At 66.5% G+C, this 57,671-nt stretch carries 41 protein-coding genes (2 of these 41 only partly in view); 16 read left to right on the top strand and 25 right to left on the bottom strand.

The window, feature by feature from the left end:
• Nucleotides 1-1,283: the 5' portion of a S41 family peptidase gene (locus tag RAB71_RS02665; protein ID WP_138985688.1), read on the bottom strand. It extends 454 nt beyond the left edge of the window; the window shows 1,283 of its 1,737 coding nt (coding positions 1-1,283); its start codon is at nucleotides 1,281-1,283; the stop codon falls past the left edge of the window.
• A gap of 224 nt (nucleotides 1,284-1,507) precedes the next feature.
• Nucleotides 1,508-2,050 (bottom strand): hypothetical protein, encoded by a 543-nt coding sequence (locus RAB71_RS02660; protein ID WP_234006641.1) that lies wholly within the window; start codon nucleotides 2,048-2,050, stop codon nucleotides 1,508-1,510.
• A gap of 342 nt (nucleotides 2,051-2,392) precedes the next feature.
• On the opposite strand from RAB71_RS02660, the gene RAB71_RS02655 reads away from it, so the two are divergent.
• Nucleotides 2,393-3,208 carry a hypothetical protein gene (locus RAB71_RS02655; protein WP_081481857.1) on the top strand — a complete coding sequence of 272 codons (816 nt, stop codon included), beginning with the start codon at nucleotides 2,393-2,395 and terminating at the stop codon, nucleotides 3,206-3,208.
• Between the two features lie 82 nt (nucleotides 3,209-3,290).
• Here the strand turns inward: RAB71_RS02655 and RAB71_RS02650 are convergent, their stop codons facing one another.
• The 9 genes from RAB71_RS02650 to aceE form a co-directional block, all read right to left on the bottom strand.
• A complete protein-coding gene (locus RAB71_RS02650) occupies nucleotides 3,291-4,934 on the bottom strand; it encodes an XVIPCD domain-containing protein (protein WP_081481858.1) in 1,644 nt (547 codons plus the stop codon).
• A complete protein-coding gene (locus tag RAB71_RS02645) occupies nucleotides 4,931-5,419 on the bottom strand; it encodes a hypothetical protein (protein WP_234006677.1) in 489 nt (162 codons plus the stop codon). Before RAB71_RS02645 ends, RAB71_RS02650 begins: the two co-directional genes overlap by 4 nt.
• A gap of 122 nt (nucleotides 5,420-5,541) precedes the next feature.
• Nucleotides 5,542-6,141, bottom strand: a complete 600-nt coding sequence (locus RAB71_RS02640; RefSeq protein WP_010340140.1) for an XAC0095 family protein — start codon at nucleotides 6,139-6,141, stop codon at nucleotides 5,542-5,544.
• Nucleotides 6,142-6,571: 430 nt separating this feature from the next.
• Complete coding sequence (locus RAB71_RS02635; RefSeq protein ID WP_138985689.1) at nucleotides 6,572-7,543, bottom strand: hypothetical protein; 972 nt, start codon at nucleotides 7,541-7,543, stop codon at nucleotides 6,572-6,574.
• A gap of 180 nt (nucleotides 7,544-7,723) precedes the next feature.
• The gene (locus RAB71_RS02630) at nucleotides 7,724-8,308 is read right to left on the bottom strand and encodes a hypothetical protein (protein ID WP_138985690.1); all 585 of its coding nucleotides are present in this window, start codon (nucleotides 8,306-8,308) and stop codon (nucleotides 7,724-7,726) included.
• 160 nt (nucleotides 8,309-8,468) lie between these two features.
• Nucleotides 8,469-9,143: a hypothetical protein gene (locus RAB71_RS02625; RefSeq protein WP_138985691.1), complete on the bottom strand. Its 675-nt coding sequence runs from the start codon at nucleotides 9,141-9,143 to the stop codon at nucleotides 8,469-8,471.
• The gene (locus RAB71_RS02620; protein WP_138985692.1) at nucleotides 9,140-10,264 is read right to left on the bottom strand and encodes a hypothetical protein; all 1,125 of its coding nucleotides are present in this window, start codon (nucleotides 10,262-10,264) and stop codon (nucleotides 9,140-9,142) included. The genes RAB71_RS02625 and RAB71_RS02620 overlap by 4 nt, the downstream gene beginning before the upstream one ends.
• The gene (locus RAB71_RS02615) at nucleotides 10,261-11,253 is read right to left on the bottom strand and encodes a hypothetical protein (RefSeq protein WP_050946503.1); all 993 of its coding nucleotides are present in this window, start codon (nucleotides 11,251-11,253) and stop codon (nucleotides 10,261-10,263) included. Before RAB71_RS02615 ends, RAB71_RS02620 begins: the two co-directional genes overlap by 4 nt.
• Nucleotides 11,254-11,346: 93 nt before the next feature.
• Nucleotides 11,347-14,037: a pyruvate dehydrogenase (acetyl-transferring), homodimeric type gene (aceE, locus tag RAB71_RS02610; RefSeq protein ID WP_029561694.1), complete on the bottom strand. Its 2,691-nt coding sequence runs from the start codon at nucleotides 14,035-14,037 to the stop codon at nucleotides 11,347-11,349.
• A gap of 216 nt (nucleotides 14,038-14,253) precedes the next feature.
• On the opposite strand from aceE, the gene RAB71_RS02605 reads away from it, so the two are divergent.
• The 3 genes from RAB71_RS02605 to RAB71_RS02595 are packed head-to-tail and all read left to right on the top strand — an operon-like array spanning nucleotide 14,254 to nucleotide 17,050.
• A complete protein-coding gene (locus tag RAB71_RS02605) occupies nucleotides 14,254-16,230 on the top strand; it encodes a SpoIIE family protein phosphatase (protein ID WP_081481860.1) in 1,977 nt (658 codons plus the stop codon).
• Nucleotides 16,227-16,667, top strand: a complete 441-nt coding sequence (locus RAB71_RS02600) for an ATP-binding protein (protein WP_029561695.1) — start codon at nucleotides 16,227-16,229, stop codon at nucleotides 16,665-16,667. The genes RAB71_RS02605 and RAB71_RS02600 overlap by 4 nt, the downstream gene beginning before the upstream one ends.
• A complete protein-coding gene (locus tag RAB71_RS02595; RefSeq protein ID WP_010340145.1) occupies nucleotides 16,664-17,050 on the top strand; it encodes an STAS domain-containing protein in 387 nt (128 codons plus the stop codon). The genes RAB71_RS02600 and RAB71_RS02595 overlap by 4 nt, the downstream gene beginning before the upstream one ends.
• Nucleotides 17,051-17,121: 71 nt before the next feature.
• Here RAB71_RS02595 and RAB71_RS02590 read toward each other — a convergent pair whose 3' ends face one another.
• Nucleotides 17,122-18,093, bottom strand: a complete 972-nt coding sequence (locus tag RAB71_RS02590) for an IS110 family transposase (protein ID WP_043094910.1) — start codon at nucleotides 18,091-18,093, stop codon at nucleotides 17,122-17,124.
• A gap of 518 nt (nucleotides 18,094-18,611) precedes the next feature.
• Here RAB71_RS02590 and RAB71_RS02585 point away from each other — a divergent pair.
• The 4 genes from RAB71_RS02585 (at nucleotide 18,612) to RAB71_RS02570 (ending at nucleotide 22,687) form a co-directional block, all read left to right on the top strand.
• The gene (locus RAB71_RS02585) at nucleotides 18,612-19,535 is read left to right on the top strand and encodes an IS110 family transposase (RefSeq protein WP_082042375.1); all 924 of its coding nucleotides are present in this window, start codon (nucleotides 18,612-18,614) and stop codon (nucleotides 19,533-19,535) included.
• A gap of 321 nt (nucleotides 19,536-19,856) precedes the next feature.
• Nucleotides 19,857-20,402, top strand: coding sequence for a PadR family transcriptional regulator (locus RAB71_RS02580; protein WP_087943465.1), 546 nt, complete (start codon nucleotides 19,857-19,859; stop codon nucleotides 20,400-20,402).
• 85 nt (nucleotides 20,403-20,487) lie between these two features.
• Nucleotides 20,488-21,282, top strand: coding sequence for a siderophore-interacting protein (locus RAB71_RS02575; protein WP_010342044.1), 795 nt, complete (start codon nucleotides 20,488-20,490; stop codon nucleotides 21,280-21,282).
• A 433-nt stretch (nucleotides 21,283-21,715) separates the two neighbouring features.
• A complete protein-coding gene (locus RAB71_RS02570; RefSeq protein WP_353940057.1) occupies nucleotides 21,716-22,687 on the top strand; it encodes an IS110 family transposase in 972 nt (323 codons plus the stop codon).
• Nucleotides 22,688-22,861: 174 nt separating this feature from the next.
• On the opposite strand, the gene RAB71_RS02565 is transcribed toward RAB71_RS02570, so the two are convergent.
• Nucleotides 22,862-23,500, bottom strand: a complete 639-nt coding sequence (locus RAB71_RS02565; protein WP_010343091.1) for a YceI family protein — start codon at nucleotides 23,498-23,500, stop codon at nucleotides 22,862-22,864.
• A gap of 83 nt (nucleotides 23,501-23,583) precedes the next feature.
• Nucleotides 23,584-24,174 (bottom strand): malonic semialdehyde reductase, encoded by a 591-nt coding sequence (locus RAB71_RS02560; RefSeq protein ID WP_010343089.1) that lies wholly within the window; start codon nucleotides 24,172-24,174, stop codon nucleotides 23,584-23,586.
• Between the two features lie 126 nt (nucleotides 24,175-24,300).
• On the opposite strand from RAB71_RS02560, the gene RAB71_RS02555 reads away from it, so the two are divergent.
• A complete protein-coding gene (locus RAB71_RS02555) occupies nucleotides 24,301-25,272 on the top strand; it encodes a mitochondrial fission ELM1 family protein (RefSeq protein WP_010343088.1) in 972 nt (323 codons plus the stop codon).
• 73 nt (nucleotides 25,273-25,345) lie between these two features.
• Here RAB71_RS02555 and RAB71_RS02550 read toward each other — a convergent pair whose 3' ends face one another.
• Complete coding sequence (locus RAB71_RS02550) at nucleotides 25,346-27,220, bottom strand: protease pro-enzyme activation domain-containing protein (protein WP_010343087.1); 1,875 nt, start codon at nucleotides 27,218-27,220, stop codon at nucleotides 25,346-25,348.
• A 1,207-nt stretch (nucleotides 27,221-28,427) separates the two neighbouring features.
• On the opposite strand from RAB71_RS02550, the gene RAB71_RS02545 reads away from it, so the two are divergent.
• From RAB71_RS02545 to RAB71_RS02530, 4 genes are all read left to right on the top strand, one after another.
• Nucleotides 28,428-30,725 carry a TonB-dependent receptor gene (locus RAB71_RS02545; RefSeq protein ID WP_010343086.1) on the top strand — a complete coding sequence of 766 codons (2,298 nt, stop codon included), beginning with the start codon at nucleotides 28,428-28,430 and terminating at the stop codon, nucleotides 30,723-30,725.
• Nucleotides 30,726-30,769: 44 nt separating this feature from the next.
• Nucleotides 30,770-31,879, top strand: a complete 1,110-nt coding sequence (locus RAB71_RS02540; RefSeq protein ID WP_234006523.1) for a glycerophosphodiester phosphodiesterase — start codon at nucleotides 30,770-30,772, stop codon at nucleotides 31,877-31,879.
• 396 nt (nucleotides 31,880-32,275) lie between these two features.
• Complete coding sequence (locus tag RAB71_RS02535; RefSeq protein WP_010343084.1) at nucleotides 32,276-32,833, top strand: queuosine precursor transporter; 558 nt, start codon at nucleotides 32,276-32,278, stop codon at nucleotides 32,831-32,833.
• A 106-nt stretch (nucleotides 32,834-32,939) separates the two neighbouring features.
• Nucleotides 32,940-33,467, top strand: coding sequence for a hypothetical protein (locus RAB71_RS02530; RefSeq protein ID WP_234006522.1), 528 nt, complete (start codon nucleotides 32,940-32,942; stop codon nucleotides 33,465-33,467).
• Nucleotides 33,468-33,594: 127 nt separating this feature from the next.
• Here RAB71_RS02530 and glnE read toward each other — a convergent pair whose 3' ends face one another.
• Nucleotides 33,595-36,435, bottom strand: a complete 2,841-nt coding sequence (gene glnE / locus RAB71_RS02525; RefSeq protein WP_050946579.1) for a bifunctional [glutamate--ammonia ligase]-adenylyl-L-tyrosine phosphorylase/[glutamate--ammonia-ligase] adenylyltransferase — start codon at nucleotides 36,433-36,435, stop codon at nucleotides 33,595-33,597.
• Between the two features lie 466 nt (nucleotides 36,436-36,901).
• Here glnE and proP point away from each other — a divergent pair, with 466 nt between their 5' ends.
• Nucleotides 36,902-38,383: a glycine betaine/L-proline transporter ProP gene (gene proP / locus RAB71_RS02520; RefSeq protein WP_010343081.1), complete on the top strand. Its 1,482-nt coding sequence runs from the start codon at nucleotides 36,902-36,904 to the stop codon at nucleotides 38,381-38,383.
• Nucleotides 38,384-38,797: 414 nt separating this feature from the next.
• Here proP and RAB71_RS02515 read toward each other — a convergent pair whose 3' ends face one another.
• Nucleotides 38,798-41,011 (bottom strand): hypothetical protein, encoded by a 2,214-nt coding sequence (locus tag RAB71_RS02515; RefSeq protein ID WP_081481975.1) that lies wholly within the window; start codon nucleotides 41,009-41,011, stop codon nucleotides 38,798-38,800.
• A gap of 349 nt (nucleotides 41,012-41,360) precedes the next feature.
• Here RAB71_RS02515 and RAB71_RS02510 point away from each other — a divergent pair, with 349 nt between their 5' ends.
• Both RAB71_RS02510 and RAB71_RS02505 read left to right on the top strand, forming a co-directional pair.
• Entirely contained in the window at nucleotides 41,361-42,881 is a 1,521-nt protein-coding gene (locus RAB71_RS02510) for an acetyl-CoA hydrolase/transferase family protein (protein ID WP_010343079.1), read from the top strand.
• 29 nt (nucleotides 42,882-42,910) lie between these two features.
• Nucleotides 42,911-44,074: an AAA family ATPase gene (locus RAB71_RS02505; RefSeq protein WP_010343078.1), complete on the top strand. Its 1,164-nt coding sequence runs from the start codon at nucleotides 42,911-42,913 to the stop codon at nucleotides 44,072-44,074.
• A gap of 180 nt (nucleotides 44,075-44,254) precedes the next feature.
• On the opposite strand, the gene RAB71_RS02500 is transcribed toward RAB71_RS02505, so the two are convergent.
• The 8 genes from RAB71_RS02500 to groL form a co-directional block, all read right to left on the bottom strand.
• On the bottom strand, nucleotides 44,255-44,602 hold the full coding sequence (locus tag RAB71_RS02500) for a GIY-YIG nuclease family protein (protein ID WP_052470978.1): 348 nt from the start codon (nucleotides 44,600-44,602) through the stop codon (nucleotides 44,255-44,257).
• Between the two features lie 346 nt (nucleotides 44,603-44,948).
• Nucleotides 44,949-46,022 carry a 3-deoxy-7-phosphoheptulonate synthase gene (locus RAB71_RS02495; protein WP_010343076.1) on the bottom strand — a complete coding sequence of 358 codons (1,074 nt, stop codon included), beginning with the start codon at nucleotides 46,020-46,022 and terminating at the stop codon, nucleotides 44,949-44,951.
• Nucleotides 46,023-46,526: 504 nt separating this feature from the next.
• Complete coding sequence (locus RAB71_RS02490; RefSeq protein ID WP_010343075.1) at nucleotides 46,527-49,421, bottom strand: TonB-dependent siderophore receptor; 2,895 nt, start codon at nucleotides 49,419-49,421, stop codon at nucleotides 46,527-46,529.
• Between the two features lie 317 nt (nucleotides 49,422-49,738).
• On the bottom strand, nucleotides 49,739-51,046 hold the full coding sequence (locus tag RAB71_RS02485; protein ID WP_010343074.1) for a ComEC/Rec2 family competence protein: 1,308 nt from the start codon (nucleotides 51,044-51,046) through the stop codon (nucleotides 49,739-49,741).
• 84 nt (nucleotides 51,047-51,130) lie between these two features.
• The gene (locus RAB71_RS02480; RefSeq protein WP_158255556.1) at nucleotides 51,131-53,863 is read right to left on the bottom strand and encodes a TonB-dependent receptor domain-containing protein; all 2,733 of its coding nucleotides are present in this window, start codon (nucleotides 53,861-53,863) and stop codon (nucleotides 51,131-51,133) included.
• Nucleotides 53,864-54,271: 408 nt separating this feature from the next.
• Nucleotides 54,272-55,315 (bottom strand): FecR family protein, encoded by a 1,044-nt coding sequence (locus RAB71_RS02475; RefSeq protein ID WP_010340982.1) that lies wholly within the window; start codon nucleotides 55,313-55,315, stop codon nucleotides 54,272-54,274.
• The gene (locus tag RAB71_RS02470; RefSeq protein ID WP_010340981.1) at nucleotides 55,312-55,866 is read right to left on the bottom strand and encodes an RNA polymerase sigma factor; all 555 of its coding nucleotides are present in this window, start codon (nucleotides 55,864-55,866) and stop codon (nucleotides 55,312-55,314) included. The genes RAB71_RS02475 and RAB71_RS02470 overlap by 4 nt, the downstream gene beginning before the upstream one ends.
• Nucleotides 55,867-56,032: 166 nt before the next feature.
• On the bottom strand, nucleotides 56,033-57,671 hold the 3' portion of the coding sequence (gene groL, locus RAB71_RS02465) for a chaperonin GroEL (protein WP_010340980.1). 8 nt of this gene lie beyond the right edge of the window; 1,639 of the gene's 1,647 nt are visible here — the last part of the coding sequence; its start codon lies off the right edge, out of view; the stop codon is at nucleotides 56,033-56,035.

The raw sequence follows: 57,671 nt of genomic DNA, 5'->3' as shown, positions 1-57,671 counted from the left end.
GGCAACGGCGCCGCGGCGATGTAGCGCAGGATCTGCAAGCCGAACCACGTGTTGCCGCCACCATTGCCGCGCAGGTCCAGGACCAGTCCGCGCGCGGCACGCACGCGCGGCAGTGCCTGCTTGAGCGCCTGCAGGCTGGCATCGTTCTCCAACTGCGGCACACGCAGCACCGCCACGCCATCGCGGCGAATGCGCAGCAGCGGCGCCTCCGGCACCTTCATCGTGGCATAGCCGCTGCGCGCGGCACGCACCTCGCTGCGGCGCCCGTCGGCGTGCTCCACCGATAGCCGCACCGGGGTGGCGGCATCGCCGGCCAGCAAGGCGTAGGTATACATGCGCAGCTGCAGGTCTTGCGGGGTGGAACTGCTGAGCTGCGGACGCACCACCCGCTGCGCGTACTGCTCCACCGGCTCGCCATCGATCGCGAGGATGCGGTCACCGCGTGCCACCCCTTGGCGGCGCAGCGCGGCATCACTGACCGAGGTCACCACCACCTCCCCGTCCAGCCAGGCCGTCCGCAGCCCGGGACGGGCATACCAATGGTCCTCCAGCTCCTTGGGTGGCAGGATCCCGGTGTGTCCGTCGTGCAACTGCGCCAGGAACCGTGCCAGCACACGGTAGTAGGCGTCGGTATCCGCCGCGCGCTGGACCAGCGGCAGCGTCTCCAGGTACAGGAGGTCCCAGTCCAGGTTGGGCACATGGTCGAACCAGACGAAGCGATCGCGCGCGGCCATCCACACCTGCGACAACCCGGCCACGCGCTGGGCTTCGGTCAGCTGCGCGGCATAAGGCACCGCGATCGCGGGCGCCGTGGCGTCGCGCACCGCCAGCGCTTCGTGGCGCCGGACCTCGGCCAGGCGCGGATCGTCCAACAACGCCGCCGTCGCCGGGTCCTTGTCCACCACGAAGTCGATCAACCCCTCATGCCAGGACATCGCGTCCAGGGCGCGCCAAGCCGCCACCGCCGCGTCGCGGTCGCCGAGCCACACCTGCACCCGCACCAGATCGCCCAGCAGGTTCAGGCGGCGGAAGCGCAGCGTCTTGCTGCCCTCGGCGAGCGCTGCAACCGTCGGATCGTCCAGATACTGCAAGCCCTGCTGCAGGGCATCGCGTGCCTGCAGCAGGTCCTCACGCGTGCTCTTGGCGCCGTGCTCGCTGAGCTGACTGGCCCGGTCGCGGAACGCGGTGGCCCGTGCATAGGCCTGATCGGCCGGCGTTTCCGCCGCCCCCACCGACGGCAACAGCAGCAACCACAACAACGCACCCCATCCGTAGCTTCGCATCGCACCCTCGCGCTCGAGCGTTTGAATCGTAGGACGCAGTATCAGACATCTGCTGCACGCGAGCATCTGGACGACGCTGGGCCGCTGCGGCGACCAAGGGACACGAGCCTGTCATGAGCCGCGCTCCCCTTTGCCCGGCTCGTCGCCAGGGAGGGTTAACTGCGATCCACTAGCGGCATCGCGACCCTGGCGCATCCAGCGCCAAACGATTGAGCTCCTGATTCCTAATCGCAATCCTTGGATGCCGGCGCCACCTCGACCGGGGTCACTTGTCCATCCGGGTTCACGCGATTGACCGCCAGTACACAGACCGAATTGCGGAAATCGAGGTTCAACGCAACCTCATAGTCGGCACCCGCCTGCGGAACGAAGGTCGATGTCAACAAGGCGCCGCAGCTCCGTCCAAGATTGAATCCTGGCGCCTGGCTCCAGTGTGCAGGCGAACTGGCGCCAGCCTCGACGACAACGGGCTTGCCTGCTTCCAGCGCAAGCTCCTTGTAGAACGGCTTGGAGCCGATCATCTTGCGGTCCTGCAAATTCCTGGTGTTCTGTGTCTCCGGGATGCCAATCCCCTCGTTCTTCACTGAGCCGAACAGCGAACCGAACGCACTGCCAAGCGATCCGGATACGCGGATCTTTTCGCCATACTTGGCCGTACACACGGCATCCTTGTACAACACGATGCCAACACCATTTTGACCGAACAGGCGAATTCGCGCTCCGGCAGATGCCGCTTGCGGCGTAGGCTCCTGGCAGAAGGCAGGCATCGCATATGCGCTGGCGAGCATTGCCAGCAAAATCCCATTACGTACTTTCAAAGCATTCCCCTGTTGGGTCGATGGTTTCTCAGACAGCCACGCATAACGGCAGAAGCCAGCATTTCTTGACGCAGTTTTCCTAAAAAGTTCTTGTAATCGGACCCAGCGCACGCCAACTCAGTGAATCTCTCCCCTGGCTGCGCTGCTGGCTGCGCCAGCCGTACTGCGCATTCCACTTGTCGCCGGGCTGATCGGCTATCGGTGGCTCGGACCAGCGCAGCGCTAGTGCTTGACGCACGATCGCGTCGCCGGCTAAAGAGCGCTCATCGAAGTCATAGCTGACGAACCGACATGGCAACGACGTTTCCTGGGTCGAAGGGGTGGCTAGCCGGCGCCGGAATCGCGCTGCTGGCCACGGCCACCTGTTTGGCACAGCAACCGGCCGGTGCGGCCTGGCTTGCAGCCCACAATCAGCAGGCTATTGCCCCTACCACGCATTCCGCAGCCGATAGCCCCTTGCCGCCGGGCGAGTACATCACTGACAAGGGCTGGGGTCGCCTGCTGATCAAGCAGCAAAACGGAATATTGACCTTCTCCCTGGAAAGCACCACGGGGGAAGACGTGTGCGAGCTGAATGGCGCGATAGAGGGACACACCGGCGTCGCCAAGGGGAACAAGGGCCAACCCACCTGCCAGGTGAAGTTCGCCAGTACGCCGCAGGGCATTGACGTAGCGGCCGCCACGCCCACCGAATGCAAGACGTTCTGCGGCTACAACGGAGATTTCGAGGCGCCCTACCTGCGGGTCAAGGATGGCTGTGGCCGGGACGCGCTGGACCGCACACGGACGACCTTCCAGCGTCTCTATGATGCGAAAGACTACAAGGCGGCGCTCGCCACATTGTCGCCAGTCGTGCCGAGTTGCCTGCCGACGCTGGAATGGGAAGACGAAGGCGCCGTTCGTAACGATCTGGCCATCACCCAGTACAAAAATGGCCTGTATGCGCAGTGCCTGTCCACACTCGACAAGTATGCGGAGGACGCCGCCAAGGACGACGACGCGGCCGTGGAAGGATGGACGCCAGTGCTGGCGGACCGCTACCTGGCCATCGTGCGGGCAGCGAGAACCAACATCGGCTTGTGCCGCAAAGGCGTAATGAAGCGCTAGGCCTCAAAAGGAGTGGCGTAAGGAGGTAACCCCGCATCCGTCGCCATCGACAGCGACGGATGCGGGGCTACACTTATGCGGGTCACCCCAGTGACTGCCCCTGGCTTCTAGACACCTCGCGCTGCTGTGTCATCGCTTGCTCCTGAGCGATTACCTGGTTCGCCGCCATCAGCTTGGCATCTGACTGCTCGACCGGAGTCTGCATCGCCTGCTGCACTGGCACATGCGCGCGCAGGTGCGCAGGATCGTTCAATTCTCCTTGAACGGCGATAAGGCGTTCAGGCCCGGCGACAACATGATCCACCCTTGTCAGTGCATTGCCGGAGAGCGATGCACTGGAAGCATTCGGATACTGATCTCCGTTGTCCTTGCAGGCGGCGAGAAGGCTCCTGCACACACGCTCACTGTTCTCATCGAATGGCACGCCAGCCTGGCTCCCGAGCCGCTGCACTCCTTCTCTGATTTGCAGGAGCATTGCGTGATCAGGGTGCGCAGGATTGTCGGGGCCAGTTCGGCCACCGTGTTGCTGCGGAGCAGGCCGGAGTTCGGGTGCATGAGGGTCCACATGCAGCAGCCGTTGCGTCTGGCCTCCCTGCTGCAGGTTGAGATCGGTGGTGCCATCGTGGTTTCGGGCGCGTGTCAGATTCTCGCGCGCGACAGAACTCCACTCACCGTTCAAGAACGCATGGCCCTGTCCATGCTTGTTCCAGTTGACCAGATCATTGCCTGCGGCATAGAAGCCTGGCCCATTGAAGCGCTCCGGATGCGCGCGGTCCGTGGGGCCGTACTGATGCATCCCGCCTCTATCCAAGGCACCGATGAACTGCCCCGCGCGATCGTCATGGATGAACAAGTTCTTGATGACGGGGTACTCGTGCGGCAAGTTCTGATGCGCCCTATCTGCATTGAGAGCAGTTGGATTGACGAGTGGGTCCGCCAGGACACTTGCCCACGCAGTCGAGAGAGGGCTTTCTCGATTCGCGTTGCGCAGCAAGTTGACGACCGCCGCACCCCTCAAGGCGTCGTCACGGCCCAGCTCAAAATAGTCTTTCTGACCTGAGCGCTTAGGGAGAAAACCGTCAATGGCAGCACTGACCTCTGCCACAGAGTCATACTGGTTCCCCTCAAGCTTACGAATCATTGTTGCGGCACGTACTTCGTTCTGGTTGTATGCCTTGCCAACCATCGCCGCCAGTTTCACTTGGTCGTCAAGTGACGCGTTCTGATACAGGTTGCTTCGCTGCAGCGGCGCGATGGCGCGATCCATCAACTTATCGATCTGAGCGACATCGCGGTCGTGCACCCAGGTAATGCCGGCATCGGAGGCAAGAAACGCGTCCAACCGCGATTTGACATCCGCATCCAGCGGGCGTCCATGGTCGTTTCTGATCGCATCTCCATCACGACCAAGATCCGCGATCGCTCTTGCCGCCTGATCGTCGGTCAACACCGACTGCGGCTGATGCGCCCTCGCCCAGTCCTGGTATGCATTGATCAGGTCCCTCGGAACGTTCTCGCCGTTAGGATCATTGGGCTGGTAGTGCTGCCCCAGGTCCGTCTGGATGGTACCGATCGAGTAACCACTGCTGTCCGCTGGTTCGAGCGTTGGCGTTGAGGCCTTGTCGCCTGCGACAACCAGTCGATATGCATCGTATCGACTCTCGGAGGTGACACCCACAGCGAAGTACAGGGTTGCACGCAACTCCTTGTCTGTGAGCGTACTCATTGTGCGTCCTCCGGATCCGAACAATCCTTGTCATAAGGCACGTCTTTACCTGTGACATCCGGATAAAGCGCGACAGTGCGACGATAGCTGGAACCATACTTCTCATATCGAATGAGCTGCCCTTCTTCCAGCTTGAACTGATCCTCTCGCTCGGAGAACGCCGGGCAAGCGGAGTAGCTCTTTCCTCCGTCGTCGCTGCAGTAGCGAACATACAACGTGTCTCCACGCACCTCTCCCTGCAACTGCCCATCATTGCCGCGAACGTTGGTCCCCTCGCTCCAATCTCCCGTCACGCGATCGCCATGTTGCTGCAGATGCAGGCTCAGATAGTGGCCCAAGTCGCATTTCTTGGCATACGCCCACTCCCCAGAGAACGACGGAGATTTGCTCGCGGAAGCGGTGGTAGCACACGAGGTGATCAACGTCATCACCATCACTAGCGCGGCCACTGGAAAACGCGGGCTTGATCGCTCTTGCTCAGCCATCGGTCACTCCTTGGACGTGGGTTGCGGCTCGTATGTGCGGAAGATAGCAACTAGGCCCGGGACGTTCCACACGTCACCAAGCACGTTAATTTGCTGAATGTTCTTGCCTCAACAAGCTAGGATCAATGCAGCCACCCGCTTTCTCCAGGCGGCGCCTCAGAGTCCAGCGCATAGACAGCCCGCTCCTCTCGTACGCGGTTGGACGCCGGTTCGCGCAGCGGCTGGCGCTTGATTTGCAGCAGCAGTTCATGCACGTCGTTCGCCGCGGCACAGAGCGTGCTCCCCACTTCCGGCAGGGTCTGGCTGGCACGCTCGGTCGCATCGCCGGCCGCCACTATCCGGGCATTGGCGGAGACGGTCTCGGCCAGTTGAGTGAGCCTGTCGATCTGCTGCTGCGTCACGCGGAACGTGCCGCTGCCCGCGTCAGGAACTGCCTGGACAGTGGCGTCGGGCCAGGCGTCGCGCGTGGTGTCGATCCGGTGGGAGGGATAGGACAGCGCTCCCAGCACAAGGTCCACTTGCTCGGCCAACAGCTCCAGGCAGAGTGCCAGTTCGCCCATGCGCACCTTGGGTTCGGCGGCGCGCTCCTCGGCCTGCGTGCGCGGCTGTGCCAGCCGGACCAGGAAGCGCACGTGATCGCGCAGCTTCGCCAGGCGGAACTGGCTGTCCTCCGGCAGGAAATAGCCGGGCATGTCGTCGTCGTCCAACCGGTCGTGCGCCATCGTTGCCTCCTCGTTCCATGAAGGGGTCCGGCCGCCACGCATGGCGGACGGGAAGTCGGGAGGTTCGAAACCGCTCATAGACGGCGGGCGTATTTCCCCGAAGGGTGTTGTATTAGCCGCCCTCCCGACGCAGGCATCGCGTCGGCTTGCGCCCGAGCCTCGGGCACAAAAAACCCACCAGTTTGTCGGAGGTGGGTACCGCTATGAGGGGAGTTTCGACGCTCCTTCATAAAAAGAGTGCTACACGATGCGTGGCCTGTCAACAGCGATTTTTAGAATCTCTCATCAGGAAGCTGACTCGCTCTAGCGCCGCGCGTGGCTACCCATTGATGGCCAGATTGGCTATCGCGTCGAGCTCGCTACGCAGTTAAGTTCCCTAAACTCAAACTGCAAGACAAGAAACTGCGCTCTGACCCCAAAATCCCCGTCATTAAAACCAATATATAAAATCCATCGTGTTTGCGAGCGGATCAAGATGTTCACCCTCAGGTATCGCCTCAAGCTTTTCAAGGACATGTCCTGGGACACAAGAAAGCGCCTCGGGATTTTTGCAAAAAACAGGATTTGCAGCCACGCTAGACCAATAGGATCCGTAAGACATTAGTTCACCAAGGCCGAAAGGATGACTTAAAGCTTGGGATATCCGGCCAAGATGATCAGTGACCAACACACCTCCCACATGCGGGAATGTTACGACCTTATTATCGGCATCTCGAAAATAGCTTTCCTCGGTGAGCAAGCCAGTCGCAAGATTGCTTAAAGGCCCAACCGCTTCATATAAGCGCTCACTCCAGCAAATCACCAACAGCCCATAAGTTAGTTTCTTATCGCTGTTAAATTGCGAAAATTTTCCTTGAGCACTATTGATAAAATCCTTTATTTTATTATCCAATGGATAAACTATCCTATTGGAGAACTGAGCCAAAAGCTCGCGATCCCATCCTCTATATGGAATCTGCATAGACGAGCCTGTCGCAGATCTTTTATGGGCCAGAAGCGACGGAGCCTTTACCTCGACCAACAGTCTCCAGTCTTCGCATTCAACCATAAATTCAGGATTTTTTAATCCATTCTCAGTAGGCTCCCAAGTAAAACTGAAGCCCTCTTCCTTTTTATAGACATCGACAAACTTCTCTGCGATAACAATTTCGCATAGCGCCTGCAGCAATTGCTCGTAAAAATTCTCATTTTCACCCATTAATGCCCCGAGTCGCTTTGCAATTAATTCAATAAATCCCGGCACTACAATGTCGAGCTTAGCAGAGGCGGTAATTATTCGCCGCCAAGGCGGCGTGCAATTAGCTACATGAAAGTCTAAGAAGTGCCGCCGGCTGCCGTCTCCAAGGACAGCATCCCCTAAATACTGCGCCGCGCGCTTGTAGTTTCCTTCTAGGCCCTCCATATCTAACCAATCCTTATCTTTTGATGAGAACGCGTCACTACGGTGATATCCATTGAAGCAACACTCCCCAGCATGCGCACATCAAGCCTACTGGGTTTTACAAACCATCTCCTGCACACTGCCCTTTAGGCGTATTACTCTAAGTGATTGGGTTTACCTCACCCCAATTCTGCCGCCGTCTTACGAATTTATTCTATACATAAGCTCTTCCAACGATACCTGATCGACGTCTCTGTTGGTCCATGCAAGCGTACAGTTAGCCGTTTTCAACGAATCTATTAATTTTGATATAACGGCGGCATCTCCATTTGCATGAATATACAACTTCCTAAGCGTCTTATCTTTCGGTTTACTTCCAAGTGGTAATTTTTTTATCCCTAACAGATTTGTCTTATCTGCCTCATCAACAATATCCACAAGCTTAGAGCGAACGTTAGGCCACACCTCCCGGATTTTATCTATTTTACTTTGGAGAGGCAGTTGACTAGGTATTTGCCGGTTCATCTGCTCCAAGAATCGCTCAAAGATAAAGGTCTCTCCATCTCCATTCAACATAAGCTCATCAATGATCGCCCTTTTATCAGCGGCTTCAAAATATATTAGGAAATCTCCATTTCTATGACTCCCATAGACCTTGAGCTTTAGAAAAACCCTAGTATTCCTCAGCTGAACGAAAAGTCTATCTTTTGACTCCTCGTCCTCTTTCGAAAAGAACATCATGAAAACGAATCGTCCATTACCATGCACTACTTCGAAGGCAAGCATGGGTTCGGCTCGCCGCAGGGACTCATTATAAATCTCAGATAGCCCAGTAAGATTAAACTTGATACTCATAGTTTCCTATCTGCGTTATCGTAAACGGCGTTGCTGGGATAAAAATTGCACCTGTCCGGTCCAATCATATGTCCTGCCGACTTTAATGCCCTTAGGACGGGCGCATTGCTTTATCAAGGATGTGGGAAAGAAAAGGCGCCAGGGATCCTGAAACTATTGCACGACCGGAAGATGTAGCTGCTATCGAGCCTCGAACACCAGCCTTCAAAACTTCGTATTTGACGCTGTCAACACTAAAATTTCTTGATTTTAAGTCATCAAGCTCCTCTAGCGACATCCCTTGCCTAGATGCGAACTCCATTCTGGCGATGACACCATCTGCAACACGCACATTGGTTACTTTAAGACTGACCATTTTGCAGTCATCAAAATCACTAGAATTAAATCCCACGATTTGCTCTCCGTCCAAGGTTTTCATCGGACTTACGGAAAAACCAAACCCAAAGATTTCGGTTAGCGCCTCAATGAGGCGCTTCGCTCCCCGCCCGCTATCACTGATGCGAACGACCGATGCAAAAACGCCGCTGGTAATGGCGACATCTACAGAGGATACGAGCTCGATGACTTCATCGTTTATACCACCATGCACTCGCTCGACAAGAAACGAGTGTCGAAAGTTAAACCTGCCAAGCGCAGCCGCGCCATGAACTTGCTCAAATGAGAACCAAAAGTTTGCTTCACTTTCCGAGGCCGGCAAAGCTGCAATATCAGCTGTTGCGAGCGCGCGACCATTTAATGCTAGTGCATACCACCGGTACGATTTCATACCGCACCTCCTTCCTCCGCAGCTTCGGTGGATTTAGCAGCGCCTTGAGGCGCGACACCCTTTGCCACCTTTAAAGCCGCTAACAATTCCCTGGCTCGCGCCTCGATCGCCTTCGATAGCTGCTCAGTTTCTCCTTTGGTAGGTGATCTTCTAGCTCTGCGGAAGCCGCTCTTCTCATCGCGCTCATTTACTCCAAGCACTACATACGAAAGACCGGTGCAACCGACAGGATCGGCGAAAACAACCTCAATTGAGTATAGATGGCCGCGATCAAACATCCCAACTGCTTGCCAGCCCACTCGAACAGTATAATAACCCTCTGCTGCGAGGTCATTAAACAATTTTGTTTTACTGACTCCGCTTCCACGCAGTGCAACACGTTCGACCTGAGGGGAATCGACATCCACCTCCTCACTTAGAAAACCAGATTTTGGTTTATATACATAGACATCGGTAACATCACGGAACGAATATCCGGGCAGGCCTGAGAAAAGATCATAGAAGAAGCGAGATCTTATCTTTGGCTCAGGATAATCATAAAGAGACACATCAACGCGGGCGAGGTCAGTACTGACTTCTTTTTTCAAAGCCCCTATAAATGTGTCGCGAACACTATCAATATAGGAATTTTGAGTGCTGCGAATCGTAGCGGTTCCGTCAGACATTCTAATTTCAAGGAAACCATCTCGAACTTGAATCTGATTGAATTCGCTCCGCCTGTAATCAATTTTAGAGTATTGGATGGCCACAAGCATGCCGTCAGCAATTTTGCTAACAGAGATGGAATCCCCTGCGTCCTCGAAGCTCTCTTTAATTGCCTCCACCGCCCTCCTAACTTCATCAATGGCGATTTTTCCAAGAAGTTGCGTTGCGGTTACTCTTTCACGTCTAGGCACGACTCCTAAGCGCGAAGAAATTTTCTTGTGGTCATAATAGTCGTGCTGCAAACGTGAAAATCGCTTGGAAAGGTCGCTACGATTACTTTCCGAACTTACAATTGTATTTCGATCGAGAAAAAGCTCGATCACTGTTACTGAATCAACCTTGTGTTCGTTGAGTGCATCGAATATATTTTTGTCCGTGGCGAAATATATAGAAGGACCGAATTTTTGCTCACTCATGTCCGCCACCCGCAATCACCCGGATTGTAAGCGGAGACCACCGCTTGAACTCGGCTAATATTGATCTTCTTTAGATTTTTTGACCTTGTCTCATCAAACCCCCAAGACCTTAGGTATCTATTCACAGCAATGTCAAAGTTTGATTGATAATTTTCATCAACATCACGCGCGCCAACTCGAATTCTAACTGGAAGCTCCGCGTCCAGAATTTGGTGCCGAGAAAAGCAATCAATCAAATACTCGAATTCTTCGTATGTCCCCCCTGATCTATTGTAGTACACCAGATAACCTGCATCGTGCTGCTCGGCTTTCGCATGCTTGATAATAAAAAATGGGCCAGCAATAGTCTCAACCGTTGCCTGCTGCCCCCAAACCGAGCCCACCCTTCTTGTCATTACAAGATCAGGATAATAAAAGGTATATTCCCTCGGCAGCTCATCCTGAGCTATTAATCTAAGAATATCGTTAGCCACGATGAACAACCTTGATATATCGCCCGGCCCCAGGAAATGCAGCACCACTGATTCCCTGAGCTCTAGCGTCCGCAAATTGACTTTTCTGAGTTCCTCAACAAAATTCTTTTCATAACCCCCGTCGTGATTGTGCACAAAGAGCAGCCCACGAATCTCGTGCGGCTCATCGACGACTACAGCAAACTTCTGCCGCCACTCATCCGACTCTTGCGCACATTCAACAGACATGGCTAGCGACTGAAGCGCTGACCTAACTTTTGTATTGCTTATTGAATCCTTTTGATAGCTTTTGAGATCAGTCAAAAGGTGCACTCTGCGCCCCGTATAGGGATCCTGATAGCTGAAAACGACGTCTGTTGGATGGCTGTTCTTCTCTTTACCACCACGAGTCGTATGCGTTTCATCTAAACATTTGAAGTTATCGTCTTTCCTTGGATGAAGATGCCACCCAAACGCCTTGAAAATATCCTTAGCTATTTTTGATGCAACCTCAGCAATATTTATGGTCTCAGCCATGTCCCCTCCCTGATATAGCTTCCTGCCTTGAATACTATCCTACAAAATAAAAGCGGCCCGAAGGCCGCTTTTTGTAGACTTAGATAAGCAGTGTCAAACCCCAACCGGATTAGCCTTCTCCGGATCGATCTTGTACTGCTTGATCGCCCGAGCCACATCCTTCCCGGTCATCTTCCCATCCTTCGCCAACGCCGCAATGGCGGCATGCGCGATGTAGTACCGATCGACCTCGAAGAACCGGCGCAGGTTGGCACGCGTATCCGAACGGCCGAAACCATCGGTACCCAGCACGGTGTAGTGCATCGGCACGAAGGCGCGGATCTGGTCGGCGAAGGCGCGCACGTAGTCGGTGGCGGCGATGGCCGGGCCCTGGCGGCCTTCCAGCAGCTGGGTGACGAACGGCTTGCGCTGCTCGCCTTCCGGGTGCAGGCGGTTCCAGCGCTCGGCGTCGAAGCCGTCGCGGCGCAGTTCGTTGAAGCTGGGGCAGGACCAGATGTCGGCGGTGACGCCGAAGTCCTTGTCCAGCAGTTCTGCCGCGGCGATGGCTTCGCGCAGGATGGTGCCCGAGCCCAACAGCTGCACGCGCAGTTCGCCCTTCTTGGGCTTGCCGGCGTCCTTGAGCAGGTACATGCCCTTGATGATGCCGTCTTCCGCGCCCGCCGGCATTTCCGGGTGGGCGTAGTTCTCGTTCATCAGGGTGATGTAGTAGTACTCGTCCACCTGCTCCTGCATCATCCGCTGGATGCCGTACTGCATGACCACGGTGACTTCGTAGCCGAAGGTGGGGTCGTAGCTGCGCACGTTGGGGATGGAGCCGGCGATGACCTGGCTGAAGCCGTCTTCGTGCTGCAGGCCTTCACCGTTGAGCGTGGTGCGGCCGGCGGTGCCGCCGAGCAGGAAGCCGCGGGTGCGCATGTCCGCCGCCTGCCAGGCGATGTCGCCCACGCGCTGGAAGCCGAACATGGAGTAGTAGATGTAGAACGGCAGCATCGGCACGTTGCTGACCGAGTAGCTGGTGCCGGCGGCCATCCACGAGGAGATGGCGCCCGGCTCGCTGATGCCCTGCTGCAGCACCTGGCCGGACTGGTCCTCGCGGTAGAACATCAGCTGGTCGGCGTCCACCGGCTTGTACTTCTGGCCGAACGGGGCATAGATGCCGATCTGCCGGAACATGCCTTCCATGCCGAAGGTGCGCGCTTCGTCGGCCACGATCGGCACGATGCGCGGGCCCAGCTCCTTGTCGCGCAGGGCGATGTTGAGGCTCTGCACGAAGGCCATGGTGGTGGAGTAGGTGCGCTCACCGCTGTCCTTGAGCAGGCGCTCGAACTTGTCCAGGCCCGGGGCCGGGATGGACAGGTCAGCCTTGCGGCGGCGCTGCGGCAGGTAGCCGCCCATCGCGGCGCGACGCTCCTGCAGGTACTGCACTTCCGGCGAGTCCGGGCCGGGGTGGTAGAACGGCACCTGCTCGGCGTCGGCCAGCTGCTTGTCGCTGAGCGGGATGTTGAAGCGGTCGCGGAACGCGCGCACGGCGTCGTCGTCCAGCTTCTTGGTCTGGTGGGTGGGGTTCAGCGCTTCGCCGGCCGAGCCCATGCCGTAGCCCTTGACGGTCTTGGCCAGGATCACGGTGGGCATGCCCTTGGTGTTCACCGCCTGGTGGTAGGCGGCGTAGACCTTGTGCGGATCGTGGCCGCCGCGGTTCAGGCGCCAGATGTCGTCGTCGGACAGGCCGGCGACCATGGCCGCGGTCTCCGGGTACTTGCCGAAGAAGTTGGCGCGGGTGTAGGCGCCGCCGAAGGCCTTGCAGTTCTGGTACTCGCCGTCGACGGTTTCCATCATCAGCTTCTTGAGGACGCCGTTGGTGTCCTTGGCCAGCAGGGCATCCCAGTAGCCGCCCCACAGCAGCTTGATGACGTTCCAGCCGCCGCCGCGGAACACGCCTTCCAGCTCCTGGATGATCTTGCCGTTGCCGCGCACCGGGCCGTCCAGGCGCTGCAGGTTGCAGTTGACCACGAAGATCAGGTTATCCAGGCCTTCGCGGCCGGCCAGGGCGATGGCGCCCAGGGTCTCGGGCTCGTCGCTCTCGCCGTCGCCGATGAAGCACCACACCTTGCGGTCGGACTTCTCGATCAGGCCGCGGTGCTCCAGGTACTTCATGAACTGCGCCTGGTAGATGGCGCTGAGCGGGCCCAGGCCCATCGACACGGTGGGGGTCTGCCAGAAGTCCGGCATCAGCCACGGGTGCGGATAGGAGGAGATGCCCTGCCCGTCCACTTCCATGCGGAAGTTGTTGAGCTGGTCTTCGCTGATGCGGCCTTCCAGGAAGGCGCGGGCGTAGATGCCGGGGGAGCTGTGGCCCTGGATGTACAGCAGGTCGCCGGGGTGCTTGTCCGAGGGCGCGCGCCAGAAGTGGTTGAAGCCCACGTCGTACAGGGTGGCGCTGGAGGCGAAGGAGGCGATGTGGCCGCCCAGGTCGCCCGGCTTGCGGTTGGCGCGGACCACGGTGGCCATGGCGTTCCAGCGGATGATCGAGCGGATCTTCCACTCGATGGCCGCATCGCCCGGGCTCTTGGCCTCGTTGGCGGGGGCGATGGTGTTGACGTACTCGGTGGTCGGCGAGAACGGCAGGTAGGCGCCGGAACGACGGGTCAGCTCGACCATGTCCTCCAGCAGCTGATGCGCGCGCTCGGGGCCTGCGACATCGATGACGGCCTTGAGCGATTCGATCCACTCCTGGGTTTCAGTGGGATTCGGATCGTTCTGCAGCACCTCGTTCAACCAGTTCATAACGCTCCCGTAGGTCGCACGCACGCGCGCGATGGCATGTGTTTTCTCGAAGCCTGCAAGTGTAGCGCAACCGCCTCTCAGGACCTCGTACGCCAGCGTATGGAACGGACTGTCACATTGGCCCGGGACACCCCGCGGGACAGCCGCAAAGGCCGCTGCGCCGGGCGGCCGCGGCTGCGCTTATGATCGGGCTCCAGGCCCCCGTGGAGCGCCGCCATCGCCCTTGCCTCGTCAGCGCAGGACGCCTCCGCGGTCGCCTGGCGGCACAGCCTGCGCACGCGCCTGCTGCTGTGGGGCAGCCTGCTGCAGGTGGCGCTGCTGCTGGGCCTGGCCCTGCTGTTCTACGTGGGCGCGCGCGAGGTGATGGTGCGCAACGCCCGCGAGGAGGTGGCCGGGCTGACCCAGCAGACCGCGCGCAGCCTGGACGCCACGCTGGGCTCGGTGCAGGTGAGCGGGCGCACGCTGGCCGCCGCCGCGGCAGGGCTGGGCCGGCAGCCGTTCAACCTGCGCAATCTGCTGCAGGCCACGCTGCAGGGCGACCCGGACATCGCCGGTGCCCTGCTGGTGATCGAGCCGGGCGCCCTGAAGGACGACGGCCGCGGCTTCGCCTGGCACCTGCGGCGCATCGCTGGCGGCATGCAGGAACAGTCGGCCGAGACGCTGGGCTTCGACCTGCACAGCATGCCCTGGTACCGACGCACGCTGGCCGCACCGGCGCCGTGGTGGTCCGAGCCGTACAGCGACGCCAGCGCCGGCGGCGCCTACCTGACCACCTACAACCTGCCGCTGCGCCTGCCCGGCGACGGGCCGCAGGCGCCGGCGATCGGCATGGTCAGCGTGGACGTGCCGCTGCAGCGGCTGCAGGCCATCGTCGCCGAATTGCCGGCCAACAGCGGGCTGCAGCCGATGCTGCTGTCGCCGGACGGGCTGTTCGTGCTGCATCCGGACCCGGCGCTGCGCTTCCGCCGCACCCTGGAGGCGCACGTGGCGCGGGCGCGGCCGGACCTGTCGCCGCTGGCGCAGGCGGCCGACGCCCACACCGCGGTGCGGTTCGAGCACACCGCGCCGGACGGCACCCGCTACCTCACCCAGAGCGCGGCGGTGGGCGACACCGGCTGGACCTTCGCGCTAAGCGTGTCGGAGGACTACATCCTGGCCGGGCTGGACCGCATCGTGCTGTGGGGCGCGCTGGCCGGCGCCGCCGCGCTGGCGCTGTGGCTGTGGCTGCTGCACCGCTACACGGTGCGGCTGGTGCGGCCGATCGAGGACCTGACCGACTCGGCGCTGCACTTCAGCCAGGGCGCGTTCGACTATCCGCTGCGCCACGTCGAACGCGCGGACGAAGTGGGGGTGATGGCGCGTGCCTTCGACAGCGCGCGTGGTTCGATCAAGCGCCAACTGGACGAGATCGCCACGCTGGCGCAGGCGCGGCAGCGCATGCAGAGTGAGCTGTCGATCGCGCGCGACATCCAGTTGGCGATGCTGCCGGGCGGGCGCACCTTCGACAGCGCCCACAAGCATCTGGAGACGTATGCGCTGCTGGAACCGGCAGAGATGGTCGGCGGCGACTTCTACCAGTTCTTCGAGACCGAGCCGGGGCTGCTGTGGTTCGTGGTCGGCGACGTGTCCGACAAGGGTGTGCCGGCGGCGCTGTTCATGGCGCGGGCGATGACCGTGCTGGAGATCGCCGCGCGCCGGCACACGCGCCCGGACGCGATCCTGATCGCGGCCTCGCAGCGGCTGGTGGAAGGCAACGAACCGTGCATGTTCGCCACCGTGCTGTGCGGGCTGATCGACGTGCACAGCGGCGACTACTGGCTGTCCAGCGCCGGCCACGAGCCGCCGTTGCTGCTCGGCGCCGATGGCCACGCGGCACTGCTGCCGCTGGAATCGGGTCCACCGCTGGGGCTGGAGCCGCAGTCGCGCTACCCGGTGGTGCATGGGCGCCTGGCCGCCGGCGCCACCTTGCTGAGCTACACCGACGGCATCACCGAGGCGATGGATGCGCAGGACCGGCCCTACGGCGAGGCGCGGCTGCTGGCGGCGCTGCAGCCCGGCGCCGACGCGCAGGCGCAGTGCGCCGCGGTGCTGGCCGACGTGCAGGCGTTCACCGCGCCGGCACCGCAGTCCGACGACATTACGCTCCTGGCGATCCGGCTACGCCAGGATCCGGCACGGGAGGCGACGCGATGATGCTGCGATGGCAGATGGAACCGGCAATCGATGCACTGGCGCAGTTGAGCGACAGCGTGGAGGCGGCGCTACGGCGCCATGGCGTGAGCGGCGAGCAGGTCAGCCGCACCCGGCTGATCGTCGAGGAACTGGCTTGCAATACCCTGGAGCACGGCCACCTGCGCCGCGCCCCGCTGCCGGTGGACGTGATCGTGCACCTGCAGCCCGAAGCGCTGGTGCTGGAATTCCACGACAGCGGCCCGGCCTTCGACCCGCGCGATGCGCCGGTGCCGGACCTGGACGCGGACATCACCGAACGCCCGATCGGCGGCCTCGGCCTGCACCTGGTGCAGCAACTGGCCGACCGCCTGGACTACCGCCACGACGCCGGCCGTAATGTGGTGCGCATCGTGTTGCTGCAACCTGCCGATCCCCCTCTTCAGGAGTCGCCCGCATGACCACGTTGAGCCTGCAGATCGACCCGGCGCAGGACAAGCGCCAACGCCTCACCCTGAGTGGGCGGCTGGACACGCACACCTACCAGGCGCTGGACGAGGCGCTGGCGCCGCTGCTGGCCACGCCGATCACCACGTTAGTGCTGGACCTGTCGCACCTGGACTACATCAGCAGCGCCGGCATCCGCTCGATCTTCAAGGCGCGCAAGGTGCTGGCCGCGCGCGACGGGCGGGTGCTGGTGGTGAACCCGCAACCGCAGATCCGCAAGGTGTTCGACGTGGTCAAGGCGGTGCCGTTGAACGAGATCTTCACCTCGGTGCAGGAGCTGGACGAGTACCTGGACGAGATGCAGCGGCGGGTGTTGGAGCAGGAGCGCGGTGGCTGAGGTCAGGCGGCGTCTGTGCGGTACGCCCGCAACCACTGCCTTTTTGCTCCTCGTAGATACCGTCTTACCCCCTAGCAGGCAAGGCCCCTTTTCGGATCGAACGCGGTGCCCGATTTGAGAACCCCGTAGGCCAGGTGCAGGAGCTTGCGCATAGCGGCGCACACGATCTGCTTGCCGGCTTTGCCGCGTTCGCTCAGCCGCTGTTTCAGCGTCCGGATGATCGGGTTGTGGGTCATGGCCACCAGGGCCGGCATGAACAGGCCCGCGCGCAGGCGGGGCGAGCCGGTGCGCGAGATGCAGACGTGGCCTTTGCGCTCGCCCGACTCCTGCAGGCACGGATTCAGGCCCGCGAAGGCGGTAACCGCCGAGGCATCGGCGAAGCGCCTCACATCGCCAAGCTCGGCCAGCATCAAGGCCGCGCTGGTGTCGGCAATGCCCTGGATGCTCACCAGCAGCTCGCGCTGCCCACGCAAGGTCGGATCCTGGTCGATATGGTCATCGATGGCCTGCTCGATCTGGGCGATGTGGTGTTGCAGATCGGCCAGATGGACCTGGATCGAGTCCTTCACCTGGGCCGGAGCGACCTCCAGCCGGTTGCGCTCCATCTGCAGCATCTGTTGCAGATCCTGGCGCCGGCGCACCAGCGCTTTGAGCTGCTTGAGCGCCGGCGGATCAGGGTGCCAACGGCGCAACTGCTCGCGGTGACGCAGGGCATAACTGGCGATCAGCTTGGCATCGCTGCGATCGGTCTTGACCCGGCTAAGCTGGCTGCGTGCGTACGCGGCCGTCTGCGCCGGGTTGAGCACGCACACCCGATAGCCGCGTGCGTGGAGGAACTCGGCCAGCGCCTGGTGGTAGGTGCCGGTGGCCTCCATGGCGATCCAGCTATCGGGCTGCGCATGCGTCTGCAGCCATGCCTGCAGAGCCTGGAAGCCCTTGGCGTCGTTGGACAACTTGGCCTTGGTACGGTGCTTGCCATTGGTCAGATCGATGGCCACATCGAAACTGCGTTTGGCGACGTCGATGCCGATGACGGGAGACATACGCGATTCCTCCATCGTGTCAGGGTCATGATCGGCGCTGGGCCCGGTCCTGCCTTGTCGATGCGAGTTCACGCCCGGGGGCGGACTCTGGATACCGTTCGGACACACAAAGGCCAGCATGTGGAGGGCGGAGCCGATCTACGATGCAAGCTCGAAGCTTTAGGAGCGACTGGACCTCCCACACCTCCTCCGATGATCAGTCGGAAGACATGACGCCTGTCTAGGGGCGACATGTCCAGATACAAGGAGCGGCTTCAGCCGCGACAGGCGTCACCGGTAACGCCCATCGCGGCTGAAGCCGCTTGTGTCAAATAAGGGTCTATCGTTGTAGGTGAGAGCGGAGTGCGGCAGGCCGTTTAGCCGCAGTGCCAGCAAGCACGAGTAGGAGTCAGCGCCGCCGCACTCCGGTTCTCCTGCCTGACAAGCCCGAACAGTTGCCCGAGTGACGAGCTCGAACTCCACAAGCATGGGCATCGGCAGGAGCGCTCTCGTCCATGAGTCTACTGCGGAGAACGTCTATGCGGCGCCATGTCGGGATCGATGCATCCAAGGCTGAGCTGGTCATTCATGTCCTGCCGGACGAGCAGGCCTGGACCCAGCCCAATACGCCACAGGGGCAGCGTGCGCTGGCCCAACGTCTGGCTGGGATGGACTGCGAGCGGATCGTGCTGGAAGCCAGCGGTGGCTACGAACGTGCCGTGCTGCAAGTGTTGCGGCAGGCCGATCTGCCCGTGGTGCGGATGCCCGCCGATCGTCCGCGCAAGCTCGCCCAGGCCTTGGGCCTGCATGCCAAGACCGATGCCCTGGACGCGCGCCTGCTGGCCATCGCCGCCCAGCACATCCCGACCACCCCCACGCCCGTGGCGCCCGAGCACCAGCAGTCTCTTCGCGAACTGCTGGACCTGCGTGCCACCCTGGTGAGCCAGCGTGATGCCCATCGGCGGCGCCTGGAGCACATCACCAGCGCCAAGGTGCAACACCGCTGCCGAGAGGTGATCGCCCTGCTGAACCAGCAGATCCAGACGTTGACGCAGGAGATCGGGCAGCAGGGCAAGACCTGCTCGAGCCTACCCAAGGTGCCTGGGCTCGGCACGATCCTGCGCGCGGTTCTGGCCGCGCGGTTGCCAGAGCTGGGCACGCTGCCGCCACGCAAGCTCGCTGCCTTGGTCGGGCTGGCCCCGTTCAATCACGACAGCGGTTGCTGGAAAGGCCAGCGCCGCATCAAAGGCGGACGTGCCGACGTGCGGCGCGTGCTGTACATGGCCACCTGGGCCAGCATCCGCGCCAAATCCCCCTTGGCCAACACCTACGCACGTCTGCGCGCAGCGGGCAAGCCGGCCAAGGTCGCCATCGTCGCCTGCATGCACAAGTTCCTGCGCTGGCTCAATGCCATCGCGCGCGATCAGGCCCCGTACGCTCCTCCTGTCATCGCAGGTGCATGACAGTTGACTCCTACAGGGATGGGCTGGGCGTCCTTGTGGGAGGGACTTCAGTCCCGACGACGGAGTGTGTCAGTCGGCTTTCGGCTTCGCTTGGCGCAGCTGCATGACCGTTGATTCCCGCACGGGGCGCCGCTGACCCAGGCAACCGGAGCAACTCACGCCCACATAGATCCAAGCGCACCGAATGCATGCGCACGACGCAAACGCGCGCTGTCGCCCTGACTGAACCAAACCCCCCGCGCTCCAGCGCCCGGCCTGCCAGGCGCTTGCCGACCACACAACTTCGATATATCTTTTCCACACCTGATTCGACATATCGAAATGCCACGATCTCATGCCCCCGGCCCGCACCCCGCGCACCGCCTGTTCGAAGACGAGCGGGCCGGCCGCGGCCGTGGCGCACGCGGCCCCCGCCCACTCGGCCACGGCGACCTGCGGCTGTTGCTGCTGGCGATGATCGAGACCCAGCCGCGCCACGGCTACGAGCTGATCCGCGCGGTGGCCGAGCTGTTCCATGGCCTGTACACGCCCAGCGCCGGCACGGTCTACCCGACCCTGGCGCAACTGGAAGCGCAGGGCCTGGTGCAGGCCGACGCCGACGCCACGCGCAAGCGCTATGCGATCACCGCGGCCGGCCAGGCCTTCGTGCAGGCCGAGCGCGCGCAGGTGGAGGCGGCGCTGCACCGCACCCATCACAGTGCGCGGGCGCTGGTGCGCGCCAACGTGCCTGCGCCCGTGCGCGAGGCGATGCATCGCATCAAGCACGGCCTGCTGGCGCGGCACGGGCGCTGGGACCCGGACGAGATCGAACGCGTCGCCGCGCTGCTGCATGCCGCCGCCGACGGCATGGACGGCAGCAACTCCTGACTCCCTTCCAGCCAGCGCGCGGGTGCTTGCAAGGTTTCGCCCCGCGTCGCGCGCCAATCCCCTCCCCCACTTTCCGAGGATTCCCATGGCGACCCACGAACACCGCCTGCTGCGCCACCCGCTGCGCCTGCGTCATCTGCAGGTGCTGCGCACGCAACCGCTGACCCCGCACATGCGCCGCATCGTCGTCGGCGGCCCCGAGCTGGACGGCTTCGTCAGCGCCGGGCCGGACGACCACGTCAAGCTGTTCTTCCCCAACCCCGAAGGCGCGTTCGTGCTGCCGACGATGACCGAGCACGGCCCGGTGTACCCGGCCGACGCGCTGCCCTCGCCCGCCCGCGACTACACCCCGCGCCACTACGATGCCGACGCGCAGGAACTGACCCTGGACTTCGTGCTGCACGGTGATGGCCCGGCCTGCCGCTGGGCGGCGCAGGCCGACCCGGGCGATGCGCTGGTGGTCGGCGGGCCGCGCGGCTCGTTCGTGGCCGCCGACGATTTCGACGCCTATGTGCTGATCGGCGATGAGACGGCATTGCCGGCGATCGGCCGCTGGCTGGAGACCCTGCCGGCCGACGCGGAGGTGGACGCGCTGATCGAGATTCCCGGCTACGCCGACCGGCAGACGCTGGACTGCGATGCCGAGCTGCGCGTCACCTGGCTGGAGCGCAATGGCGTGGACGCACGCAGCAGCCAGCTGCTGGAAGGTGCGCTGCGCGATTTCGACCTGCCCGACGGCGATGCGTTCTACTGGATCGCCTGCGAATCGGCACGCGCGCGGATGATGCGCAAGTTCGTCGAAGGCCACCTCGGCGTGCCCAAGGAATGGATTCGCGCGACGGGGTATTGGAAGGCGGGCGGGGACGCGGCCGAAGACTAAGCGCGTTTCATAACGACAGGAAACACACGCGCAGGAGCGTCGGCGCCAGATCACGGCAACGCGGCGCAATAGCCCCTCTCCCACCGGGAGAGGGGTTGGGGTGAGGGTAAGGGACGCGCCTGGCACTTCGAGCGCATGTAGCTTCGCCCAGGGCATCACGGTAAAGCCATCGCGGCTGAAGCCGCTCCTTGTATCTGGACATGTCGCCCCTAGACAGGCGTCATGTCTTCCGACTGATCATCGGAGGAGGTGTGGCAGGTCCAGTCGCTCCTAAAGCTTCGAGCTTGCATCGTAGATCGGCTCCGCCCTCCACATGCTGGCCCTTGTGTGTCCGAACGGTATCCAGAGTCCGCTCCCGGGCGTGAACTCGCATCGACAAGGCAGGACCGGGCCCAGCGCCGATCATGACCCTGACACGATGGAGGAATCGCGTATGTCTCCCGTCATCGGCATCGACGTCGCCAAACGCAGTTTCGATGCGGCCATCGATCTGACCAATGGCAAGCACCGTACCAAGGCCAAGTTGTCCAACGATGCCAAGGGCTTCCAGGCCCTGCAGGCATGGCTGCAGACGCATGCGCAGCCCGATAGCTGGATCGCCATGGAGGCCACCGGCACATATCACCAGGCGCTGGCCGAGTTCCTCCACGCACGAGGCTATCAGGTGTGCGTGCTCAACCCTGCGCAGACGGCCGCGTACGCACGCAGCCAGCTCAGCCGGGTCAAGACCGATCGCAGCGATGCCAAGCTGATCGCCAGTTATGCCCTGCGTCACCGCGAGCAGTTACGCCGTTGGCACCCTGATCCGCCGGCGCTCAAGCAGCTCAAAGCGCTGGTGCGCCGGCGCCAGGATCTGCAACAGATGCTGCAGATGGAGCGCAACCGGCTGGACGTCGCTCCGGCCCAGGTGAAGGACTCGATCCAGGTCCATTTGGCCGATCTGCAACACCACATCGCCCAGATCGAGCAGGCCATCGATGACCACATCGACCAGGATCCGACCTTGCGTGGGCAGCGCGAGCTGCTGGTGAGCATCCAGGGGATTGCCGACACCAGCGCGGCCTTGATGCTGGCCGAGCTTGGCGATGTGAGGCGCTTCGCCGATGCCGCGGCGGTGACCGCCTTCGCGGGCCTGAATCCGTGCCTGCAGCAGTCGGGCGACCGCAAAGGCCACGTCTGCATCTCGCGCACCGGCTCGCCCCGCCTGCGTGCGGGCCTGTTCATGCCGGCCCTGGTGGCCATGACCCACAACCCGATCATCCGGACGCTGAAACAGCGGCTGAGCGAACGCGGCAAAGCCGGCAAGCAGATCGTGTGCGCCGCCATGCGCAAGCTCCTGCACCTGGCCTACGGGGTTCTCAAATCGGGTACGGCGTTCGATCCGAAAAGGGGACTTGCCTGCTAGGGGGTAAGACGGTATCTACGGTGGACCATTCGGCTCTGGTGAGGTTGCCGCCCGCAGTTTCATTGCACGGCACACAGCGAAATCCCAAAAACACAAACGCCCGCCGAATGGCGGGCGTTTGCATTGCGGCGAACGACGGCGCACGAAGCCCCGTCGCCGCGACGGCACGCAGGCTTACTTGGCCGCGTTCAAGGTCGCTTCGGTGGTGATGCGGATCTTCACTTCGTCGCTGACGTTCGGCACGTAGGCGCCCAGGCCGAAGTCGCTGCGCTTGATCGTGGTGGTGGCGTCGAAGCCCAGCGCCGGCACCTTCTTCATCGGGTGCGGACCGGCACCGTTGAGGGTCACCGCCAACACCACCGGCTTGGTCGTGCCCTTGATGGTCAGGTCGCCGGCGACGGTCAGCTTGTTGCCGCCGGCCGAGGTCACCTTGGTGCTCTTGAAGGTGGCGGTCGGGAACTTGGCGGCGTCAAAGAAGTCGCCGCTCTTCAGGTGCTCGTCGAACTTGGCGGTGAAGCTGTTGAGGCCGGACAGCGGCAGGGTCACGTTGACGCTGGACTTGCTCACGTCCTGCGCGTTGTAGACCAGGGTGCCGTCGACGTCGCCGAAGTGCGCGGACGGGTTGGAGAAGCCGAAGTGGCTCCACTGCACCAGCACGTCGGTGTGGGCCGGATCGAGCGTGTAGGTGCCGGACACGCCCTTGGCGGCGGCAGCGGCGGCGGCCGGCGCGGCGAAGGCGCTGGTGGCGGGCTGGGCGACGACGACGGCCAGGGCCATGGCGAGCGGGAGCAGCAGTTTGCGGGTCTTGGTCATGGTGGAACTCCTTGGAGGGGTGATGGGACGAAACTGCGGCAGGCGCGGGCCTGCGGTGGGACAGGGAAACGGAACGCGCGCGCTCACTCGATGCGCGCGGCCTCGTCGAAACTCAGCCGCGGCAGGCGCGGGAACAGGCCGCTGGGGTCGCCGTAGCCGAGGTTGACCAGGAAGTTGGATTTGATCGCAGTGCCTGCGAAGAACGCGGCATCGACCTTGGCGTTGTCGAAGCCGGACATGGGACCGGCATCCAGGCCCAGCGCACGCGCGGCCAGGATCAGGTAGGCGCCCTGCAGGGAGCCGTTGCGGAACGCGCCTTCGCTGCGGCCTTCGCGCGGGCCGTCGAACCAGCTCTTGGCGTCGGTGTGCGGGAACAGGTACGGCAGCTTCTCGTGGAAGTCCTCGTCGTGGGCGACGATCACCGTGACCGGCGCGGCCAGGGTCTTGGCCAGGTTGCCTTCGGACAGCGCCGGCTTGAGCTTTTCCTTGGCCTGCGGCGAGGTCACGAAGACGAAGCGCGCCGGGCTGCCGTTGGCCGCGGTCGGGCCCCACTTCACCAGGTCGTAGAGGGCACGCAGGGTGGCTTCGTCGACCGGCTTGTCCAGGAACGCGTTCTGGGTGCGCGCGGTGCGGAACAACTGGTCGAGGGCGGCGTCGTGCAAGGCGTCGGACATGGAGGAAGTTCCTTGATCGAGGGAAGCGCCAGGATGCCGGTGAGGCCGTCCCGATGCGAGGCGGCCAGTGTAGAGTGGCGCGATTGTCGCAACACCCGGCCGCGATGCAACGGATTACTACCAAACGTGAAACGATCGGACGCGACCTGGGCGATTAGCGATGGCCGCGCCGGCAACGCCCGCCAGGCCGAGGCGCTGGCCGCCGCGTTGGCGCTTCCGACCGCGACACCGATCCAGGCGCAGGTGTTGCAGCCGCACATGCCGTGGCGCTGGTTGGCGCCACGCTGGCTGCCCGGCGCACGGCATGCCTACGGCGCGACGTTCGCCGCAGCAGTGCGGCAGTCGCCGCCGCTCGCCGTGGGCTGCGGCCGCCAGGCGGCGCTGGCGACGCGGCTGCTGCGCGCGCGCGGCAGCAAGGTGGTGCAGATTCTGGATCCGCGGCTGGATCCGCGGCACTGGGACCTGGTGGTGGTGCCGGAACACGATCGCCTGCGTGGCAGCAACGTGCTGACCCTGCTCGGCAGCCTGCATCCGATCGACGACGCCTGGCTGGCCGCAGGACGCGCCACGTTTCCTGCGCTGGGCGCATTGCCCTCGCCGCGTGTCGGACTGTTGGTCGGTGGTCCGTCGAGCCTGGCACCGTGGAGCGAAGCGCAGGCACACACCGCCTTCGCCGACATCGCTGCGCAGTTGCGCATGCACGGCGGCAGCATTCTCGCCAGCGCATCGCGGCGCACGCCGCCCGCGGTGGCCGCAGTCCTGCGTCGTACGTTCGCCGACGTGCCGGGCATGGTGTGGTCCGGCGCGGACGATGGCACCAATCCCTACGCCGGCCTGCTCGGCTGGGCCGAGCGCCTTGCCTGTACGCCGGATTCGGTGAACCTGCTCTCGGAAGCCTGCGCGACGCGCGTGCCGGTGCAGGTGCTGATGCCGGAGACGGCGCGCGACCGCGCCCTGGATTTCCATTGTGCTTTGCAGGCGCGTGGACGCCTGCTCCCGGCGCAGGATGCCGGCGACGCGTACGCCGCCGGCATCGCACCGCTGCGCGAAACCGCGCGGGTGGCCGCGCTGATCCGCGACCGGTTGGCGCTGGCCTGATCGGCCGCCGCGCCGGCGTCGCTGCCACGACGCCGGCACGGCAACCGGGCTCAACGCGTCACATCACGCTGCGTCAGGGGTTGCTCGGCGAGCGCGGCACGCCCGCCGGCGCCGCATCCAGCGCGCCGATCAGCAACCGCACCACCGGCGTGCCCACGCCGACCGTGTAGTTGTACTTGCCCTTGATCGGCTGGTTGTTGTCGACCACGCCGTTGTAGCCGGGGACGCCGCGATGCAGCGCCTCCGGGCCATTGGCAGCCAGGCGGTACAGGTAGTCGTTGAGATTGCCCTGGCGACCCTGCTTCTCCACCAGCAGCGCGACCGCGCTGGCGAACTCCGGCGCGGCGACGCTGGTGCCGATCACCGCCGAGAGGTTGCCCTTGAAGTAGGTGGCCACCGAGCTGTCGCCGTCGCGGCAGGGCTGGGTCGCGATCGTCGGGCAGCCGCCGACAAGCATGCCGATGTCCGGCAGCGCGCGCATGGACGTGCGCGTGCCGCCGAGCGCACGCAACTGGTAGGCCGGGCGCTGGAACAGCGTGCTGACTCCGCCGCCGGCACCCCAGTAGCCGCCGGCCAGGTTCGCGCCGATGCCGTAGTAGTCGGCGGTCTCTAGCGGATCGCCGTAGGCGCTTTCGCTCTTGTAGCCCGATTCCAGGCTGCCCTTCTTGTAGGCGGTGAGCAGGTTGCCGCCGCCGACCGCGGTCACGTTCGGGCTGGCGGCCGGGTGTTCGACACCTGGAATGAAGTGGCCGTCCTTGCCGTCGACCAGGTACTGCGTGTCGGCGCAGCCCAGGCCGGCGTTGTCGCCGCTGGAGGCGACGAAGGTGATGCCCTGCGCATTGCCCTGCTTGAACACCGCTTCGTAGGGACGCAGCAGCGGGGTGAAATCCTTGCCGCCGTTGTAGGTCGCGGTGTAGTACAGCTCGCAGACGCCGAACGAGGCGCTGACAACGTCGGCCTGGTTGTCCTGCACGATCTGCCGGTAGCCGGCCAGCACGGAGGCGTCGCTCAGGTCGGGGATCACGTACAGCAGCACGTGCGCACCGGGCGCGCCGCCGAGCGCCATCTGCACGTCGAGCGCGGCCTCGCCGCCCGCGGCGTCGTTGCCGTCCTGCAGGCCCGGCTTGGCGCCGGCCACGTAGTGGCGCGCGTACAGGGCCGGGTCGGCATGGTTGGCGGCGTAGCGGCTGAAGTTTTCGTGGTCGAACATCGCCTTGATGTCCGAGTCCAGCACGTCGCTGCTGATCAGGATGGCGATGGTGCTGCCGGTGCCATCGAGCCGGCGTTGCCCGCCCGCCGCGCCGGTGGTGGCCTGGTAGGACGGATAGCCGTAGGCCTGCTTGAGGTCGTTGTACCAGTAGGTGGTGCCGCCGGCGCCGTAGCGGTTGGATGGATTCTTGACGGCCGAGCGCTGCCAGTTGACGTGCATCGCCGGCGCACCGCGGGTCAGGCCGGTCACCGTCGCCCCGGTGTCGCGCAGCGCGGCCGGCAACTGCAACGGCGCGGCTGCGGCGAGGCGGGCCTGGGTCCCCTGCTGCACCTCCGCGGTCAACGGCACCGCGAACAGCCGCTCGACGTTGTCCGCGCTCGCGCTGACATGCAGGGTGGCGCCCTGCTCGACGACGTTCATGTGCGCGGCCTGCAACGCGGCGCGCACCTGCGCGATCTGCGCCGGCGCCGGCGCGAAGCGGCGCTGGAACTCGGCCGGCGTCAGCCAGTGGTGGTACTGCGGCGAGACCGGATCCTGGATGTCGGCCAGCAGGGCGTCCAACCCGGCCTGGTCGCGCAACGGCAGGTGCACGTCGAAGGTGACCGGCGCGCTGCGCAGGGTGGCGGTCATCGCCGCGATGGAGGCGTCGGGCGCGGCATTGGCGGTGCCGAGCGCGCACAGCAGGGAAGCGGACAACACGGCAGCCAGCAACGGCCGACGGCGGATGCGATCAAGCATGGGCGTCTCTCCGGGGGTAGAGCGAGTGGGACGAGGCCGTGGTGGCCTCGCGGTGGGAAATTGATGGCCCCTCTTCCCTCGGGAGAGAGGTTGGGGTGGGGGTGTGAAGCGCGAAGTGCGTGCACGATTCGTTGCTGCGAGGCTGCGCCCGTACCCTCATCCGCCCCTGCGGGGCACCTTCTCCCGAGGGGAGAAGGAAGATGCCGTGGCCCCTCTCCCACCGGGAGAGGGGCTGGGGTGAGGGTACGGCGCGCGAAGCGCACGCGTGGTTCATTGCTACAAGGCTTCGCCCGTACCCTCATCCGCCCCTGCGGGGCACCTTCTCCCGATGGGAGAAGGGAGAAGCCTGAGCCCCTCTCCCACCGGGAGAGGGGTTGGGGTGAGGGTACGGCGCGCGAAGCGCACGCGTGGTTCATTGCTGCGAGGCTGCGCCCGACCCTCATCCGCCCCTGCGGGGCACCTTCTCCCGAGGGGAGAAGGGAGAAGCCGTAGCCCCTCTCCCGCCGGGAGAGGGGTTGGGGTGAGGGTACGGCGCGCGTAGCGCATGCGTGATGCGTTGCTGCGAAGCTTCGCCCGACCCTCATCCGCCCCTGCGGGGCGCCTTCTCCCGAGGGGAGCAGGGAGAAGCCTGAGCCCCTCTCCCACCGGGAGAGGGGTTGGGGTGAGGGTACGGCGCGCGAAGCCCCCGCGCCGCCATCTCCATGCAAGGACCCAGCACGGCACGAAGACGGCGATCCGATAGCTGCGGGTGCACTGTGCTTCCTGCTCATGTCTGCACGCATCGGCATGCCACCGGGCCTGGACGAGGCGTGATGATTGAGGAGGATTGCGCTACAAAACCTTGACGGCGCGCGCCGTTTTTTACTTTGTAAACAGGCCATTTCAGCGCGTTGCCGACACATGCGCGTACATGTGTTCTCTACCCGCGATTCGTGGCACTTGATGTCACGGTGTAACGACTTGATGTCGATGCGCTCGCTTGCGGCCGCCGCGATGACGGAGCCGATCGCGCGGCCGTCTCCGCACCATCATTGCTCCCAATCACGGTGGCGCTCGTCCATGCCGCGCAGGCCACTACTCCACATCTGCACCCGCGCCACGACGCACGCCACCCGTGCCGTTGCATGACAAACGCAACGCCACTGACGCCAACCTGCAACGTCGCTGTCGCATCGTCTGCGCACTTCCTTTACGAATTCCCCCGCGCATGCCTCTCCATTCCCTGCTGAGCACGGCGATCCTCGCCGCCCTGTTGTCGCCTTTCGCCGCCACCGCCGCAGAACCCGCCGCCGAGGGCGCCGCGGCCGACGTGCAGCAACTCGATGCGGTGTCGGTGATCGGCCAGGGCGAAACCCGCCAGGTGCAGCGCATCACCGCCCAGGACGTGGCGGTGCTGCCGCCGGGCACCAGCATCCAGAAGCTGCTCAACCGCATTCCCGGCGTCAACGTGCAGTCCAACGACGCCTTCGGCGCCAACGAGGAATCGCAGACCATCAGCCTGCGCGGCTTCAACGGCGTGCGCCTGGGCTACACCCTCGACGGCCTGCCGCTGGGCGACAACGCCTACGGCAACTACAACGGCCTGAACATCAGCCGCGCGCTGATCGCCGAGAACTTCGGCGGCGTGGAACTGGCCTCGGGCATCGGCAGCCTGGGCACCGCCTCCACCAGCAACCTCGGCGGCACGGTGCAGTACTACTCCGACGATCCGTCCACCGAGGTCGGCGTGCGCCTGGCGCAGACCGTGGGCTCGGACAGCAACCGCCGCACCTACCTGCGCCTGGATACCGGCGAGCACAACGGCTTCTCCGCCTACCTGTCCGGCATCTACGCCGACGCCGACATGTGGGCCCCACCGGGCTCGCCAACCCACACCGCGCAGTTCAACGGCAAGGGCGTGTACCAGTTCGAGGGCGGCAAGATCACCGCGTTCGTCGACACCTCGCGCACCTCGCAGGCCGACTACGCCTACCTGTCCAAGAGCGGCCTGCACCGCGGCCTGGGCTGGGACTGGAACCTGTACGCGCCGGACTGGCAGCGCGCGCTGGCCGCGGCCTATTGCGCGCCGGCCACGCGCAACCCCAGCCGCTGCGGCTACAGCGGCGGCGTGGACAACATCGACGACGCCTACTACCAGAGCCGCGCGCTGCGCAACGACGACCTGTACTACCTGGCCGGCGACTTCCAGCCGTCCGATGCGGTGAGCGTGCACACGCAGGTCTACCACCACGAGAACGAAGGCCAGGGCCACTGGTGGTCGCCGGGCCAGCCGTCCTACCCCGGCACGCCGCAGGCGCTGCCGATCTCGATCCGCAGCACCAACTACACCATCAACCGCACCGGCGGCATCGCCTCGCTGGGCTGGGACATCGGCCCGCACCACCTGGAAGCGGGCGTGTGGTACGAGCGCAACAAGCACCACGTGGAGCGCAACTTCTACTGGATCGACGGCCCGATCGACGACGACATCTTCCTCAGCAACCCGAACCGCCGGCTGTTCTCGCAGGACTACGTCATCACCACCAAACAGGCCTATGTGCAGGGCACCTTCAAGTTGCTCGACGAGCGCCTGACCCTGGACATCGGCGCCAAGAGCCCGCACACCACGATGACCGCGCGCGAGACGCCGGGGATTGCGGTGGAGTCGCCGGTGGCCAATGGCGAACTGAAGGCCAGCAAGGCGCTGCTGCCGCAGGCCGGCCTGAGCTACCGCCTGGCCGAGGGCCAGGAAGTGTTCGCCTCCTACGCCGAGAACATCGCCGCGTTCCAGGGCGGCGGCGCCGGCGGCCCGCTGCTGGTGACGCAGGCCTCGTTCGACGCCAGCGTCGGTGCGCTGCAGCCGGAGAAGTCCAAGACCTTCGAAGCCGGCTACCGTCTGGTCCGCGACCAGTTCGAGGCCTCGCTGGTCGGCTACGACGTGACCTTCGACAACCGCCTGCTCTCGCTCAACCCGTGCCCGAGCATCCAGCAGGGCACCACCCCGGCGTGCACCACGCGCTTCTTCAACGTCGGCTCGGTGAGCAGCCGCGGCGGCGAGCTGACCTTCATCTGGAAGCCGACCGCGCACCTGCAGTGGTACAACTCGGCCTCGATCAACCGCTCCACCTACGACGACAACTACGTGCAGAACGGCGCGGTCATCCCCACCGCCGGCAAGTACACCGTGGACACGCCCAAGCGCATGTTCGCCAGCGAACTCAGCTGGACCTGGAACGGCTGGAACGCCAACCTGCGCGGCAAGTACACCGGCCAGCGCTACTACACCTACACCAACGACCAGGGCTTCGGCGGCTACACCTCCTTCGATGCCGGCGCCGGCTACGATTTCGGGGCGGTGTCGTTCCTGCGGGACCTGAAGCTGTCGTTGAACGTCACCAACCTCACCGACAAGCGCTACGCCTCCAATCTCACCGCCTTCAGCAACAGCGACCCGAACGGCCGCTCGCTGGCCTTCCACGCCAGCGCGCCGCGGCAGGCGTTCCTGACCCTGGACGCGCGCTTCTGAGCGCGTCCATCCTGTCCGTCCGCCCTCGAACCGGAACGCATGCGATGATCCGATCCACCTCCTGGTTGTTGGGATGCGCGATGGCCGTGTTGGCGACCACCGCGGCGGCCGCACCGGCCGCCGCCCCGGGTGAGAGCAAGCCGCTGGTGATCGGCCACCGCGGCGCCAGCGCGCTGCGCCCCGAGCACACCCTGGCGTCCTACGCCAAGGCCATCGCCGACGGCGCCGACTTCATCGAGCCGGACCTGGTCTCGACCAAGGACGGGGTGCTGGTGGCGCGCCACGAGAACGAGATCGGCGGCACCACCGACGTGGCCGCACATCCGGAGTTCGCCGCGCGCAAGACCGTCAAGCAGATCGACGGGCAGCGCGTGGAAGGCTGGTTCACCGAAGACTTCACCCTGGCCGAGCTGAAGACCCTGCGCGCACGCGAGCGCCTGCCGCAACTGCGCGGCACCGCCTTCGACGGGCAGTTCCAGGTGCCGACCATGGACGAGATCATCGACTTCACCGCGGCCGAGTCGGCCACGCGCGGGCGCCCGATCGGGCTGATTCCCGAGATCAAGCACGGCACCTACTTCCGCGGGCTCGGCCTGGCGATGGAAGACAAGCTGGTGGCCACCCTCGATGCGCATGCCTACACGCGCAAGGCGCCGGTGGTGATCCAGTCGTTCGAGATCGGCAACCTGGAATACCTGCACGGCAAGTTGGGCAGCACCCATCCGAACGTGCGCCTGGTGCAGTTGCTGGGCGATCCCAAGGACCGCCCGGGCGACCAGTTGCGCAATGGCCCGACCTACGCGCAGATGGGCAGCGCGCAGGGCCTGCGCGCGATCGCCAAGTACGCGCAACTGGTCAGCCCCAACCTGCGCGCGATCGTGCCGGTGAGCGCCGACGGCGCCCTGGCCGCGCCCACGTCGTTCGTTGCCGATGCGCATGCGGCGGGCCTGCAGGTGATTCCGTACACCTTCCGGCCGGAGAACTATTTCCTGCCCAAGCAGCTGCAAGACACGCGCGGCCCGGCTGCGGTGAATGCGGCCGGCAGCATCACCGAAATGCGCGCACTGATCGACGCCGGCATCGATGGCTTCTTCACCGACGACCCGGCCGTGGGCCGTGCGGCGGTGGATGGGACGGCGCCACCGGCGCGGTGAGGCCGGGAGTGGGGAATGGGGAATCGCAACAGCGGTTCCCAGCGCGGAGTTCCATTTGTAGGAGCGGCTTCAGCCGCGACGCGTGGAGCTTGGAGACACGTCGTGCGAAGCGGACGCATTGTCGGGTCGGGACTGAAGTCCCTCCCACAGTGCAGCCTCCGGCAGTGCCGGTGCGGTGAAGCTGGAATTGGGGAATCGCAACAGCGGTTTCAATCGTGGGGTTTGCCGCGGCAGGAGCGGCTTCAGCCGCGACCATGCGAGATCGGGAAACGCCCTGTCTCGGCTGAAGCCGCGCCTACGACGCACGTGTGCGTTGAGATCGTCCACACGCCCGGCATTGGTCATCGCGCGTCCGGGCCGCGATAATGCGCGCCCGCCGCCCCTGCCCCGATCGCCGTGCCGTCCGTTGCCGCTCCCTCGCCCACTTTCGCCGCGCTGACCCCGCGCGCGCTGCTGCTGTCCGTGCTGGCGATGGGCGCGGTGGTGCTGCTGTCGAACGTGCTGGTGCAGTTCCCGATCAACGACTGGTTGACCTGGGGCGCCTTCAGCTATCCGCTGGCGTTCCTGGTCAGCAACCTGATCAACCGCCGCTTCGGCCCGCGCGCGGCGCGGCGGGTGGCCTGGTGCGGGTTCGCGCTGGCGGTGCTGCTGTCGATCTGGATCGCCACCCCGCGCATCGCCGCGGCCTCGTGCCTGGCCTTCATCGCCGCGCAACTGCTGGACATCACCGTGTTCGACCGGCTGCGCCGCGGCCGCTGGTGGCGCGCGCCGATCGTCGCCACCACCTGCAGCGCGACGCTGGACACCACGATCTTCTGGTCGATCGCCTTCGCCGGCTCGACGCTGCCGTGGCTGAGCTGGGCCGCCGGCGACCTGGCGGTGAAGCTGGGCATCGGCGTGTGCCTGCTGGCGCCGTTCCGCGCGCTGCTGTGGCGGATGGCGCCGACGCGCTAGCGGCGGACAGGCGGGCGGCGCCGGCTTCACAAACGACTGCGACCAACGTTGAATGGTGATCGGCGGCGCGCCTCCCGTGCGCCGCGCCTGCGACGAGACCACGCCCATGCCGCACGACGTCACTCCCGCCCTCGCGCTGAGCGCGCTCAACGCCACTTTGGCGCAACTGCAGCCGGCCGGTACGGCGCTGGCCACGCTGACCACGCCGACGGTGTCCTGCCCGGAGTGGTCCTGCAACACCTTCGCCCCGCTGATGCTGGAGATGGTGCTGCTGCGTCGTGACCGGCCCCTGCGCACCCGGCTGTACCTGGCGGACGCGGCGCTGCCGACCTTCGGCGACGGCGACTTCGTCAACATCGTGCTGCTGGGCGATCCGTCGCAGTTGATCCACAACTTCAACATCCTGGTGGCCGGCGAGCGGGCTTACCTGTTCCAGTCCTACCTCGAGCAGGTCGTGGACGTAGTGCGGGTGTTCGAGTCAGTGACCTTCCATGCGCTGTGGCACGACCTGTGCGCCGGCCGCGCCGGCCTGTGGAAGCGCGCCTACCAGGGGCTGTTCGGGGTGGATCCCGACCAGGTGGTGGACACTGATCCCGACGCGGCCTGGTTCCAGACTCAGTACGTCAGCGTGTAGCAATCGCGCCACCGCGGCACGGAACGGCGTGCCGGTGCCCATCGCCGCGGCCAGGCGGCGTGTTTGCGTAGCAGCACGGCGGCATGCCTAGGCCCTCCGGCCGATTGCAGCCAGCGCCGACGGCGCGCTAGCGCGCCGCGTCGCCGTCCGCACGGCCATCGACGAACACCAGCTCCAGCGCGGCCGCGGCAGCGCGGATCGCCGCACGCGCCGCGGCGATGTCGGCGGTGGGCGCGGTCAGGCGCGGACGCCGGTCCAGCGTGCAGGCCAGACCGGCCTCCACCAGTGCGGCGTGGGCGGCATGCAGGCTGGCAGCGATGGAAGGCGACAGCCAGCCGCTGTGCGCCAGCGCGTCGAGCAGGGCCGGCGTGTCGCGCGGCACCAACAGTGCCGGCTGCTGCGCGGCGCCGAGCAGCACGCCGGCCTGCACCAGGAATTCCAGGTCGACCAGGCCGCCGGCGCCCTGCTTGAGATCGAAACGCGCCGCATCGCTGCGGTCCAGCTCGGCACGCATGCGCGCACGCATCTTGCGCACTTCCTCGCGCAGCGCTGCGGGCTCGCGCGGGCGTGCCAGGGTCTGCGCGCGCACCTGCTCGAACTGCTGCAGCAGCGACGCATCGCCGGCCACGCCGCGGGCGCGCACCAGCGCCTGGTGCTCCCAGGTCCAGGCGCGCTCGCGCTGGTACTCCCGGTAGCTGGCCAGCGACGACACCAGCGCGCCCTTGCCGCCGTCCGGGCGCAGGCGCACGTCGATGTCGTACAGGCGGCCGCCGCCGGTGACCGCGCCGAGCAACGCGATCACCTTCTGCGCCAGCCGCGCGAACCAGCGCCCGCTCTCCAGCGGCCGCGGTCCGGCCGACGCTTCGACGCCCGGCGGGTGGTCGTACAGGAACACCAGGTCCAGGTCCGAGCCGATGCCCAGTTCCACGCCGCCCAGGCTGCCGTAGCCGACGATGGCGAAACTGCCGCCAGGCACCTCGCCGTGCGCGGCGACCAGATCAGCACGCGCCAGGCGCAGCACGGTCACCACCACCGCCTCGGCCAATTGCGCGAGCTGGCGGGCGCTGTCGAGCGCGGGCTGGCGCCGGTCCAGCGTCGCCAAAGCGATGCGGAAACTCAGCGCCTGGCGCGCTTCGTTGAGGCCACGCAAGGCCGCCTCCGGATCGTCGCCGGCGGTGGCGACTGCGGCGTCGCACAGCCGCTGCATCGCCGCCAGGTCCGGCATCGGGCCGTCGACGCGGCTGTCGAGCAGTTCGTCCAGCAGCAGCGGGTGCGCAGCCAGCCGTTCGGAGAGGAAGGCACTGCGCGCCAGCACGTCGACCAGCCGCGCCAGCGCGCTGGGTTGTTCGTCGAGCAGGGCCAGATAGCTGGCCCGGCGCAGGATCGCCTGCAACAGGCCGAGTACGCGGTGCAGGGCGGCATCGGCCTGCGCCGAGCGCGCCGCGGCATGCAGCAGCGCCGGCAACACACGATCCAGGCGCGCGCGCGCGGCATCGGACAGGGTGCGCACGCCCAGCGACTGCACGAAACCGCGCAAGGCCTGGTCGGCGCCGTCGGCGTCGGCGAAGCCGGCGGCGCGCAACACCTGCGCCTGGCCGGCGTCAGGCAGGCCGCGCCAGTAGTCGGCCAGTGCATCGGGCGCCAGCGCGCGCTCGCGCGGCGCCAGCAGTTCGGCGAACTCGGCGGCGACGCGATCGCGCTGCACCTGCAGCGCTGCGTGCAGCGCGGACCAGTCGGCATAGCCGAGGCCGAACGCGATGCGCGCGCGATCCAGCGAGTCCTCCGGCAACGCGTGGGTCTGCGCGTCACGCAGCATCTGCAGGCGGTTCTCCACCTGGCGCAGGAAGCGATACGCCTGCGCCAGCGCCGCGCCATCCTCGGCGGCGACCTGGCCGGCGGCGACCAGCGCGTGCAGCGCCGGCAACAGGCGGCGTTCGCGCAGTGCGGGTTCGCGGCCGCCGCGGATCAACTGCAGCGACTGCACCAGGAACTCGATCTCGCGAATGCCACCGGCGCCGCGCTTGATGTCGTCCAGGCGGTCGTGGCGCGCGACTTCGGCGGTGATCGCCGCCTTCATCTCGCGCAGGCCGTCCAGCGCGGTGTAGTCGAGATAGCGCCGGTACACGAACGGGCGCAGCGCCTGCAGCCATTCCTCGCCGGCGGCGATGTCGCCGGCCACCGCGCGCGCCTTGAGCCAGGCGTAGCGTTCCCAATCGCGGCCTTCGCGCTGGAAATACTGGTCCATGCCGGCGAACGACAGCGCCACCCGGCCGGCCGTGCCGAACGGACGCAGGCGCAGATCCACGCGGTGCGCGAAGCCGTCGGCGGTGGTCTCGTCGAGCAGCCGCACCAGGCGCTGTCCGAGCCGCGCGAAGTATTCCTCGGCGGCCAGCGCACGCGCGCCGTCGGACTCGCCGCCCTGCGGGTAGGCGTAGACCAGGTCCACGTCGGAGGAGAAATTCAGTTCGCCGCCGCCGAGCTTGCCCAGGCCGAACACTACCAGCCGCTGCACGCTGCCGTCGGCAGCACGCACCACGCCATGGCGCGTGGCGAACTCGCCTTCCAGCGCCTGCAGCGCCAGCGCCAGGCAGTCCTCGGCCAACTGCGTGCTGCCGGCCAGGGTCGCATCGACCTCGTCCAGGCCCAGCACGTCGCGCCACACCAGCCGCGCCGAGGCGGCCGCGCGGTAGCGACGCAACTGCGCCGGCCATGCGGCGGGCTGCGCCGGATCCAGTTGCGGCAGCGGCAACGGCGGCGGGTCCGGCTGCGTCAGGTGCGCGAGCAATGACGGCTGCCGGCACAGCGTGTCGAGCAGGAAATCGCTGGCCAGCAGCGCACGCGCCAGCGCGTCCTCGAAACCGGGATGAGACGGCCACGGCTGCGCGGCCACGGCCTGGCGCAGGCGCGCCAGGCTGCGTTCGAGCGTGGGCTTGAGGACGTCGGGAACCACGAAGGGAGCAGAAGCCATCGGCCGATGATGGCATCCCGCGGCGACCGCGGACAGGACCGTGGCGTCGAGGCAATCACGCCACCACGGCGCACCGCACTGTGGGAGGGACGTCAGTCCCGACCCGACGGCGCATCCGACGCCGCAAGGCCGTTCCACCGTCGCACGTTACGACGGAGGCCATTCCCGCACGGCTCCAAAAATCCGCGCAGAACGCAGCTTTTCAGCACTTTTAGCAACGTTTCGCAGACCTTGCCGCCAGCCCCTTCACGACGATGGTGTATCATGGCCACTTCGACGGAGCACCTGTGCGCCCTGCGCCGCCCGCTCCGTCCTTCGATCCTGCAGCGCCGTGGAGTTGACGCGGCCATCCGGGATCGCCCCCGCAGACCAGTGCGGCGCCTGTTGCGCCCTGTCGTTCCGTCTTGCTTGCCTGCCGCGTGCAGGCTGGGGGTCATGACCTCACCGTTTCAGGACAGGAGAAGACATGTCGGAGTTCCACGCCCATTTCGGATGGTTCAAGCGCCGCCGCCAACTGCATGTGGAAGAAGTCACCGTCGTCGACAAACCCATGCTCAAGCGGGCCGTCGGCGCGGCGGCGCTGGGCAATGCGATGGAATGGTTCGACTTCGGCGTGTACGGCTACCTGGCCGTGACCCTGGGCCACGTGTTCTTTCCCAGCACCAACCCGACCGCACAGCTGATCGCCACGTTCGCGACCTTCACCGTGGCGTTCCTGGTGCGCCCGCTGGGCGGGCTGGTGTTCGGCCCGCTGGGCGACCGCTACGGCCGGCAGAAGGTGCTGGCCGCGACCATGATCCTGATGGCGCTGGGCACGTTCTCGATCGGCCTCATCCCCTCCTACGAGCGCATCGGCATCTGGGCGCCGATCCTGTTGCTGGTGGCGCGGCTGGTGCAGGGCTTTTCCACCGGCGGCGAATACGGCGGCGCGGCGACCTTCATCGCCGAGTACTCCACCGACCGCAACCGCGGCTTCATGAGCAGCTGGCTGGAGTTCGGCACGTTGGGCGGCTACATCGCCGGCGCCGCCACGGTGACCGCGCTGCACTTTGCGCTGAGCGATGCGCAGATGCACGATTGGGGCTGGCGCGTGCCGTTCCTGATCGCCGGCCCGCTGGGCCTGCTCGGCCTGTACATGCGCATGAAGCTGGAGGAAACCCCAGCGTTCCAGGCCTATGCCGAAGAGGCGGAAAAGCGCGAGCACGATGCGCCGGGCCTGGGCGCGCTGTTCCGCGTCCATTGGCCGCAGTTGCTCAAGTGCGTTGGCCTGGTGCTGGTGTTCAACGTCACCGACTACATGCTGCTGACCTACATGCCCAGCTATCTCAGCGTCACCATGGGCTATGCCGAGAGCAAGGGCCTGCTGCTGATCATCATCGTGATGCTGGTGATGATGCCGCTCAACGTGCTCGGCGGATTGTTCAGCGATCGCCTGGGCCGCAAGCCGATGGTGATCGGCGCCTGCATCGCGCTGCTGGTGCTGGCGGTGCCGTGCCTGCGGCTGGTCGGCACCGGCAACGACTGGCTGATCTTCCTCGGCCTGATGCTGCTGGGCGTGGCGCTGGTGTGTTTCACCAGCTCGATGCCATCGACCTTGCCGGCGCTGTTCTACACCCCGGTGCGCTACAGCGCGCTGTCGATCGCCTTCAACGTGTCGGTGTCGCTGTTCGGCGGCACCACGCCGCTGGTCACTGCGTGGCTGGTCGAACGCACCGGCGATCCGCTGGTGCCGGCCTACTACCTGATGGGCGCGGCGGTGGTCGGCATCGCGACCATGGTCTTCGTGCGCGAAACCGCCGGCCTGCCGCTGCGCGGTTCGCCGCCGGCGGTGGCCAGCGAAGCCGAGGCGCATGCGCTGCTGCGCAGCGACGAGCCGCTGACCGTGGACCCGACCCGCCCCGAACTGCCGCCGTCGCCGCACGCGACGTCGCAGGCGATGCCGACCTGACCCGAGCGCCGGCTGCGCGCGCTGCGGCGCAGACATCCACGGAACGCGACCCGCCAATGTCGCTGTCACGGATGCGTGTTATCGATACCTCACGTCAGGCCATCGCATCGCCTGCCGCGGCCAGTCCCGGAAACGGGCAATAAAAAAGCCCGCTGGCAGCGAACTGCTAGCGGGCCTTGCTCCCTCCCCCACGTCGGGATGCAGGGCGATCTTGGGCGTTTTTTTGAGACATTGCACGCTGCAGTGCAAAACGATACTGGGCGGTACATTCTGCGGCGTTGGGGGAATGGAGAAACGGGAAAAGGGAATGGGAAAAGCGGGCGGACGTGCACCCTGCGCGTGCCTGCACATTTCCAGCGCCGCGATGCATTGCCTACCTTGCCTACGCAGGAGCACGACGCGTTCGTCGTCGCATCAGGGCGATGCCGCCGGCGCCGGCGCCTCCGGCAGCCACGCCGGCTGCCGGTCGTACCACTCGCGCGCACCCAGCAGATGCCATTGCCGCTGTTCGCCGCGCAGCGCCACGCCCACGCCGAGCACGCCCCAGCGCGCGTACAGATCGCCCTGCGTGCCGGCATCGCCCACGCGCAGACGCGCGCGCAAGGCCACGCGTTCGTTTTCTGCCGCGACCCGATCCAGCCACAGCGCGTCCTTGCGCCAGCGCAGTTGCCCGCTGGCCTGCAGTTGCCCGGCGTCGGCCAGCTTCAGCAACCACGCCGGCGCATCGCTGTGCTGCGCGAACACCGCCAGCACCGGGCCGGCGTCGCGCATCTGCATCTGTACCTGCGCATCGGCCTGCACCGGCGCCGCTGCGGCGATACGGCCCTGCGGAATGCGCAGCGTCGCCCACCAGTCTCCCTGCCTGGGCTGGGTGCCGTAGCGCACGCCCTGCAGGCGCAGGGTGCTGCCGCTCAGATCGAAGCGCTTGTCCTGCAGCTCGGCGCGCCGCAGCCGCGCGTCCAGGTCGAGATTGCCGGCCAACTCCAAACCCGCGGTCTGCAGCCGCGCCTGGCGGCCGAGTACGCGTACGGTGCCCTGGCCGACCTGGCCGGACGCGTCCAGCTGCAGGTCGCCGCTGAGCCGGCCATCGCCGCCGAGCACGCGCACCTGCGCCGCCGGCAGGTAGCGGTTGTAGGCGCGCAGATCCGGCACGCGCGCGTCGGCAAAGCGCAGCCGCGCCTGCAACGAGTCGCGCAGGGTGGCCAGCGCGCCATCGCCCTGCAGATTCAGTTGCAGGTTCTCGCCTTCGACGAAGCTGGCCTTGGGCTCGGCCAGCGGCGCCAGCGCGAAGCGACGCATGCGCACGTCCAGTTGCGTGCGCGGCCGGTCGGCCGTGCCGACGATGCGCCCGGCCGCCTGCGCCTTGCCGCTCAGGCGTACGCGCATGATCTCCGCCACCGCCTGCACGTCGGGCACGTCGAGGCGGCTGCCCGGCTGCAACGCGCCCTGCCGCAGGTGCAGATCGGCGGCGACGTCGCCGCCGCCGTCGAGCTGGAACCACGGCTTGCGCACCAGCAGGTCGCTGATCCAGTTCAACGATTCGAAATGCCAGCGTCCCTGCACGCGGCCGGAGGTGCGCGGCAGCAGCGCCGCCGGGTCGTCGAACGGCACCTGGCGCCCGGCGATGTGCAGATCGGCATCGAGCATGCTGCGCGGATCGACCTGGCCGGGCAGGCGCGCACGCGCGCGGATGTCCTCGCCTTCCACGTCCAGCAGCAGCGTCAGCACGCCGCGATCGGTGGCGCCGACACCGGCATGCAGCGGCACCCGCCAGTTGAGCGTGCTGCCGGGCTGCAGCGCGCCGCGCAGCAGGTGCAGATCGGCCTGCACGTGGCCCAGACCGGGTTCGGTGCTCAGCTTGGTGGTGTCGCCTGCGGTGTCGATGCGCAGGGCCACGCTGCGTCCGTGCACGCGCAGCGCCAGGTCGGTGATGCCCAGCTTGCGCAACCCTGGCGCCTGCGCGCGGTAGTGGCGCGGGAACGAGAAGCGCGCGTCCAGCGTGGCCTGGTCGGCGATCTGGCGCTTGCCGTAGCGCACGCTGGCGTCCTCGAACACGATCTGCGAGGGGAACAGTTCCGAGGGGCCGCCACGCAACTGCTTGAGGAAACCGACGGTGCCGTGGCCCTTGCCCTCGACCGCAAAATCGCCGAAGCGCGCACGGCGCAGCGTGCCGCTGTGGATCGCGTCGAAGCGCAGCGTCCAGCCCTGGTCGCTGGGCGGCGGTGGCGGGATCATCTCCTCGACGCGGTCCATCTCGCCGATCACGTTCACCGCTTCCATCCACGGCAGGCGTACCTCGCGATGCAGCAGCGGCAGCAGCGCGATGCGCGCGCTGGCGCGGTGGGCGCGCACCTGCCAGACATTGCGCTGCACGTGGCCGCGCATGCGCACGTTCCAAGCGGTGATGAAGCCGGGCAGCACGGTGATCGCCGGCCCGGTGTGCATGCGGAACTTCTCCGGCTTGCGGTTGGTGGCCAGGTCGAACAGCGGCGTGTTGAGGAACACGTTGCCGGCCAGCAGATACAGCAGGTAGGCGATCAGCAGGCCGCGCAGGAGCAGGCGCCAGCCGCGCGGCAGACGCCGGTAGCGTGCGTGGACGGCGGTCAGCGGGCGGGCGAAAGGCGGCACCGCCGCACTATCGCCGCGGCGTGGCGTGGAGCGCGTGAAAGCGACGGTGGCAGACACCCGGTGTTGCGCCGACTGCATGCGCGTTGCGTCCTGCCGTCGCAAGCCAGAGCCCACCAGGAGAGCGGAGAAGCCAGCGCCCCTCTCCCACCGGGAGAGGGGTTGGGGTGAGGGTCCGGCGCGCGAAGCGCCGCACACATCGCACACGCCGTGGCGTACATCCTCATCGCTGCGTCCGTTGCGCCCGCATGCGCCGCCGCGCGGCAGGCGCAGAAAGTGGGGACGCACCCCAGCGCGAGCCCCGGCCCGATCCGCGATAATTGCCCTCCCCTTCCCACGCCCTGGTCGCCGCATGTCCGCCGAACGCATCCTCCATCCCCGCCTGCGCGAGCGCGTCGTCAGCGCCGAGGCCGCGGCGGCGTTGATCCAGCCCGGCGAGACGGTGGCGATGAGCGGCTTCACCGGCTCCGGCTATCCCAAGGCGGTGCCGATGGCGCTGGCGCAGCGCATCGAGGCGGCGCACCTGCAGGGCCAGTCGTTCAAGATCCAATTGCTGACCGGCGCCTCCACCGCGCCGGAACTGGACGGCGCGCTGGCCAAGGCCGACGGCATCGCCCTGCGCATGCCGTTCCAGTCCGACCCGGACGCGCGCCAGCGCATCAACGCCGGCACGCTGGACTACATCGACATCCACCTCAGCCACGTCGCCCAGCACGTGTGGTTCGGCTTCTACGGGCAGATCGACACCGCGGTGGTGGAAGTGGCCGGCATCCGCGAAGACGGCAGCCTGATCCCGTCGACCTCGGTCGGCAACAACAAGACCTGGCTGGACCTGGCCAAGAAGGTGATCGTCGAGGTCAACGACTGGCAGCCGGCCGGCATCGACGGCATGCACGACGTGTACTACGGCACCGCGTTGCCACCACACCGCAAGCCGATCCCGCTGCTGCACGCCGACGACCGCATCGGCGAGCCGTCGCTGCGCTGCGACCCGGACAAGATCGTGGCGGTGGTGCGCACCCACGGCCCCGACCGCAACAGCCCGTTCACTCCCGCCGATGCCACCAGCCAGCGCATCGCCGAACACCTGATCGCGTTCTTCCAGCACGAGGTCGGCAAGGGCCGGCTGCCGCCGAACCTGCTGCCGCTGCAGTCCGGCGTGGGCAACATTCCCAACGCGGTGCTGGCCGGGCTGGCCAGCAGCGGCTTCCGCGACCTCAGCGCATTCACCGAGGTGATCCAGGACGGCATGCTCGACCTGTTGCGCAGCGGCGTGTTGAAGGTCGCCTCGTGCACCGGCTTCGCGCTGAGCCCGGAAGCCAACGAGGAGTTCAAGCGCAACATCGACTTCTATCGCGAGCGCATCATCCTGCGCACGCAGGAAATCTCCAACCATCCGGAACTGGTGCGGCGGCTGGGCTGCATCGGCATGAACGGCATGATCGAGGCCGACCTGTACGGCAACGTCAACTCCACCCACGTGATGGGCAGCCGCATCATGAACGGCATCGGCGGCTCCGGCGACTTCGCGCGCAACGGTTTCCTGTCGATCTTCCTCAGCCCCAGCACGGCGAAGCATGGCAGCATCTCCTCGATCGTGCCGATGGTCAGCCACGTCGACCACACCGAGCACGACGTCTCCATCATCGTCACCGAGCACGGCCTGGCCGACCTGCGCGGCCTGCCGCCGCGGCAGCGCGCGCAACAGTTGCTCGCGCACTGCGTGGACCCGAGCTACCGCGCGCAATTGCAGGACTACTTCGACCGCGCCCTGCACGCCAGCTACGGCAAGCACACCCCGCACCTGCTGCCCGAGGCGCTGTCCTGGCACCAGCGCTGGCTGGATACCGGTACCATGCACGCCGGCGGCTGAGCGGCGCCGGCAGCGGGTATGCTGCGCCGATGCTGACCACCCTGGCGGTTTCCTCCTATCGCTCCCTGCGCGAGCTGGTGCTGCCGCTGGCGGGGCTGACCCTGATCACCGGCGCCAACGGCAGCGGCAAGTCCAACGTCTACCGGGCGCTGCGCCTGCTCGCCGACACCGCCCAGGGCGGAGTGATCGCCGCACTGGCCCGCGAAGGCGGCTTGCCGTCGGCGCTGTGGGCCGGCCCGGAGACGCTGAGCCGCGCGGTCCGGCGCGGCGAGCATCCGGTCGAGGGCACGGTGCGGCAGCAGGCCGTCGGCCTGAAATTGGGCTACGCCAGCGACGCATTCGGCTATGCCATCGACCTGGGCCTGCCGATGCCGTCGGCGTCGGCCTTCGGGCTGGATCCGCAGATCAAGCGCGAATGCATCTGGGCCGGCCCCTGGCTGCGCCAGTCCAACCTGCTGGTGGACCGCAACGGGCCGGCGGTGCGCCTGCGGACCCAGGACGACGGCTGGACCGATGCCGGCGCCGGCATCGCCAATTTCGACAGCGTGCTGGCGCAGTTTTCCGATCCGCGCGCGGCACCGGAGATGCATGAGGTACGCGAGAACATCCGCCGCTGGCGCTTCTACGACCACTTCCGCACCGATGCCGCGGCACCGGCTCGCATGGCGCAGATCGGCACGCACACGCCGGTGCTGAGCAACGACGGCGCCGACCTCGCCGCGGCCCTGCAGACCATCCTGGAGATCGGCGATGCCGACGGCCTGCATGCGGCGGTGGACGATGCCTTCCCCGGCGCACGGTTGACGATCGAGGTGCATGCCGGCCGCTTCGACCTGGCGATGCACCAGCATGGCCTGCTGCGGCCGCTGTCGGCGGCGGAGTTGTCCGATGGCACCTTGCGCTATCTGCTGTGGATCGCCGCCCTGCTGAGCCCGCGCCCGCCGGAACTGCTGGTGCTCAACGAACCGGAAGCGAGCCTGCATCCGGACCTGCTGCCGGCGCTGGCGCGGCTGATCGGCAGCGCCGCGCGGCAGGCGCAGATCATCGTGGTCTCGCATGCCAGCCGGCTGATCGCGGCGCTGGAGCAGCAGCCGGACTGTCTGCACCACCTGCTGATCAAGGAGCACGGCCGGACCGACGTCGCCGGCCTGCGTGCGCTCGATCGGCCGGCATGGCATTGGCCCAGCCGCTGAGGCGGGGTGTGCATCGGGTGTGTCTGCTGCGTACAGCGGCATTCCCGATGGGGCGATTGTCGCGTCGTTCGCGTCCGTCGCGTCGGGACTGAAGTCCCTCCCACAGTGCTGCCCTCTTGCATCCGAAGTCCGCGCGAATGTGCGGCATCGTCGTAGGAGCGGCTTCAGCCGCGACGGGCTTTACCGGTCACGCCTGTCGCGGCTGAAGCCGCTCCTAAACACCGCTGCGGATTCGGCTGTCGTTTGCAGGTTGTCGGCGCCAGGTGCGGGGTCGGGCGCGGCGAGGAAGGCGAGCTTGCGGCCGCGCGGCAAGCGCTTGAGTGCGTATTCGGCGCGCGAGGCGGCGGCGCGGTCGGGGTAGGCGCGACTGGCCAGCAGCCGTACCGGCGGGTTGGCGCGGGTGTACTTGGCGCCGGCGCCGCGCAGGTGCGCCTGGAAGCGCGCCTGCAGGTCCGGGGTGATGCCGGCGTAGTAGCTGCCGTTGCGGCATTCGAGCAGATACAGGAACCAGGGCGAGTCGGCGGCCATGCAGGCATTATCGACACGGTGGCCGGTTTCGCCAGCAGGCGATCGCCGCTGCGTTTCCATCGGCGGCAAATTGCGACGAACGCAGGCTCCGGCGCACCACTTCGACCTCCCGCGCTGAACCAGCGACAACAGCTCTTAACGCCGCGCCAACACCTTGCCAGCCGCTGCCACACACCGGCATACCGTGGTCACCGGATGGGCGGATAACGTCTTCACCGGCACGCAGCCGTCGATACCGAAGCTCTCTCCCTTCGCATTCGGCGGCGCGTCCGGCCCCTCTTCCGGGCCTCCCCCGCCCCCACGCACGCAGCCGGTCAGGCGGCGTGCGCTTCTCCATCCACCGAGCTCAGGCCGCCTGCGCCACGCGCGCCTGGCGCCGCGCGCGCACCGCCTGCGCCAGCCGCTCGAGCACCTGCACCGAGGTGTCCCAGTCGATGCAGCCGTCGGTGATGCTCTGGCCGTAGACCAGCGGCTGGCCCGCGACCAGCTCCTGGCGGCCACCACGCAGGTGGCTCTCCACCATCGCGCCGACGATGCGGGACTGCCCGGCCTCGAGCTGGCGCGCGATGTCCTCGATCACCTTGGGCTGGTTGTCCGGGTTCTTGCCGCTGTTGGCATGGCTGGCGTCGACCATCAGCCGCGCCGGCAGGCCGGCCTTCTCCAGTACCTGCGCCGCCGCGGCGACGCTGTCGGCGTCGTAGTTGGGCTGGGTGCCGCCGCGCAGGATCACGTGGCAGTCCGGGTTGCCGGCGGTGGCCGCCACGGCGGTCTGCCCGTCCTTGGTCACCGCCAGGAAATGGTGCGGATGCGAGGCCGCGCCGACCGCATCCACCGCGATCTTGACGTCGCCGCTGGTGCCGTTCTTGAAGCCCACCGGGCACGACAGGCCCGAGGCCATCTCGCGGTGCACCTGGCTCTCGGTGGTGCGCGCGCCGATCGCGCCCCAGGCCACCAGGTCGGCGATGTACTGCGGCGAGATGATGTCGAGGAACTCCACGCCGGCCGGCAGGCCCAGGCGATTGATGTCGCGCAGCAGGCCGCGCGCAAGGCGCAGGCCCTTGTTGATGTCGAAGCTGCCGTCGAGGTTGGGGTCGTTGATCAGGCCCTTCCAGCCGACCGTCGTGCGCGGCTTTTCGAAGTACACCCGCATCACGATCTCCAGCGCATCGCCGTAGGTCTCGCGCAGCGGGCGCAGGCGCTGCGCGTACTCCATCGCCGCGACCGGGTCGTGGATCGAGCAGGGGCCGATCACCACCGCCAGGCGGTCGTCGCGGCCGTGCAGGATCTCGTGCAGCGCCGCGCGCGCGGCGGTGACGGTCTGCGAGGCCTCCTCGTCGCAGGGCAGCAGCGCCTGCAGCTGGGAGGGCGGAGTCAGCGGTTCGATCTTGCGAATGCGCAGATCGTCGGTGTGCGGGGCCATGTGCGTGTCTCGTCGGGGGGCTGGGTGGGGGCCAGATCCGGCGGCATGAAAAAAGCCGCCAGGTTCGCTGGCGGCTTTCGGGATTGCGGCTGAAGTTTCCTTCAGGGTGAACGCGATCCTTCCTCCGCCAGCGGCATCGGAAAACCGTAATACCAAAAGTAAAAGCTGCGGCAGGACGCGTTCATGGGACGTAGTGATAGCACAGGGTTTGCGGCAGCGCCACAGTTGCATCAGCAACTTGTGGAGCAGGGAAAGGGGAACCGGGAATGGGGAATCGGGAAAGCGGTTCAACGCGGCGGTAGGGCCATGATGTCGCCGTCATCGCGTAGGAGCCTTTGACGCGTGGGTTCTTACGTGGCGCTGCGCGCTCCGGCCCCTCACCCCAACCCCTCTCCCGGAGGGAGAGGGGCTGAAGCGCGCTCCTGCCGCATGTTGCGCAGCACCTGGTCGACTTCAGCGCTGACCAAAACCAATCCCGAATCCCTACTCCCGAATCCCGGCCCCTCAGAAATCCAGCACATATTCCGCCGCCACCTCGCGGCCGATCGCGTCGTACAGGGTGGTGTTGTAGAACTGGTAGCCGTAGTAGCGCTCCTTGTTGTCGTAGCCGACGGTGTTGAGCACGTTGTTGATGTACAGGTTGACCTTCATCTTCGGGGCGATGCGGTAGCCGGCGGTGAGGTTCCAGTACAGCGCCGGGCCGACGCGGCCGAAGTAGCGGGTGGTGCTTTCGCCGAAATGGCGGTTGGCGCTGTCGGTGACGCGGCAGGCGTCGGAGGGGCTGGGCTGGTAGCCGTCGTCGAAGCGGGTGCAGGTGCCCCAGTTCACCGCCTGGGTGGAGCCGAAGCGCTTGGCGTACACGGTCAGGTCCAGCGGGCCGCCGTTCTCCCAGTGCACGCTGCCGCGCAGCTTGCTGCGGATCTTCTGGTCGCGCAGGTTCTTGTCGTCGTCGGTGCGGTAGGTCTGCTCGTGGTAGCCGATCAGGTTGTTGTAATCCAGGGCGAAACTGAAGTTACCCCAGCGCGCGGTGTTGAGCCGGTACTTCAGCGAGGCATCGACGCCGGACACGTGCATCTGCGCGATGTTGATCGGTCCCTGCTCGATGCCGGTAACGCGACCGTCGGCATCGCGCGCCACGCGCGAGAGGATGCGCGCGCAGTATTCGGCACCGCCGGGATTGACCCACACGCCGCCGGCGGTGGTCAGGCCGGTGCGGCAGCCGGCTTCGGCGCTGAGCACCTCGTCGCGGTTGAGGTCCTTGATCATGTCCTGCAGCCGGATCTTGTAGTAGTCCGCGGTCAGCGACAGGCCCTCGGCGATGTCCCAGACGAAGCCGGCAGTGACCGAGCGGCCATGCTCCGATTCCAGGTCCGGGGTGCCGCGGCGATTGACCTGCATCAGGTAGAACACGTCGCTGTTCTCGGCGCTGCAGCCGCCGGTGAGGTAGTAGCCCTTCTGGATGCAGCGGTACTGGTCGATCACGGTCTGCTGGGTGGAACTGGGCTCGCCGAGCACGTAGTGCATGTCAGGAGCGCGGAAGCTGGTGGCGACGCTGCCACGCAGCAGCAGCGTGCTAAGCGGCCGCCACTCCAGGCCGGCGCTCCAGGTGGTGTCGCGCTGGGTGCCGATCGCCGCGCCCAGGTCGCTGCCGTAGGCGCGGTAGTCGCCGTAGCGGTCGTGACGCGCGGCCAGGCTGGCGTTGAGCTTGGACAGCAGCGGCACGTCGAACTCGATGCCGCCGGAGTAGCGCAGGCGCTCGCCGCCGCCGTAGTCGACCACGTCCAGCGGATAGCAGGTGTTGGCGCAGGGATCGGGCGACAGCCGGTAGCCCTGCTTGGCCACTTCGCCGACCGCGGCGAACTTGATCGGCCCGGCCCAGCCCTGCAGCAGCTCGCCGGTGATGTTGGCGCTGGCCTGGTTGACCCAGGAATCGGCGCGGTTGTGCGCCTTCACCGCCAGGTCGTTGTACTGCGCGCCGGTCAGCGGCTGGTACCAGCGTTCCTCGTTGAGATCGTAGATCGGCGTGCCGTCGGCGGTGCTGCCCAGCTGCGGGCCGAGGAAATAGGCGGTGGCCTTCTGCGTGTCCACGGTACGCACGTATTCGTCCACGGTGTAGCGCGCGCGGCCCACCGCCACTTCCCAGTCGAAGCGATCGGCGAGGCGGCCCTTGAGGCCGGCGCTCAGGTCCCAGGACAGTTCCTTGGTGGTGTTGGCCAGGTTCTTCCAGCCGCCGGATTCGAAGCGGGTGAGCTGGCGGATCGCGTACAGGTCGCGGTCGCTGCCGGTGTCGTGGAACGGGCCGAGGTAGACGTAGGGTGGGTCGTAGGTCCAGTAGCCCAGGCTCTTGGTCGTGGACAGCGTGCTCCAGGCCTGCACGCCGTTGTCGAAGTCGAAGGTGCCGTACAGATAGGCCGAGCCGCTGTCGCCGCCGCTGGCGGCCAGCCAGTCGGCGTAGTCGTGGGCCATGCCGCAATAGCCGCCGAGGTTGCGCACGGTATCGCTGTTGTAGTCGTAGCTCAGCCGCTGCGCATCGATGAACTGGCCGCCGAAGCGTGCGCAGGTGCCGCTGGGCGGCGCCAGGCGCGTGTTGTTGCCGGCGTCGACCAGGCTCAGGCCGGTGAACGGATTGAAGCCGTACTTGCGCGCCTGCGCGGTCCAGTTGCTGTAGGACTCGTCGTCCTGGTCGTCCATCTTCGGCCGCTCGCCGACCGAGAGCGGATCGCGCCGGGTCCACTGCAGCGCGTAGGTCAGATTCCACTTGTCGCCGCTGCGCCCGCCGACCCAGGACAGGTCGACCACGTCGCGCCCGCCGGCGGTGGCAGTGCCGCCGCGCAGGCGCACCTGGTTGCCTTCGTAGCCCTGCTTGAGGATCACGTTGATGACGCCGGCGACCGCGTCCGAGCCATAGATCGCCGAGGCGCCGCCGGTGAGGATCTCGATGCGTTCCACCGCCGCGGACGGGATGTTGGCGTAGTTGGCGAAGTTGCTCTCGCCGGCGTAGGGCTGCGGGTAGTCGGCGACGCGGTGGCCGTTGACCAGCAGCAGCGTGCGTCCGGGACCGAGGTCGCGCAGGCTCACCGGCGAGGCATTGGGCGTGTGCGAGCCGTATTTGGTGTCGGCCTCGACGCTGCCCTGCTGGTTGAGCGTGCTGAGTACGTCGTAGACGGTGAGGAAGCCTTCCTGCTGGATCTGCTGCGCACTGATCGTCAGCACCGGTTCGGCGCCCTCCACTTCCGAGCGCTTGATCCGCGAGCCGGTGACCACGACCTGGCCCAGGTCGGTGGCGGCGGCCTTGGGCGCGGCGGTGTCGGCATCGGCGTCCTGCGCGTGCGCCTCGCTGGCGCCGTACAGCGCCAGCACGATGCCGAACGCGAGGGTGGTGAGTGGGCGACGTGGCATGCGGTGTCCTCTGCAGCGGATGGAAGCGACGCCGTGCACGCACGACGTCCGGCGTCCCCTTCGCTGCGCCGCGCCCACGACCGTGCGCGCATGCCGCAGGCACACGCCACCCTGCGCCGGTCGCGACGCACAGAAGAAGACGAACATGCGGGCGTGCAGATCCCCCTGGACGCCCGTGCGCCCTAACCTGCATGGCGCCGACACCCGCTGTCAACACGCCGCAACGCATCGTGCGTAGACGCTTGTCGGTTATGCGCGATTCGCCGCATCGCGCGCGGAATCGTGCCGCATCGCCGCGGCAGGGCACGGCGGCCCGCTCAGGCGGACGATGACCCCTGCGTGGCGTGGCGCCCGCTGGCATACGGACCATGCACGGCCAGCACCGTATCCGACTCGTCGCTGTTGTCGGTGACCACGATGCGGTACTGCGCGCCGCCCGGTGCGACCCGCACCACCACGTGGCCATTGGTGCTGGTCATCTCGCGGATGCGCTTGTTGGCGACGATATTCTCCGGCTTCATCGCGGTGGCGTAGATGTCGCGCGGACCCGGGTACAGGCGTTCGCTGAGCATGTTCTCCAGCGGCGACACCGACGGATGCGCCGAGTCGTTGGTGAGGATGACGAACGCACGCGGGCGCAATGCGCGCACGCAGGCCGGGCCCATCGCATCGGCATAGGCGTGATGGTTGGCCACCGCCACGTCGACCGCACCGGTCACCTGCGCCACCGGCGTTTCCACGTCGCGCCAGGGGTCCTCGTCGTAGTAGTTGATGCTGTTGGAGAGATCGCCGCCGCTGTAGTAGGTGAACGCGCCGTAGTGCAGGCGCAGCGCCGCCGAGCACTGGTTCTCCGTCGGCACGGCACCGGGCGGGAACAGGGCGCGCGTGCGCTCGCCATCGCCGGTCCAGACCTCGCCGTTGACCACCAGGTTGCGGATGGCGAAGCCAGGATAGGCCGCGGCGTCGCGCCGCAGCCGCAGTTGGTCGGCGGCACCGGCACGGAAGCGCTCGACCTGCGCGCCGCGGGCGCGCTCCTGCTGGATGAAGGCGCGGTAGTTGCGCTGGTTGGGATCGTCCAGCGCTTGCGGAAACGCATAGTCCGGGTAGCCGCGGTCCAGGTAGCGGCGGATCGGCAACAGTTGCGCCACGTCGGTCACGCCGGTCAGGGCGTAGTGCCCACCCGGCGCCAGCGGCGTGTCCGGCAGGCATTCGCCCATATGGTCGCGGTGGAAGTGGGTGAGGATGAAATCGTCGAGTTCGTGCCGCCCCGCCTGCGCCAGATGCCGGCGCGCGTAGCGTCCGACCCACTCGCCCGGACGCCGGCTGGCGTTGGGCAGCTCGTCGATCAGGTATTTGTCCAGGCCGTCGATGGCGCCGGCGTCGATCATCATCGCGGTGCCGTCGGGGCAGACGATCAGGGTGGCGTTGCCGCGGCCGGTGCCGATGTGGTGGATGTCGAGCATGCCGGGAACCCAGCCGCTGAGCGGTTCGCGGATGCGATCGACCAAGGCGGAAGCGGCGACCGGAGCGCGCTGCGCCCAGCCGGGGAGCGGCAGCATGCCGGCGGCGAGCGCCGTGCCGAGGCCGCCAAGGAAGCGGCGGCGGGTGAAATGCGGAAGCGTCATCGAAGGGTCCTGGCGATCAACGAAACATGCGCACGTGGCATCGCCGCGCGCTGGCGGCGACCCACGTGCGACTCAGGGCGTGTGTCACCACGCCCATTGCAGCGAGGCGACGTAGCTGCGGCCGAAGATCGGCCGGCCCACGGTCGCATCCGCCTGCACCAGGTCGCCGGACACGCCCGGCGCGCGCGCATTGCCTTCGGTGAGGCCGTGCGCATCGGTGACGTTGGTGCACAGCAGTTGCGCGCTGAGGTTGGCGTCGAGCTGCAGATGCAGTCCCAGGTCCAGGGTGCGATAGGCCGGCAGCACGCTGGCGTTGGTGAAGTCCTGGAAGCGCCGGCCGATGCCGAACCAGGTGGCGTAGGCGCGCGCATCCACCCCGCCGACCTGGAAGCGGTAGCTCGGTTGCAGCGACCAGCTGTACTTGGGCACGCGCGGAATCTCGTTGTCGACCAGCGCGGCACCGGACAGGCCGCTGAAGGTGTCGGCGCCGCTGATACGTGGATCCTGCAGGGTCACCGAGCCGGTCAGCTCGAACCCGCCCAGCGGCCGCCACGTGCCTTCGAACTCCACGCCCTTGGTGCGCGTGTCGATCAGCAGCGGCACGTTGACCAGCAGGCCGTTGGCGTTGGCGACATAGGTGCTCGAATTGAGTTTCCTGAAATCGCTGTAGAAGCCGATCAGCACCAGCTCCAGCGGCCGCGTGGCGTACTTCACGCCGAGCTCGGCCTGGCGGATCGGGGTCACCGGCGTGGCGCTGCCGTCGGGCATGCGCCCGCCGACGCCGTTGACCACGTTGCCCCATTGCTCGCTCAGCCGCGGGAAGCTGAAGCTCTCGGTATAGCGCGCGAAGACATTGACCGGTTCGGCGAGCTTGTACGAGGCGCCCAGCGTCCACGAAGTGCCGGCCATGTCCTTGCTGTAGGGCACGCTGCCGACCAGGCCGGTGACGGTGCGCGCGGCCAGCGGACCGCTCGTGGCGATGGTCTGGGTGCCGATCACGCCACGGTTGCCCTCTTCGCGGCGCCACACCCGACGCACGCCGGCATCCACTTCCAGCGCATCGTTGAGCTTCCATGTATCGGCGGCATACAGCGCGGTGGCGGTGCCGTGGCTATCGCCGATCAGGTCGCCGCTGCCGTAGCTGGTGAAGCCGTTCTCGGTGACGTTGCCGAGCACCTGCCCGGCCGCGTTCAGGGCCTGGATGTCGAGCGCGTCGGGATTGCTCTTGACGTCGGTCAGCAGCGCATTGCCGATCTGCTGCTGGCGCAAGGTGAAGTGGCTGAAACTCAGGCCCAGCGACACGTCGTGGCTGCTGCCGCCGGACATCTCGAACAGCCGTCCCAGGCGCAGGTCGTTGACGAAGTCGCTGTAGTGGGTCTGCGTGCTCGACCAGGTGTTGATCATGGTCAGGCCGGCAGTGGCGGCCGGATCGAATGGGGTGTTGGTGCCGGCCAGCACGTAACGCAGCGAGGCGGTGCCCGGGAACGCGGCGCGTGCGGCGGCCAGGCGGCTGCTGAGCACGCTGGCCGCGTCCACCGGAGACCCGTTGAACAGCGCGTTGAAGCCCACGTCGCCATCGACGTAGCGCGCCTTGTCGCTGAGCCGCCACCCGTTGGCGAATTCGGTGTCGCCGCCCACGGTCAGGGTGCGGGTGACCGGATGCACGCCATCGGCCAGGTCGCGCGTCTCCACGCGGTTGCCGCCGTTGCCGTCCAGCGTGCGGATACGCACGTTGCGGAAGCTGTCGCTGACGAGCGTGCCGGTGGACGGGTCGATCAGGTCGGCGAGCGAGTCGCCATTGCGCGGATCGGCCAGCGGGATCGCGCTGTAGAACACGCCGCGGTCGTTGAGGTATTTGAAGTCGGCGAAGAGCTTGCCGTAGTCGAACTTGTAGGTGCCGCCGACCTTGATCTGCCCACCCTGGTTGCCGTTGCCGAAACCCGGGTCGCGCAGGCCATCGCTCTGCCGGTAGAAGCCGCTGATGGCATAGAGCAGATTGTCGTTGCCCTGCACCGGACCGGAGGCGGTGGCATCCATGCGTGCCAGCGCGTTCGCCCCGCCGGTCAGCTTGACCGCGCCCTTGGCGGTGTCGGTGCCGTGGTTGGTGATGAAGTTGAGCACGCCGCCGGAGGCGTTGTTGCTGTAGATCGGCGCGGTGCCGCCGCGCACGATCTCCGCATCCTGGGTGCCCAGGTCCAGCCGGTACACCTCGTCGATCTGCAACTGGCGCTCATAGTTGGACTCGAACAGCGGCAGGCCGTCCTCGAGCACGTCGAGCAGGCGGAAGCCGGACCACGGCAGGCCGCGGATCACCACGTTCTCGCCGCCGGCTTCGCCACCGGAATTCTCCACGGTGACACCGGGCACCGAGCGCAGCATGTCGACCATGCTGCGCGGCGCCTGCCCGGCGATCGTCTCTGCGCTGACCGTGGAAATGGCGTACGGGGCGAGGAATTTCGGTCCCTGGGTGGCGGTACCGGTCACCACGATCCGATCCAGGTCGATGGCACCGGCGGCGGCCGGGGAGGCGGCGGCGCTGGTGGCGGGCACCGGGGCCGCCTGTACGATCACCGTGTCGCCGTCCAGGCGGAAGCCCAGATCGGTGCCTCGCAGCAGTCCGCTCAGCGCCTGCCGTGGATCGCCGGCGACGCTGCCGCCGGGGCTGCGCTTGTCGCGCAGCAGCGCCGGATCGGCGATCACCTGCAGGCCGGTAGCTCGTGAGAACGCGGCCAGGGTGGCGCCGAGATCGCCGGGCGGCAGGGTCGCGGCGGCCGGCGTCGCGGCGGCGGCCGACGGCGCGACGGCGGGCAGCGCCACCAGCGCGGCCAGGGCAACGGCCAGGGCAGTGGCGCGGGGAGAACGGAGGGCACAGCGGAGGGAGCGGCGGGGCGGCATGGGACGTCGTCATTGGGTCGCCAACGTGGCGTGGCAAAGGACAAAGACGCCGCACGGCGCCGATCCCGACAGGGGATTGCATGAATTTTTTGTGACGCGTCGCAGCACCGCACGGTCGCTTGGCCGGCGAACCGGCCGCGTGGACAGGCGCCGCGCGCCGTCGCGCGGCCGTTCGCTCCAGCGAGATCACTGATGCGCGATGGCGCCCGCCGGCCGCTCCACCGTCGCGTGCACCATCGCGTTGCCCTGACGCTGCCGGCGACGGCAGCCAGTCCCGGCAGGTCGCGCCTGCCCGCGCACGCAACGCCGCGACGGCGACGGCGACGGCGACTACTGTGGCGCGGCGGCGCGTTCCACGCGGATGCCGTCGGCGCGCCGCTGCAGTTGCAGCGGATACAGCTGCGCCAGGTGCATGAGGGTCTGCTCCGGCCGGTCCAGGCGGAAGCGTCCGGACACCTGCAGCGCACCCAGCGCCGGATCGGCGAGCACGATTGGCTGCGGCGAGCGCCGATTGAGTCGCTCGATCAGCCGCGCCAGCGGAATGCCAGCAGTCTGCAGCCAGCCCTCGCGCCAGTCGCCGGCCTGCGGATCGAAGCGTGCCAGCGCGCCCAGGCCGGTGCTGGCCGTGTCGATGCGCATGCCGGCCGCCAGCACCTGGCGGGCGGCGCCATTGACGATCTCCACCCGCCCCGAATACACCGACAACTCGCTGGTGGCACCGTCGCGCGCCAGGTTGAACACGGTGCCCAGCACCTGTACCCGTGCCGGGCCCAGGCGCACCTGGAACGGGCGCTGCGGATCGTGCGCAACGTCGAAGAACACTTCGCCGGCCTCCAGCGCCACCTCGCGGCGTTGCGCGCGCAGTTGCACCCGGACCCGACTGGCGCCGTTGAGGGTGAGCACGCTGCCATCGTCCAGGCGCAGCACCCGGGTCTGTCCGGGCGCAGTGGCAGCCACGATCGGCCCCGGGTCCGGGCGCAGCCGTGGCCACAGCAGCACGGCCAGCATCGCCAGGCCGGCGGCCAGCGCCGCCGCCAGCGGCCGCCAACTGCGGCGCGGACGTCGTGCGCCGCTTGCCGGCGCGATGGCTCCGGCGACGGCGGACGCGGCCGACTCGTGGACGGCAACGGCAGCCACCCCGGTCGCCTGCGCTGGCGCCTCGGCCTGCACGTCGTAGGCGGCCAGCGCCTCCAGCAGCGCCGCATCGTGGGCCAGCACCCACAGCGCATCGAAGGCAGCGCGATGCGCCGGATCGGCAGCCAGCCAAGCGGCCAGCCCGGGCGGATCGCCGCCCGTCGTAGCCAGCGCGCGCGCCACCCAGTCGGCCGCGGCGTCCTGCACCGCGTCGTCGGCGGTGTTGCTGTCCGGCCTCATGCCGCGTCCTCCGGGCCACGTCGGCGCGGCGTGGTGGCAAGTGGCGGCACCGCGTCGCCACGCGCCACCGTTTCCTGCAGCCAGCGCAGGCCGCGGCTGACGTGCTTCTCCACCGCCGCCTCGCTCAGCCCCAGCGCCTCGCCGATCTCGCGGTAGCTCTGCCCGCGCAGGCGGCTGCGCACGAACACCTCGCGACGCAGCGGCGGCATGCCCTGCAGCGCGCGGGCAAAGGTCTCCACGCGTTGCCGCTGCATCGCCGCCTCCTCCACACCCGGCGCCGGGCTGGGCACCTCATCGTCGATCGGCTCGGTACGCTGGCGCTGGCGGCGGCGCAGGTGGTCGTTGAGCAGGTTCAGCGCGATCGCGCGGGCCAGCGCGGCCAGGTCGGTGACCGCGTGGTCGCGCGCGTACACGACCACGCGCAGGAGGGTCTCCTGCACCAGGTCCTCGGCCAACGACCAGTCGCCGGTGCGGCGGAACAGGAAGCGCTGCAAGGCCGGCCGGTGCTGGTCCAGCCGATGCGGATCGAGTTGGCAGACCGGGGCGACCATGACCGCTCGCAGACGCTGGGCGAGCGCAGCTTATAGCGCATCGGCGTGCCACTGCGATGACGGTCACACAGTGAGGCAGCCCCCTGCACGTGCAGAAAAAAAGAGCCCCACATCGCTGCGGGGCTCCTTTCGACTGCGTGGAACGGGTCGGCCGAGGCCGGCTGGATCAGAAATCCATGCCGCCCATGCCGCCCATGCCGCCGCCCATGCCGCCCGGCGCGGCCGGCTCTTCCTTCTTCGGGGCCTCGGCCACCATCGCTTCGGTGGTGATCATCAGGCCGGCGATCGAGGCGGCGTTCTGCAGCGCCGAACGGGTCACCTTGGTCGGATCCAGGATGCCGAACTCGACCATGTCGCCGAACTCGCCGTTGGCGGCGTTGTAGCCGAAGTTGCCGCTGCCTTCCTTGACCTTGTTGAGGATCACGGACGGCTCTTCGCCGGCGTTGGTGACGATCTCGCGCAGCGGCGCTTCCATCGCGCGCAGCGCGATCTGGATGCCGTGGGTCTGATCTTCATTGGCGCCCTTCAGCTCGCCGATCGCGCTCAGCGCGCGCACCAGCGCCACGCCGCCGCCCGGGACCACGCCTTCTTCCACCGCCGCACGGGTCGCGTGCAGGGCGTCTTCGACGCGCGCCTTCTTTTCCTTCATCTCGATCTCGGTGGAGGCACCGACCTTGATCACCGCCACGCCGCCGGCCAGCTTGGCCACGCGCTCCTGCAGCTTCTCGCGGTCGTAATCCGACGAGGTCTCTTCGATCTGCGCCTTGATCTGCTTGATGCGCGATTCGATCGCCGAGGTGTCGCCAGCGCCGTCGATGATGGTGGTGTTCTCCTTGGAGACCTGCACCTTCTTGGCGCGGCCCAGGTCCTTGATGGTCGCCTTCTCCAGCGCCAGGCCCACTTCCTCGGAGATCACGGTGCCGCCGGTCAGCACGGCCATGTCTTCCAGCATCGCCTTGCGACGGTCGCCGAAGCCCGGGGCCTTGACCGCCACGACCTTGACGATGCCACGGATGGTGTTGACCACCAGGGTCGCCAGCGCCTCGCCTTCCACTTCCTCGGCAACGATCAGCAGCGGCTTGCCGGCCTTGGCCACGCCTTCCAGCACCGGCAGCAGGTCACGCACGTTGGAGATCTTCTTGTCGTGCAGCAGCACGAACGGGTCGTCCAGGTCGGCCTGCTGGCTCTGCTGGTTGTTGATGAAGTACGGCGACAGGTAGCCGCGATCGAACTGCATGCCCTCGACCACGTCCAGCTCGTTCTCCAGGCCCGAGCCTTCCTCGACGGTGATCACGCCTTCCTTGCCGACCTTCTTCATCGCGTCGGCGATGATGTTGCCGATCGACTCGTCGGAGTTGGCGGAGATGGTGCCGACCTGGGCGATGGCCTTGTCGTCGGCGGTGGGCTTGCTGATCTTCTTCAGCTCGGCCACGGCGGCCACGACGGCCTTGTCGATGCCGCGCTTGAGGTCCATCGGATTCATGCCGGCGGCTACCGCCTTGGAACCTTCGCGGATCAGCGCCTGCGCCAGCACGGTGGCGGTGGTGGTGCCGTCGCCGGCGTTGTCGGAGGTCTTGGACGCGACTTCCTTCACCATCTGCGCGCCCATGTTCTCGAACTTGTCGGCCAGCTCGATTTCCTTGGCAACGGAGACGCCGTCCTTGGTGATGGTCGGGGCGCCGAAGCTCTTCTCGAGCACGACGTTGCGGCCCTTCGGGCCCAGGGTGGCCTTGACGGCATTGGCGAGGATGTTGACGCCGCGCACCATGCGCGAACGGGCGTCTTCACCGAAACGGATATCTTTG

The sequence above is a fragment of the Xanthomonas sacchari genome, assembly GCF_040529065.1.
Classification (GTDB): domain Bacteria; phylum Pseudomonadota; class Gammaproteobacteria; order Xanthomonadales; family Xanthomonadaceae; genus Xanthomonas_A; species Xanthomonas_A sacchari.
This window is presented reverse-complemented; position numbering and strand designations above follow the sequence as displayed.

Bases quoted from the DNA above. Each gene is read 5' to 3' on its own strand.
- RAB71_RS02660 (WP_234006641.1), bottom strand. From the start codon at position 2,050: ATGCCTGCCTTCTGCCAGGAGCCTACGCCGCAAGCGGCATCTGCCGGA.
- RAB71_RS02655 (WP_081481857.1), top strand. From the start codon at position 2,393: ATGGCAACGACGTTTCCTGGGTCGAAGGGGTGGCTAGCCGGCGCCGGA.
- RAB71_RS02650 (WP_081481858.1), bottom strand. From the start codon at position 4,934: ATGAGTACGCTCACAGACAAGGAGTTGCGTGCAACCCTGTACTTCGCT.
- RAB71_RS02645 (WP_234006677.1), bottom strand. From the start codon at position 5,419: ATGGCTGAGCAAGAGCGATCAAGCCCGCGTTTTCCAGTGGCCGCGCTA.
- RAB71_RS02640 (WP_010340140.1), bottom strand. From the start codon at position 6,141: ATGGCGCACGACCGGTTGGACGACGACGACATGCCCGGCTATTTCCTG.
- RAB71_RS02635 (WP_138985689.1), bottom strand. From the start codon at position 7,543: ATGGAGGGCCTAGAAGGAAACTACAAGCGCGCGGCGCAGTATTTAGGG.
- RAB71_RS02630 (WP_138985690.1), bottom strand. From the start codon at position 8,308: ATGCTTGCCTTCGAAGTAGTGCATGGTAATGGACGATTCGTTTTCATG.
- RAB71_RS02625 (WP_138985691.1), bottom strand. From the start codon at position 9,143: ATGAAATCGTACCGGTGGTATGCACTAGCATTAAATGGTCGCGCGCTC.
- RAB71_RS02620 (WP_138985692.1), bottom strand. From the start codon at position 10,264: ATGAGTGAGCAAAAATTCGGTCCTTCTATATATTTCGCCACGGACAAA.
- RAB71_RS02615 (WP_050946503.1), bottom strand. From the start codon at position 11,253: ATGGCTGAGACCATAAATATTGCTGAGGTTGCATCAAAAATAGCTAAG.
- aceE (WP_029561694.1), bottom strand. From the start codon at position 14,037: ATGAACTGGTTGAACGAGGTGCTGCAGAACGATCCGAATCCCACTGAA.
- RAB71_RS02600 (WP_029561695.1), top strand. From the start codon at position 16,227: ATGATGCTGCGATGGCAGATGGAACCGGCAATCGATGCACTGGCGCAG.
- RAB71_RS02595 (WP_010340145.1), top strand. From the start codon at position 16,664: ATGACCACGTTGAGCCTGCAGATCGACCCGGCGCAGGACAAGCGCCAA.
- RAB71_RS02590 (WP_043094910.1), bottom strand. From the start codon at position 18,093: ATGTCTCCCGTCATCGGCATCGACGTCGCCAAACGCAGTTTCGATGTG.
- RAB71_RS02585 (WP_082042375.1), top strand. From the start codon at position 18,612: ATGCGGCGCCATGTCGGGATCGATGCATCCAAGGCTGAGCTGGTCATT.
- RAB71_RS02580 (WP_087943465.1), top strand. From the start codon at position 19,857: ATGCCACGATCTCATGCCCCCGGCCCGCACCCCGCGCACCGCCTGTTC.
- RAB71_RS02575 (WP_010342044.1), top strand. From the start codon at position 20,488: ATGGCGACCCACGAACACCGCCTGCTGCGCCACCCGCTGCGCCTGCGT.
- RAB71_RS02570 (WP_353940057.1), top strand. From the start codon at position 21,716: ATGTCTCCCGTCATCGGCATCGACGTCGCCAAACGCAGTTTCGATGCG.
- RAB71_RS02565 (WP_010343091.1), bottom strand. From the start codon at position 23,500: ATGACCAAGACCCGCAAACTGCTGCTCCCGCTCGCCATGGCCCTGGCC.
- RAB71_RS02560 (WP_010343089.1), bottom strand. From the start codon at position 24,174: ATGTCCGACGCCTTGCACGACGCCGCCCTCGACCAGTTGTTCCGCACC.
- RAB71_RS02550 (WP_010343087.1), bottom strand. From the start codon at position 27,220: ATGCTTGATCGCATCCGCCGTCGGCCGTTGCTGGCTGCCGTGTTGTCC.
- RAB71_RS02545 (WP_010343086.1), top strand. From the start codon at position 28,428: ATGCCTCTCCATTCCCTGCTGAGCACGGCGATCCTCGCCGCCCTGTTG.
- RAB71_RS02540 (WP_234006523.1), top strand. From the start codon at position 30,770: ATGATCCGATCCACCTCCTGGTTGTTGGGATGCGCGATGGCCGTGTTG.
- RAB71_RS02530 (WP_234006522.1), top strand. From the start codon at position 32,940: ATGCCGCACGACGTCACTCCCGCCCTCGCGCTGAGCGCGCTCAACGCC.
- glnE (WP_050946579.1), bottom strand. From the start codon at position 36,435: ATGGCTTCTGCTCCCTTCGTGGTTCCCGACGTCCTCAAGCCCACGCTC.
- proP (WP_010343081.1), top strand. From the start codon at position 36,902: ATGTCGGAGTTCCACGCCCATTTCGGATGGTTCAAGCGCCGCCGCCAA.
- RAB71_RS02510 (WP_010343079.1), top strand. From the start codon at position 41,361: ATGTCCGCCGAACGCATCCTCCATCCCCGCCTGCGCGAGCGCGTCGTC.
- RAB71_RS02505 (WP_010343078.1), top strand. From the start codon at position 42,911: ATGCTGACCACCCTGGCGGTTTCCTCCTATCGCTCCCTGCGCGAGCTG.
- RAB71_RS02500 (WP_052470978.1), bottom strand. From the start codon at position 44,602: ATGGCCGCCGACTCGCCCTGGTTCCTGTATCTGCTCGAATGCCGCAAC.
- RAB71_RS02495 (WP_010343076.1), bottom strand. From the start codon at position 46,022: ATGGCCCCGCACACCGACGATCTGCGCATTCGCAAGATCGAACCGCTG.
- RAB71_RS02490 (WP_010343075.1), bottom strand. From the start codon at position 49,421: ATGCCACGTCGCCCACTCACCACCCTCGCGTTCGGCATCGTGCTGGCG.
- RAB71_RS02485 (WP_010343074.1), bottom strand. From the start codon at position 51,046: ATGACGCTTCCGCATTTCACCCGCCGCCGCTTCCTTGGCGGCCTCGGC.
- RAB71_RS02475 (WP_010340982.1), bottom strand. From the start codon at position 55,315: ATGAGGCCGGACAGCAACACCGCCGACGACGCGGTGCAGGACGCCGCG.
- RAB71_RS02470 (WP_010340981.1), bottom strand. From the start codon at position 55,866: ATGGTCGCCCCGGTCTGCCAACTCGATCCGCATCGGCTGGACCAGCAC.